The 57,671-nt window shown below is 38.9% G+C and carries 42 protein-coding genes, 1 tRNA gene and 3 rRNA genes (1 of these 46 cut by a window edge); 18 read left to right on the top strand and 28 right to left on the bottom strand.

Features of this window, described 5'->3' with window-relative positions; all coding sequences use genetic code 11:
* The first annotated feature begins 43 nt into the window (after positions 1-43).
* Positions 44-280 carry an RNA recognition motif domain-containing protein gene (locus CPS_RS17525; protein WP_011044664.1) on the top strand — a complete coding sequence of 79 codons (237 nt, stop codon included), beginning with the start codon at positions 44-46 and terminating at the stop codon, positions 278-280.
* Positions 281-443: 163 nt separating this feature from the next.
* Here CPS_RS17525 and CPS_RS17520 read toward each other — a convergent pair whose 3' ends face one another.
* Positions 444-1,070 carry a GspH/FimT family pseudopilin gene (locus CPS_RS17520; protein ID WP_011044663.1) on the bottom strand — a complete coding sequence of 209 codons (627 nt, stop codon included), beginning with the start codon at positions 1,068-1,070 and terminating at the stop codon, positions 444-446.
* A gap of 92 nt (positions 1,071-1,162) precedes the next feature.
* Positions 1,163-2,008 (bottom strand): ammonia-dependent NAD(+) synthetase, encoded by an 846-nt coding sequence (nadE, locus tag CPS_RS17515; protein WP_011044662.1) that lies wholly within the window; start codon positions 2,006-2,008, stop codon positions 1,163-1,165.
* Between the two features lie 150 nt (positions 2,009-2,158).
* On the opposite strand from nadE, the gene glnB reads away from it, so the two are divergent.
* A complete protein-coding gene (gene glnB, locus CPS_RS17510; RefSeq protein WP_011044661.1) occupies positions 2,159-2,497 on the top strand; it encodes a nitrogen regulatory protein P-II in 339 nt (112 codons plus the stop codon).
* A gap of 286 nt (positions 2,498-2,783) precedes the next feature.
* On the opposite strand, the gene CPS_RS17505 is transcribed toward glnB, so the two are convergent.
* Entirely contained in the window at positions 2,784-3,542 is a 759-nt protein-coding gene (locus tag CPS_RS17505) for an outer membrane protein assembly factor BamD (RefSeq protein WP_011044660.1), read from the bottom strand.
* Between the two features lie 174 nt (positions 3,543-3,716).
* Between CPS_RS17505 and rluD the strand changes: the two genes are divergently transcribed.
* The 3 genes from rluD (at position 3,717) to clpB (ending at position 8,277) form a co-directional block, all read left to right on the top strand.
* Positions 3,717-4,691, top strand: a complete 975-nt coding sequence (gene rluD, locus CPS_RS17500; RefSeq protein ID WP_011044659.1) for a 23S rRNA pseudouridine(1911/1915/1917) synthase RluD — start codon at positions 3,717-3,719, stop codon at positions 4,689-4,691.
* Positions 4,672-5,556, top strand: coding sequence for a peptidoglycan editing factor PgeF (gene pgeF / locus CPS_RS17495; RefSeq protein ID WP_011044658.1), 885 nt, complete (start codon positions 4,672-4,674; stop codon positions 5,554-5,556). The genes rluD and pgeF overlap by 20 nt, the downstream gene beginning before the upstream one ends.
* A gap of 135 nt (positions 5,557-5,691) precedes the next feature.
* On the top strand, positions 5,692-8,277 hold the full coding sequence (gene clpB, locus CPS_RS17490) for an ATP-dependent chaperone ClpB (protein WP_011044657.1): 2,586 nt from the start codon (positions 5,692-5,694) through the stop codon (positions 8,275-8,277).
* A 91-nt stretch (positions 8,278-8,368) separates the two neighbouring features.
* Here the strand turns inward: clpB and CPS_RS17485 are convergent, their stop codons facing one another.
* The gene (locus CPS_RS17485) at positions 8,369-8,854 is read right to left on the bottom strand and encodes a DUF4124 domain-containing protein (protein ID WP_011044656.1); all 486 of its coding nucleotides are present in this window, start codon (positions 8,852-8,854) and stop codon (positions 8,369-8,371) included.
* A 401-nt stretch (positions 8,855-9,255) separates the two neighbouring features.
* Here CPS_RS17485 and CPS_RS17480 point away from each other — a divergent pair, with 401 nt between their 5' ends.
* Entirely contained in the window at positions 9,256-9,774 is a 519-nt protein-coding gene (locus CPS_RS17480; protein ID WP_011044654.1) for a PEP-CTERM sorting domain-containing protein, read from the top strand.
* Between the two features lie 693 nt (positions 9,775-10,467).
* Here the strand turns inward: CPS_RS17480 and CPS_RS17475 are convergent.
* Positions 10,468-13,596, bottom strand: coding sequence for a S8 family serine peptidase (locus CPS_RS17475; protein WP_011044653.1), 3,129 nt, complete (start codon positions 13,594-13,596; stop codon positions 10,468-10,470).
* Between the two features lie 1,000 nt (positions 13,597-14,596).
* Between CPS_RS17475 and CPS_RS17470 the strand changes: the two genes are divergently transcribed.
* The 6 genes from CPS_RS17470 (at position 14,597) to adk (ending at position 23,785) form a co-directional block, all read left to right on the top strand.
* Positions 14,597-16,139, top strand: a 16S ribosomal RNA gene (locus tag CPS_RS17470).
* A gap of 97 nt (positions 16,140-16,236) precedes the next feature.
* Positions 16,237-16,312: transfer RNA gene (locus CPS_RS17465), tRNA-Ala, on the top strand.
* A gap of 453 nt (positions 16,313-16,765) precedes the next feature.
* Positions 16,766-19,659 (top strand): 23S ribosomal RNA (locus tag CPS_RS17460).
* Between the two features lie 167 nt (positions 19,660-19,826).
* Positions 19,827-19,941, top strand: a 5S ribosomal RNA gene (rrf, locus tag CPS_RS17455).
* The 16S, 23S and 5S rRNA genes sit together here with 1 tRNA gene alongside, the layout of an rRNA operon.
* Before the next feature lie 983 nt (positions 19,942-20,924).
* Entirely contained in the window at positions 20,925-22,886 is a 1,962-nt protein-coding gene (htpG, locus tag CPS_RS17450; RefSeq protein WP_011044649.1) for a molecular chaperone HtpG, read from the top strand.
* Positions 22,887-23,140: 254 nt separating this feature from the next.
* Positions 23,141-23,785 (top strand): adenylate kinase, encoded by a 645-nt coding sequence (adk, locus tag CPS_RS17445; RefSeq protein ID WP_011044648.1) that lies wholly within the window; start codon positions 23,141-23,143, stop codon positions 23,783-23,785.
* 67 nt (positions 23,786-23,852) lie between these two features.
* Here the strand turns inward: adk and CPS_RS17440 are convergent, their stop codons facing one another.
* The 11 genes from CPS_RS17440 to hisG all read right to left on the bottom strand — a co-directional run bounded on the left by CPS_RS17440 (position 23,853) and on the right by hisG (position 33,365).
* Positions 23,853-24,332: a GNAT family N-acetyltransferase gene (locus CPS_RS17440; RefSeq protein ID WP_011044647.1), complete on the bottom strand. Its 480-nt coding sequence runs from the start codon at positions 24,330-24,332 to the stop codon at positions 23,853-23,855.
* Between the two features lie 21 nt (positions 24,333-24,353).
* Positions 24,354-24,650, bottom strand: a complete 297-nt coding sequence (locus CPS_RS17435; RefSeq protein WP_011044646.1) for a DUF6559 family protein — start codon at positions 24,648-24,650, stop codon at positions 24,354-24,356.
* Between the two features lie 135 nt (positions 24,651-24,785).
* A complete protein-coding gene (locus CPS_RS17430; protein ID WP_011044645.1) occupies positions 24,786-25,676 on the bottom strand; it encodes a hypothetical protein in 891 nt (296 codons plus the stop codon).
* Between the two features lie 127 nt (positions 25,677-25,803).
* Positions 25,804-26,424 carry a bifunctional phosphoribosyl-AMP cyclohydrolase/phosphoribosyl-ATP diphosphatase HisIE gene (gene hisIE, locus CPS_RS17425; protein WP_011044644.1) on the bottom strand — a complete coding sequence of 207 codons (621 nt, stop codon included), beginning with the start codon at positions 26,422-26,424 and terminating at the stop codon, positions 25,804-25,806.
* Positions 26,418-27,194, bottom strand: a complete 777-nt coding sequence (hisF, locus tag CPS_RS17420; RefSeq protein WP_011044643.1) for an imidazole glycerol phosphate synthase subunit HisF — start codon at positions 27,192-27,194, stop codon at positions 26,418-26,420. The genes hisIE and hisF overlap by 7 nt, the downstream gene beginning before the upstream one ends.
* Entirely contained in the window at positions 27,194-27,979 is a 786-nt protein-coding gene (hisA, locus tag CPS_RS17415; protein WP_011044642.1) for a 1-(5-phosphoribosyl)-5-[(5-phosphoribosylamino)methylideneamino]imidazole-4-carboxamide isomerase, read from the bottom strand. Before hisA ends, hisF begins: the two co-directional genes overlap by 1 nt.
* A complete protein-coding gene (gene hisH / locus CPS_RS17410; RefSeq protein ID WP_011044641.1) occupies positions 27,976-28,653 on the bottom strand; it encodes an imidazole glycerol phosphate synthase subunit HisH in 678 nt (225 codons plus the stop codon). The genes hisA and hisH overlap by 4 nt, the downstream gene beginning before the upstream one ends.
* A gap of 11 nt (positions 28,654-28,664) precedes the next feature.
* Positions 28,665-29,750, bottom strand: coding sequence for a bifunctional histidinol-phosphatase/imidazoleglycerol-phosphate dehydratase HisB (hisB, locus tag CPS_RS17405; protein WP_011044640.1), 1,086 nt, complete (start codon positions 29,748-29,750; stop codon positions 28,665-28,667).
* 55 nt (positions 29,751-29,805) lie between these two features.
* Positions 29,806-30,966: a histidinol-phosphate transaminase gene (gene hisC / locus CPS_RS17400; protein WP_238383556.1), complete on the bottom strand. Its 1,161-nt coding sequence runs from the start codon at positions 30,964-30,966 to the stop codon at positions 29,806-29,808.
* A 2-nt stretch (positions 30,967-30,968) separates the two neighbouring features.
* A complete protein-coding gene (gene hisD, locus CPS_RS17395) occupies positions 30,969-32,273 on the bottom strand; it encodes a histidinol dehydrogenase (RefSeq protein WP_011044638.1) in 1,305 nt (434 codons plus the stop codon).
* Positions 32,274-32,462: 189 nt separating this feature from the next.
* The gene (gene hisG / locus CPS_RS17390) at positions 32,463-33,365 is read right to left on the bottom strand and encodes an ATP phosphoribosyltransferase (protein ID WP_011044637.1); all 903 of its coding nucleotides are present in this window, start codon (positions 33,363-33,365) and stop codon (positions 32,463-32,465) included.
* A gap of 613 nt (positions 33,366-33,978) precedes the next feature.
* Between hisG and CPS_RS17385 the strand changes: the two genes are divergently transcribed.
* Together CPS_RS17385 and CPS_RS17380 are read left to right on the top strand one after the other, a co-directional pair.
* The gene (locus CPS_RS17385; RefSeq protein ID WP_011044635.1) at positions 33,979-34,326 is read left to right on the top strand and encodes a hypothetical protein; all 348 of its coding nucleotides are present in this window, start codon (positions 33,979-33,981) and stop codon (positions 34,324-34,326) included.
* A 55-nt stretch (positions 34,327-34,381) separates the two neighbouring features.
* Complete coding sequence (locus CPS_RS17380) at positions 34,382-36,325, top strand: ATP-dependent DNA helicase (protein ID WP_011044634.1); 1,944 nt, start codon at positions 34,382-34,384, stop codon at positions 36,323-36,325.
* A gap of 170 nt (positions 36,326-36,495) precedes the next feature.
* Here CPS_RS17380 and CPS_RS17375 read toward each other — a convergent pair whose 3' ends face one another.
* The 4 genes from CPS_RS17375 to CPS_RS17360 form a co-directional block, all read right to left on the bottom strand.
* Positions 36,496-36,993 carry a glycine cleavage system protein R gene (locus CPS_RS17375; protein ID WP_011044633.1) on the bottom strand — a complete coding sequence of 166 codons (498 nt, stop codon included), beginning with the start codon at positions 36,991-36,993 and terminating at the stop codon, positions 36,496-36,498.
* A gap of 90 nt (positions 36,994-37,083) precedes the next feature.
* Entirely contained in the window at positions 37,084-37,446 is a 363-nt protein-coding gene (locus CPS_RS17370) for a PilZ domain-containing protein (protein WP_011044632.1), read from the bottom strand.
* Between the two features lie 196 nt (positions 37,447-37,642).
* On the bottom strand, positions 37,643-39,322 hold the full coding sequence (ettA, locus tag CPS_RS17365; protein ID WP_011044631.1) for an energy-dependent translational throttle protein EttA: 1,680 nt from the start codon (positions 39,320-39,322) through the stop codon (positions 37,643-37,645).
* Positions 39,323-39,497: 175 nt separating this feature from the next.
* A complete protein-coding gene (locus CPS_RS17360) occupies positions 39,498-41,948 on the bottom strand; it encodes a leucine-rich repeat domain-containing protein (protein ID WP_011044630.1) in 2,451 nt (816 codons plus the stop codon).
* Between the two features lie 537 nt (positions 41,949-42,485).
* Between CPS_RS17360 and CPS_RS17355 the strand changes: the two genes are divergently transcribed.
* Positions 42,486-43,193, top strand: coding sequence for a substrate-binding periplasmic protein (locus CPS_RS17355; RefSeq protein ID WP_011044627.1), 708 nt, complete (start codon positions 42,486-42,488; stop codon positions 43,191-43,193).
* Positions 43,194-43,376: 183 nt separating this feature from the next.
* Positions 43,377-43,955: a hypothetical protein gene (locus CPS_RS17350; RefSeq protein ID WP_011044626.1), complete on the top strand. Its 579-nt coding sequence runs from the start codon at positions 43,377-43,379 to the stop codon at positions 43,953-43,955.
* Positions 43,956-43,984: 29 nt separating this feature from the next.
* Here the strand turns inward: CPS_RS17350 and CPS_RS17345 are convergent, their stop codons facing one another.
* The 5 genes from CPS_RS17345 to tkt form a co-directional block, all read right to left on the bottom strand.
* The gene (locus tag CPS_RS17345; RefSeq protein WP_011044625.1) at positions 43,985-44,869 is read right to left on the bottom strand and encodes a DUF481 domain-containing protein; all 885 of its coding nucleotides are present in this window, start codon (positions 44,867-44,869) and stop codon (positions 43,985-43,987) included.
* Between the two features lie 139 nt (positions 44,870-45,008).
* The gene (fba, locus tag CPS_RS17340; protein WP_011044624.1) at positions 45,009-46,073 is read right to left on the bottom strand and encodes a class II fructose-bisphosphate aldolase; all 1,065 of its coding nucleotides are present in this window, start codon (positions 46,071-46,073) and stop codon (positions 45,009-45,011) included.
* A 439-nt stretch (positions 46,074-46,512) separates the two neighbouring features.
* Entirely contained in the window at positions 46,513-47,688 is a 1,176-nt protein-coding gene (locus CPS_RS17335; RefSeq protein WP_011044622.1) for a phosphoglycerate kinase, read from the bottom strand.
* A 68-nt stretch (positions 47,689-47,756) separates the two neighbouring features.
* A complete protein-coding gene (gene epd / locus CPS_RS17330; RefSeq protein WP_011044621.1) occupies positions 47,757-48,776 on the bottom strand; it encodes an erythrose-4-phosphate dehydrogenase in 1,020 nt (339 codons plus the stop codon).
* 111 nt (positions 48,777-48,887) lie between these two features.
* Positions 48,888-50,876: a transketolase gene (tkt, locus tag CPS_RS17325; protein WP_011044620.1), complete on the bottom strand. Its 1,989-nt coding sequence runs from the start codon at positions 50,874-50,876 to the stop codon at positions 48,888-48,890.
* A 201-nt stretch (positions 50,877-51,077) separates the two neighbouring features.
* Here tkt and CPS_RS17320 point away from each other — a divergent pair, with 201 nt between their 5' ends.
* Both CPS_RS17320 and CPS_RS23960 read left to right on the top strand, forming a co-directional pair.
* Positions 51,078-53,444 (top strand): CHASE domain-containing protein, encoded by a 2,367-nt coding sequence (locus CPS_RS17320; protein ID WP_011044619.1) that lies wholly within the window; start codon positions 51,078-51,080, stop codon positions 53,442-53,444.
* 150 nt (positions 53,445-53,594) lie between these two features.
* Positions 53,595-53,732, top strand: coding sequence for a hypothetical protein (locus CPS_RS23960; RefSeq protein WP_157825856.1), 138 nt, complete (start codon positions 53,595-53,597; stop codon positions 53,730-53,732).
* A 96-nt stretch (positions 53,733-53,828) separates the two neighbouring features.
* Here the strand turns inward: CPS_RS23960 and CPS_RS17315 are convergent, their stop codons facing one another.
* The 3 genes from CPS_RS17315 to CPS_RS17305 all read right to left on the bottom strand — a co-directional run.
* Entirely contained in the window at positions 53,829-56,138 is a 2,310-nt protein-coding gene (locus tag CPS_RS17315; protein WP_011044618.1) for an FdhF/YdeP family oxidoreductase, read from the bottom strand.
* Positions 56,139-56,151: 13 nt separating this feature from the next.
* Entirely contained in the window at positions 56,152-56,943 is a 792-nt protein-coding gene (gene fdhD, locus CPS_RS17310) for a formate dehydrogenase accessory sulfurtransferase FdhD (protein ID WP_011044617.1), read from the bottom strand.
* Positions 56,944-57,281: 338 nt separating this feature from the next.
* Positions 57,282-57,671 carry the 3' portion of a DUF3726 domain-containing protein gene (locus tag CPS_RS17305; protein ID WP_041737116.1) on the bottom strand. 348 nt of this gene lie beyond the right edge of the window, so 390 of the gene's 738 nt are visible here — the last part of the coding sequence; its start codon lies beyond the right edge, outside the window; its stop codon occupies positions 57,282-57,284.

Genomic DNA, 57,671 nt, shown 5'->3' with positions numbered 1-57,671 from the left:
ATATGAGACAATTTAGTTCGCAATAACAATCCAATGGTTCTTTATGAAACTTTTAGTTCGTAACCTTTCTCGCTCAACAACCGAGCAAGAACTTCGTATTTTATTTTCCGCCCATGGCACAGTCGCAGAATGTAGCTTAGTGTTAGACCAAGCAACAGCTAAATCGAAAGGTTTTGCCTTTGTAGAAATGCCTAATGAAGCTGAAGCAAAAGTAGCATTATCTAGTTTGCATGAAACAAGAGTTGCTAAGAATAAGATTCGAGTGAAAATAGCCCAGTAGGATTATTTTTAAAGTCAAAAACCAGCTTTTTCGCTGGTTTTTTTATGTGTAAAACCTTGTATTTATACTTTTTTACTAAGCTCTATACCCAAGTTACTTGTAGATGCAGGTTTCAGCTTTAATTAGAGACGATTTTAGGCAAAGCATTGATGACGATATGGAATTAATCACAGATGATTTTCTGATTGCTCCGCGTTTCATCTTGACCATCATTATTGTTATCTGTGGTCGCGTAAAATCGGCCTGATCGTGCTACCACTATAGCTCTTGATTTTTCCTCATAGTCTTTCGGGCAATACCTTAGCGTACCATTGCTTAACCCAAACAAATGCCCTGTTGCCTGATAAGTTATTCTGTTTCTATTTTTCGCATATATCAATATGTCACCTGATGTTATAGGGCTCTTTGTGGTAATTAAAAGTTCATTGTTGGCGATATCAAATTGCTGATTATTGTTAGTGTCGATAAATACACTGAGCTCTTCATGCCATTTCACTGAGCATGTGCCGTTGTCTTCTAAGGGGCAGAGAATAACGTTATCTCCGCTATTTATTGCATGATTTCGTGCCGTGAGTAATAAACGGCTAAGACGTGAGATTTCATTATCGACTCGCAGTTGTACAATAAAATCATTGAAACTAGGTAAAGCGATTGTGGTAAGTATGGAGGTAATTCCTATACCTACCATTAGTTCAATTAACGTCATTCCCAACGATAATTTTAATTGATGATAGGTATTAGAAGTTTTTTTCGGTGTGTTTTTTTCACAATTAGACTGAGTATAAAGCATAAAAATTCCATTTTTATTAACTGCCCTGTGTCATTCAGTTATAGATAATAAAAATGGATTATGCGAAGCATTGATAGCCTATCAAATTACATTTAACCGTAAATTGTTGGTATCGCTTGTCTTTTATGTTGAGTTTTTTTATAAATATTGATGATGTGTTCGCTAACGGCAGTAGTGACCTGTTTACCTTCTAAAAAGTTATCTAACTGCTCATAGCTAATGCCTAAGGCATCTTCATCTGTTTTACCTGGCTCGAGTTCTTCCAAATCAGCAGTAGGGGCTTTGTCTACTAAGATACTTGGCGCACCAAGCTCCTTAGCAATGGCTCTCACTTGTCTCTTTGATAAACCAAAAAGTGGTGCTAAGTCGCATGCGCCATCACCCCATTTAGTGAAAAAACCCGTGATATTTTCTGCGCTATGATCTGTACCTATAACCAAAGCACCAATGATACCTGCAATATGATATTGACTTACCATACGGGCTCTAGCTTTCACATTACCTTTAGAAAAGTCAATTTGGGCATCGCTGGACGTCAATATTTGCGCTTTGCTCATTGCTTGTAATACTTCATGGTGAATACCGTCAGCACCAGCAAGTACGTTAGTTGTTAAACAATGACTTGGTTGAATAAAGTCTACCGCTTGTTGAGCATCATCTTCATCTGCTTGAATGCCGTAAGGCAAACGTACTGCAATAAATTGATAGTGTGTTTTATCTTCACCCTCATCTAGTTGTCCATTGAGTTCATTAACCGCAAGTTGAGCTAAGCGACCACAGGTTGAAGAGTCAACACCACCGCTAATTCCTAACACTAAATTAGTTAGTCCAGATTGCACTAGTTGCTTTTTGATAAAAGCAACACGGCGGTTTATTTCAAATTGAACATCAATTTCAGGTAAAACTTTCATTTCGGCAATGATAATTTGCTGATTCATAGAGTTTCCTAGCAAGGCTTGAGGGTAAAGTATCTAATTTCACTAGTTTAACAAAATTAAAAGCCAATTGGATATTGCTAAATTGCAATAAACACGCTGTAATAACTTTATTATTCTAATCAATACAACTTTAACTGACGAGCAACGCAGATGAAAAAAATAGAAGCGATTATTAAGCCATTTAAGATGGATGATGTAAGAGAAGCCCTTGGCGAAATTGGTGTTACCGGTATGACTGTTTCTGAGGTTAAAGGTTTTGGCCGTCAAAAAGGTCATACTGAGTTGTATCGAGGTGCTGAGTATATGGTCGATTTTTTACCTAAAGTAAAATTAGAAATCGTCATTGCTAAAGAAGATGTAGAGCGCTGTGTTAATGCTATTTTAGAAACGGCTCAAACTGGAAAAATTGGCGATGGTAAAATTTTCATTACTGATGTTGAACGTGTTATTCGTATCAGAACAGGTGAAGAGAACCGAGAAGCTATCTAATTTTAGCTTAACTATGTATTGCGACTGTAATATCGTTATAGTCGCACATCTCTTTGTTGTCTCAACTTTACTCGCCAAACAGATACTCCCATCCTATCAGTGAAAGCTGTATCTAAGTAAAACAATAACAATTCAGTTTATCCATTATATCAACTGAGCGATAATACTCAGGTGCTTTAAGTGTACTGAAGCATAAAGTTTTTTATGACCATAAAAAAAGCTAAATCACCTAAGTAATTTAGCTTTTTATTTTACACTAACCTAAAGTTAGTTTCGGTTGCTCTAACTAGTTCATTAGTTTGTTATTTGGGTAGTTAGCGGCAAGTACTTGCAGCGCATTTTTCTTCAAATCTGCTAGACCCAACTTATCGTAACAATTAATCATAATCTCTAATGCTTGCTCTATTTCCGGGCTTGGCGAAAAGTATTCAACTACGTAGCGAGCACGGTTAGCAGCGGAAGCATAAGCTTCACGTTTCACATAATATTTAGCAACAGCAATTTCATATTGCGCAAGGCGAGATTTTATTGAAATCATGCGTTTACGTGAATCTGCAGCATACTTACTGTCTGGGTAATCAGTGACTATGCTCTTAAAATCATTGAAAGCACTGCGTGAAGCCTCAGGATCACGATCGGAACGATCTATTCCCGCCAAATCTTGGAATAGGTTCTCTTCAGTAGATATATTGATAAGTGCACGCATGTAATAAACGTAATCAATATTGGAGTTATTGGGATTTAAACGTAAAAACCTATCGGCTAACGCAATGCCTTGTGCAGCATCACCGCTTTTATAATAAGCATAAATCAAATCAAGTTGTACTTGATGTGAAATAGGGCCAAAAGGAAAGCGAGAATCTATAGCGCCAAGTATTTGAATAGCTTTTTGGTATAACCCATTATCTAGGGCTGTCCGAGCATCAACAAATAGAGACTGTGCAGATTTATCTGGTACCTTGTCTATATCGTTTTCAGAAGAGGAACAACCAGTTAAGGCCAATGCTAGAACGGTCAAAATAATTTTTACTGTCAATTTATCCATGAAATTTATTATCGCTACTTTGTTTTAATTAAAATAAATATCAAACCATCGCGTAAACGGGTAAAATGCTTATATATTTAAGAATATGCATTCTACCCTAGCAATCTTACCTTGCACAGTGCAAATGGTAATTTGATTAATACGCTAGGTTTAATCGAGTTTAAAGAGAATTTAATGCCAGAAATCATCCAACATCAAGATATCGTACCTGAATCGTGTTTAGGTAAACGCTTTGACCAATCATTAGCGATAATGTTTCCTGATTATTCACGTTCGCGGATAAAAGATTGGATTTTAGCCGGACAAGTGAAAGTAAATGGAGACGTTCTCCTCATACCTCGTGAAAAAATGTATGGCGGCGAAGAGATTGATATCAATGCAAAAGTTGAAGCTGAGATACGTTTTGAAGCACAAAATATCCCGCTAAATATTGTTTATGAAGATGACTATATTTTAGTGATAAATAAACCAGCAGGTTTAGTTGTTCACCCTGGTGCAGGTAATCCGGATGGCACATTGCTTAATGCTTTGTTGCATCATTACCCGGCTCTTAATGTAGTTCCTAGAGCTGGTATTGTGCATCGTCTTGATAAAGATACTACTGGTTTAATGGTTGTAGCAAAGACTATTGCAGCACAAACCAACTTGGTTGATGCCTTACAATTACGTGAGATCACGCGCGAATATGAAGCGGTGGCAAACGGTGTGATGACAGCCGGCGGCTTAGTTGATGAGCCTATTGGACGCCATTCTACTAAGCGTACCCAAATGGCAGTCTCTTATATTGGTCGACCTTCGGTAACACATTACCGAGTTATGGAGAAATATCGTTTACATACACGTTTACGTTTACGTTTAGAAACAGGTAGAACACACCAAATTCGTGTTCATATGTCTCATATTACGCATCCGTTAGTCGGTGACCCTGTTTATGGCGGTCGTCCTCGTCCACCAAAGAATTCAACAGAAGCGTTATTAATGAAGTTACGTAGCTTCAAGCGTCAAGCATTACACGCGGCTATGTTATCTTTATTCCATCCTATAACAGGAGAGGAAATGACTTGGCATGCAGAACTACCTGAAGACTTTGTTGAGCTAATTGAGCTTCTTCAAGAAGATAACAAGCTTAATGCTCAAGACGAATACTAGTCATAGTAAACGGGCTCATTTTACCAACGCTACTGTTGAGTTGGTAAAATGGCCTTTTAATTCATCATATTCTCTCGATGATAAAGTCCTCGCGTTACAAACAACACGTCTTTCCCCTCAGTTATCGCTAAATTCATCATTAACCCCATCGTTAAACGAACAAGTTTCATCAGCTTTTGGTGACTTTAATTTAGGTATGCATGTTGGTGATAACGCAGAGCGAGTTACCTACAATCGCAATGTGTTAAACCGTTTTATTAGCCAGCAGCTCTTCAATAAGACGGTAAAGTCAAATACACAACTAATTGATGAAGTAAAAATTCAGTGGCTAGAGCAAGTTCATGGTAATGAGGTAGTGACAATCACTAGCGTAGATGAACAAGCTAGGGTTGCTGATGCCAGCATTACTAGCCAAAAAAATATAGTTTTGGCTATAATGACAGCAGACTGCTTACCAATACTTTTAAGTCATAAAACGGGCAGTGAAGTTGCCGCAATCCATGGCGGTTGGCGTCCGCTAGTTGCAAATATTATTGCTAAAACAATAGCAAAGATGAATAGTCAGCCCTCTGATATTGTTGCTTGGCTTGGTCCATGTATTGGTAAGAATGCTTTTGAAGTAGGTAGCGAAGTAAAACTAGCATTTACTCAACTAGACGTTGCTTTTGCTAATGCTTTTGTAAAGCAAGCCAATGGAAAATACCTAGCCGATTTACATCAAATTGCCCGACTACAGTTGGTCTCTTTAGGAGTCACTGTAATTAATAGTCTTGCAGAGTGTACCTACCAAGAAACAGAAAAATATTATTCATATAGAAGAAAGAAAATAACGGGTCGTATGGCGAGTCTTATTTGTAGACGTTAATGCTTGTGTGCATGAACTAAAGTAATAACGAACACCTTATTGACTTATATCAATCATATATCTGAAATTTCATTGAAAAATAATCTTTTAGCCTTATAACTTAACTATGTAATAGGGAAAGTTAGGAGAGTTAACATGCGATTAGATCGTTTTACCCAATCATTTCAAGAATCCATTGCCGATGCGCAATCACTTGCCCTTGGCAAAGACCATCAGTTCATTGAACCCGTTCATTTAATGATGGCGTTATTGAATCAAAACGGCAATTCTATCATTGCGTTATTGAAGAGTGCAGGTATTGATGTGCGCTCTTTACGTCAGAAACTAGATGAAGCGTTAAGCTCATTAGCACAAGTGCAAGACAGCGCTGGCGATGTACAACTATCAGCAGCTTCAGGGCGAATTTTAAATCTTTGCGATAAGCATGCGCAAAAAATGTCAGATAAATTCATTTCCTCAGAGATGTTTTTACTCGCGGTTATCGATGATAAAGGTCCTTTAGGTCAAATCCTGGCCGAATTAGGCGCAAACCAGCAACGGATAAAGTCGGCAATCGATCATGTACGAGGTGGTGAAAATGTTGACGATCAAAATGCAGAAGATGTTCGCCAGGCCCTAAATAAATATACGGTTGATTTAACAGAACTTGCTGAGCATGGAAAACTTGATCCTGTTATCGGTCGAGATGATGAGATCCGCCGCACTTTGCAAGTATTACAACGACGTACTAAAAACAATCCAGTACTCATAGGGCAACCCGGTGTTGGTAAAACTGCCATTGTTGAAGGTTTAGCTCAGCGCATTGTGAATAATGAAGTGCCTGAAGGCTTGAAAAATAAGCGAGTTTTGTCACTAGATATGGGATCTCTTGTTGCAGGAGCAAAATATCGAGGTGAATTTGAAGAGCGTTTAAAAGCTGTTTTAAATGAATTGTCAAAAGAAGAAGGGCAAGTCATTCTCTTTATTGATGAATTGCACACTATGGTCGGTGCTGGAAAGTCAGATGGTGCTATGGATGCCGGTAATATGTTAAAACCAGCATTAGCACGTGGTGATTTACATTGTGTGGGGGCCACTACGCTTGATGAATATCGAAAGTATATTGAAAAAGATGCTGCACTTGAACGACGTTTTCAAAAAGTACTGGTAGAAGAGCCAAGTGTGGAAGATACCATTGCAATTTTACGTGGTTTAAAAGAACGTTATGAACTGCATCATTCGGTAAATATTACCGATCCAGCTATTGTCGCTGCCGCAACATTATCCCATCGCTATATCAGTGATCGACAATTACCGGATAAAGCGATTGATCTTATTGACGAGGCCGCCTCAAGTATTCGTTTACAGATGGACTCCAAACCAGAAGATTTAGATAGACTCGAACGACGGTTAATACAGTTAAAGCTTGAGCAAAGAGCATTAGAAAAGGATGAAGATGAGGCTACCATCAAGCGTTTGGCAATCATTTCTCAACAAATTTCTGAAAAGCAGAAAAAGTATGATGAGTTAGATGAAGTTTGGACCACTGAAAAAGCAGCGCTTTATGGCGCTCATACGATAAAAGAAGAACTTGAACAAGCACGAATAGAACTTGAAGCGGCAAGACGAACTGGCGATTTAAATCGCATGTCTGAGCTGCAGTATGGAAAATTACCAGAGCTAGAAAAGCAATTAGATTTAGCAAGCCAAGCTGAAATGCAAGAAATGACTTTATTAGCCAATAAAGTTACTGAAGTTGAAATCGCCGATGTTCTTAGTCGCGCAACCGGTATTCCTGTTGCTAAAATGTTGGAGCAAGAGCGTGATAAATTATTACATATGGAAGATAACCTACACCAAAATGTAATTGGTCAACATGAAGCAGTAACCTCAGTGTCTAATGCGATTAGACGATCCCGTGCTGGTTTAAGCGATCCTAATCAGCCAATTGGTTCATTTTTATTCTTAGGCCCAACGGGTGTTGGTAAAACGGAGTTAACTAAAGCGCTTGCAGAGTTTTTATTTGACTCACAAGATGCTTTAATTCGTGTTGATATGTCAGAGTTTATGGAAAAACACTCGGTCGCACGTCTAGTGGGAGCTCCTCCTGGTTATGTTGGTTATGAAGAGGGTGGTTATCTAACCGAAGCAGTACGCAGAAAACCTTACTCAGTCATCTTACTTGATGAGATAGAAAAAGCTCACCCGGATGTCTTTAATATTTTATTACAAGTCTTAGATGATGGCAGATTAACTGATGGGCAAGGCAGAACAGTAGATTTTAAAAACACTGTTATCATCATGACCTCAAATATTGGCTCTGACATTATTCAAGAGTTAGCTGGTGAAAGTCAGTATCACCAGATGAAAGAAGAAGTAATGAATACATTAGGTCAGCATTTTAAACCTGAGTTTATTAATCGTGTCGATGAGTCAGTAGTATTCCATCCATTGGTTGCTGAACAAATCAAGAAAATTGCAAAAATACAAATTGAAGCGTTAGCAGACCGATTAATCGAGCAAGAGCTAAATTTAACTATAAATGAAGAAGCACTTTCACTCATTTCTGCGGCGGGATTCGACCCAATATTCGGTGCGAGACCACTGAAACGAGCAATACAGCAAGGTGTTGAAAACCCATTAGCCCAAAAAATACTCGGTAATGAATTTACTAAAGGCTGTATTATTGAAGTGAGTGTTGTAGAAGGACAATTAGCTTTTTCTGCTAAATCACCTCATTGATAACTTGAATAACAAGATTATTAGAACTATTACTTAGCGTTATTACTTAGTCCTACTGTGTTGTCAGTAGGACTAAGTTAATTTAGTTTTTCTACTTATTACAGTAAAGATTTTCGTGGTTTTTACTTAATGCCATCTTTTCTGATTTTTCGGGAGCGGTTAACGGACGACTACCTATAGTGCCATCACTCTTCTCTTCATTAATATGTATCTCATTCAACGAATTCAACATTTTGATATTAAGCCGAGCAGCTTTACAGTTTTTCTGATACGTAGCTTTATTTTGAGCTATAACATCATCTTGTTTTTGTTCTTGATCCATAACTTTCTGTTCTGCTGAATCTTCTTCAGCAATTAATTTTCTTTCTGCTTTCGATAATGCCTTATAAGATGAAATAGTACTAAATTCTCTATATTCATCACCTTTTGGGAGGTTTTGGCTAAAGTGCACTATGTTGTTTTCATCAACCCAGCGATAAATGGCTATTTCTTTTGCATTGACAAAGTTAACAACTGATGAGGTAAGTAGTACACCAGCTAAGCATACTGCAGTGAAAGATAATGCTTTTATTTTCATAGAAAAACCTTATTGATAACTTCTAAGTAATAGTAAAACGAATACTTAGCTCAAATACTGAGCCGATTTGGCTGTAAATTTGGCTGTAATAAGTATAGCCCTATTTTTATGATCATAAGCTAGCAAATTATTAATATAATAACAAATACTTAATATCACTGGCTTATTTATCAAAGTGTCAGCTTTTTTTACACTATCACTTTGTTGTGTTAAATAAATGTAATTTTATTGTTTACTTTGTGGTAACATGTTGTTATGTAATGTTATTTTTATTTGGGCGTGATTATTGCTTTGTATAATGCAATGTCGGCAAAGACTTATAAAGTCGTTGATTACTTTTTAAGTGATGCCGCTATTATTACAATAAAAATAAAACAGCCATATTATAAATAGGAAGTAACATGTTAAATAAATTAATTTTACGCGCTTTTTTGTCAATATCTTTAGCGTTAAGTTTTGCTGGTGCAGCTAATGCAACATTAATCAGCCAAGATATTCTTTCTGGTACTGATGTAATTGGTCATATATCTATAAATTTAGATACTGCTGAGGATGCTGGAAATGGTTTCAGCAGCGTGTTTGTTTGGGAAGATTTTTCATTGCTCGGTATTGATATGTCAGCACCTTTAATCGCGGATGGCTTTCAATTTCTTGCTGAATACAATACAGCTAATTTATTTGATGGTATTCAAAATCTTACCACAGATGTTGATGATGTCTTAGGTGCTTTTGCATGGCAGTTCAATGTTTTTGATGGTTTAGGTACCCTTGATGTGTTTAATAATAATACAGGGAATATAGCTCTTTTTGATGAGAATATCTCATTCGGTTCAGCTTCTGTAGTACCTGAACCTAGTGCTTTAATCTTATTATTTACTGGTTTAGTTGCTTTCGCTACTCGTCGTAAAGTTAGTAAATAATTTATTGATTTTCATTATAAAGGCCTTACTTCGGTAAGGCCTTTTTTATATCTGTCATTTACTTAATTGCCTCTCCAATAAGTTTAAAGCTTCTTACCTGATTGACTTTTTTATCATTTACTCATTAAATCTCCATCCCTATCCTATTTTATTGCTCATCAACTTAGCGCAAAATTATCAAAGTAATGTAGTGCGTTCATTGTTAGTTCTCTTAGCTTAATTCGAAGTATTACCTTTATGTTTGTTTAGCCTCTAAAAATTTATATGATTGCTGTTATTAAGCCTTTTATTAGCTAAAGCTGATATGAGTTAACTTATTCAACGACAAGACCGTTAGGCATTAATTAACTTCATCGAACTCTAGTTTCAATTTGGCTAATAGTTATGTGGTTTTACTTAGTAGATAGATAAGGGAAGGCGGGGAATTGTAGCGTTATGCTATTGTTTATTTCTATCAAAGCGATAGAAAGAGAACCATTCCCAAAGGTTTGACTAAAGTCATTTACAATGTTGTGTGAGATATAAGAAGTAAATAATACCTATGCAACAAGTTTAATAGCAGTTAAAAGACTAGGGGGATGTGATTAGAGAGAGTATTAAAAAGCCCCCTTAAATTATCTTTAAGAGGGCTTTGTTATTATTTAGTTAATTGACTCAATCAATGAGTTAACTAGCCATTTAATAAAGTGTTAACTAGTTTTTTAACTCAAGTACAGTAGTACCTTCAGCTTCACCTTCAGCATTGAAGTACGTAACAGCACCCATATAGGTAGTACCTGTTGGTAGACCTCGAGTTAATATACTGGTGTAGTTAAAGCGACCGTTAATTGCTCTTCGGCTTGAGATTACACGAGTAGTTCTTTCAGCCTGATCTGCAATCCAACCTACCATAGTATAATCTGTTTCTGTTGCTGCACCCGTTGAATAACCGTGGATCATAGTTACATAAACATCACCAACATCTACATCTGCACGCGGTTCAGGGTTTGTTAGTACAACATCTTCGTTTGAACCACCGTTTAATGAGTTAGCTACCTGTGCACAACTCCATTTATCACAACGGTAAACGTATAAATCAAGATCGCTACCTTCTTCTGTGACTAGAGCATCAGATAAGCTAAAGCGTGCTACTTGTGTTCCTTCTGGAATATGGAATAAGTGGTAATTAGTACCAGCCCCTAAGAATTCAAATTCTTGTGCAGGATCAGCTTCAACAGTACCCGCTGTTCCAAATGGAGCAACTAAACCAGCATGTTTAATGCTTGTTCTACCAGAATAAAGCATTTTAACAGGGAAGCGGAAACGTCCACGGTTAAGGTCACCTGAGATTAGTTCAGGTACTTCAATTTGAACGCTTGGTATCGCTTTAATTGCTAATGGTAAACGTACTGAATGACCAGCACCGTCTGTCCAAGTGATTGCACCAAACTTCCAAGCTTCAATTTCAGTAGTCTCAGTTTGACTAACTGTAATTGCAAAACTAGCTTTCCCGCCTTCAGCAGCAACATCTAATGTTGAAGCTTCAGTTTCTTCACCAGCAGCATCAAAGGTTTGAACACTAATGTCAAAACCAGCAGGGGCTTCAACTGTTGCAGTGTAAGATGAAGCGATTGGTGTTGCATTAGAAACAGTTCTGAAAATTGTTTCAGGTTCTAGTAACTCTGCAATAGCAATTGAAGCTAGGTTTAATTGACTAGCATCAGTACTAAAGCCTGCAGTTGCTAAGTCAGCACAACTTGTGTCGTAACCAGAAACAAAAGCTTCTTTGTCTTGACCACAAAGAAATGCTAAATAATCAGCAAGATTAGTATCAAACAATAAACCTGGGTCTAAAGCAGAAACTGGAGCTACATGACCAGAACCAAAATCATATGGGTCTGCCTGGGTAGTACCATCTTCTTTAGTTAAGTTTTGACGAGCTGTTGTCATCATCGCTGATTTAATTTGTGCTGGAGACCATGAACTGTTTGATTCTTTAAACAGTGCAGCTAAACCGGCAATATGTGGGCTAGACATTGAAGTACCTTGCAGGTACTTAAATGTTTCACCTTGAGTACCGAACATTGGTGCAGAAGTTGTTGCCGCCAATATTTTTACACCAGGAGCGGTAATATCAGGTTTGATAATATCGTATGTATTTAAGTTTGGACCACGTGAAGAGAAATCAGCCATAGTATTGCCAACTTCTACTGCTTCACCCGCGGCTGTATTATCAGTAAATGCAACCGATGTACTTCCATCTTCAATACTTGCCGTTAACGATTGACCATCAGCAAAAGAAATCATTGAACCTGTAATGGTTACTGCAGGATCAGTTCCGCCCATAGAAAATGGCGATGTACCTTCTGTAGTATAAATAATAGCACCTACCGCACCTGCATTTTGTGCATTGAGAAACTTCTCAGTAAAAGCACAAGAGCCACGAGCAATAAGAGCAATTTTTCCGGCTAAATCTTCGCCGTTAGTCAATGGAGCATCATTACATGCTTGTACTGGTTCTGCTAACGCAAGTTCACCTGAAAGGCCTACAGTTGCTGGAGAAAATCCAGAAGGTACTGATAAGATTGAAGAGCCAGCTAAAGTGCCAGAAGTAATATCAAGCGCTTTACCAACAATAGCTGAAGTACCATTATAAGTAGATGCTGCTACACTTGTCACCCAAGGAGCTGGAGTACCGACAGTTTCTTTATCAGGACCATCATTACCAGCAGAAACAGCAACGAATACACCAGCAGCCGTTGCATTTAACATTGCTGCAGTAGCAGGTACTGTTAAATCTGTTCTGCTACCACCAATAGAATAGTTGATTACATCAACACCATCAGTAACTGCAGCGTCGATTGCCGCCATAGTATCGCCACCGAAACAACCCGCTTCATCACCGCCTTCAGGGTTTTTATAATCGCTGTTCCAACAAACTTTATAAGCAGCAATTCGTGCACGTGGCGCCATGCCTGAAACTGTACCTACCGGTGTACCAGAAAGCATAGCAGCTACACTTTCATTACCACCTGCTGTACTTGCAGTATGACTACCGTGACCATCAGCATCGCGAGGAGAATCAAATTCACCTAGGTCATATTGAATATCATATTGGCTACTAAAGCTTGAATCAAAATATTTTGCGCCAATTAATTTGTTATTACAGGCAAACTCTTCATCAGTCCCTGTATCACATGAACCCAACCAACCTAAGTCTGCAGGGTCTGAATAAGAACCATCGTCAGCAAAACTAGGGTTTTCAGGCCAAACACCTGTATCGATAACACCGATAATGACGCCTTCACCTTTAATATTCATGGCGTGTTGACCGCCAGCACCAGTTAAACCAAGAAATTCAGGAGTATTTGCAGTGTTAACTGTTTCTAATTTATCTTCATATACACCGATAACATCAGGGTGAGATTCTAACTGCGCTTTTTGCTTTGCATTTAACTTGGCAGTGAAACCATTATAAGTATGCTTGAAAGAATGCAAAATATTAATTGAATCAATACTGCTGGCAACTTGCTTTTGCTTATTCTCAAGCGCTTTAGTATACGCTTCCATTGCAGGAGTATGAGCGTTATAACGGTTTCCGGTATTAGCAACTAATTGGTTGGTAGGTAAAAGCTCACCTATTTCTTGAGCTTGAGCAATTGCTGTCTTGCCTTTAAGTTGAACAATATAGCCAGTTGCTTTTTGTTTGGTATTAACTTCATTTCCCACAGATTTGAATTTACTGATATCACCTGAAACTTCATTGGCAAGAACAGTCGTGCTAGCAGTAGCTGTGATTGCTAAAGTAATCAGGCTCCGTACTAAGGATTTCTTAAAATGCATGTTTATCTCCGTTTTATTATTATGCCGTCGCTGTGTATATTTATTACACTTTCTTTATTTTCATTGATAAAGCGTCAATGAAAAATAGCGAGTCATTATTACAAGCAATAATAATGCCTTTGTTACAAAATTGTTAACATTAAAGCTGTGCGGCGATATTTGTGGGGTAATAGAGACGTTTTTACAAATAAAAAAGTTAATTTTGTAAAATTTATTTACATAAATAGTTTAGATATCCTTATATATAACCATAATTCAAGTGATTTTTGGATGTATGAAACATGATTTTATTGCTATCTAATTGTATTTTAGTGTTTTTTTGTTAGGGTTGAATGTGTTTATGCTTTGTTAATACTATGTAAAGAAATCTGACACATCGATAATGTGCGAGGATAATAACAGAGTTGCTGCTTTATTATGCAAACGAACCAATAAGTGAAATTAGTGCTTGTGCTACCCCAAGAACTCTTTACAATGCGCTCCAGTTCCAAGGGGTTCACGCAAAATGAATCATCAACGAACTGTTTTGATACGTTATCTACTCGCTTTAACGATAACTAACGTAAGTTAACATGATGTTTTAAATCTTTTCTAAATTATTTAAAATAAACGTTGACATCAAAACTTGGAAGCGTATTATACGCATCCAGTTCGGGGCAACAGCAACGAACAGCGCTACTTAACGTAGCTAAGGTGAAGAGCGAATGCGACTCTCATCTACTTCTTGATTTATCTTGAGAAGTTCTTCTTTAACAATTAGTTATCATGCAATTTGTGTGAGCACTCACATTATGTTGTTTTACATAGTTCTCTATCTTTTAGTAGGTAGGAACAAAAAAACGCTTAATGAATGATGTTCATGCAAATAAATATAGTTATTTATCTTTAGTTAGATAGGTAGCGACTATGTAATGCGATATCAGTTTCCTTTAGAGGGAGTTGGTATCACGACAGAATTCATTGAGCAGATGTTATCTTCGGATACATCACAAACGATTTTTAATTGAAGAGTTTGATCATGGCTCAGATTGAACGCTGGCGGCAGGCTTAACACATGCAAGTCGAGCGGTAACAGAGATAGCTTGCTATCTGCTGACGAGCGGCGGACGGGTGAGTAATGCTTGGGAATATGCCTTATGGTGGGGGACAACAGTTGGAAACGACTGCTAATACCGCATAACGTCTACGGACCAAAGGGGGGGATCTTCGGACCTCTCGCCATTTGATTAGCCCAAGTGAGATTAGCTAGTTGGTGAGGTAATGGCTCACCAAGGCGACGATCTCTAGCTGGTTTGAGAGGATGATCAGCCACACTGGGACTGAGACACGGCCCAGACTCCTACGGGAGGCAGCAGTGGGGAATATTGCACAATGGGCGAAAGCCTGATGCAGCCATGCCGCGTGTGTGAAGAAGGCCTTCGGGTTGTAAAGCACTTTCAGTTGTGAGGAAAGGAGTGTAGTTAATAGCTGCATTCTGTGACGTTAACAACAGAAGAAGCACCGGCTAACTTCGTGCCAGCAGCCGCGGTAATACGAGGGGTGCAAGCGTTAATCGGAATTACTGGGCGTAAAGCGTTCGTAGGCGGTCTATTAAGCAAGATGTGAAAGCCCAGGGCTCAACCTTGGAACTGCATTTTGAACTGGTAGACTAGAGTACTGTAGAGGGTGGTGGAATTTCCAGTGTAGCGGTGAAATGCGTAGAGATTGGAAGGAACATCAGTGGCGAAGGCGGCCACCTGGACAGATACTGACGCTGAGGAACGAAAGCGTGGGGAGCGAACAGGATTAGATACCCTGGTAGTCCACGCCGTAAACGATGTCAACTAGCCGTTTGTGGACTTGATCCGTGAGTGGCGCAGCTAACGCACTAAGTTGACCGCCTGGGGAGTACGGCCGCAAGGTTAAAACTCAAATGAATTGACGGGGGCCCGCACAAGCGGTGGAGCATGTGGTTTAATTCGATGCAACGCGAAGAACCTTACCATCCCTTGACATCCAGAGAAGAGACTAGAGATAGACTTGTGCCTTCGGGAACTCTGTGACAGGTGCTGCATGGCTGTCGTCAGCTCGTGTTGTGAAATGTTGGGTTAAGTCCCGCAACGAGCGCAACCCCTATCCTTATTTGCCAGCGCGTTATGGCGGGAACTCTAAGGAGACTGCCGGTGATAAACCGGAGGAAGGTGGGGACGACGTCAAGTCATCATGGCCCTTACGGGATGGGCTACACACGTGCTACAATGGCAGGTACAGAGGGCAGCAATACCGCGAGGTGGAGCGAATCCCACAAAGCTTGTCGTAGTCCGGATTGGAGTCTGCAACTCGACTCCATGAAGTCGGAATCGCTAGTAATCGTAGATCAGAATGCTACGGTGAATACGTTCCCGGGCCTTGTACACACCGCCCGTCACACCATGGGAGTGGGATGCAAAAGAAGTGGCTAGTTTAACCCCTCGGGGAGGACGGTCACCACTTTGTGTTTCATGACTGGGGTGAAGTCGTAACAAGGTAACCCTAGGGGAACCTGGGGTTGGATCACCTCCTTATCTTGAAGTAAAATTGCTTAATGGAAATCAGTTTTCGGATTGTATTTCACGAGTGTTCACACAAATTACATGATAACAAATTGAAAGATACCCTGATGGGGCTATAGCTCAGCTGGGAGAGCGCCTGCCTTGCACGCAGGAGGTCAGCAGTTCGATCCTGCTTAGCTCCACCAACTCATCACGTATCTTTTACTAAAGAAAGAGACCAAATTTAAATACACTTTTGTAGTGATTTTAAATTTGGTTTTTACTCTCATTAGAGAGATTAATCACGAATTATGCCGAATGCGTGCTAATTTGAATTCTTTAACAATCTGGAAAGCTGATATAAATATCGGTATTTATAAGGTAAACACGGTGTCGCGCTGTTGTTTACATGATTATAAGTACCAAGCTGTTATCTCATTCTCTTATCGTGAATGTGGTAATGGTGATAGTGCATCCCCCCAAGGATGTATTATCGAATTCATACTGTTCGAAAGAACATGATGTCTTATCAAGTAACTCATCGTATATCTTCGGATATACTGAGTACGTGAAAATGTCAGACTTTACAATTACCTTGGATTAGTCTCCGAGGTGTACTTCGTTTTCAAATCTTCGGATGAGACTACTTAGGGTTGTATGGTTAAGTGACTAAGCGTATGTGGTGGATGCCTTGGCAGTTAGAGGCGATGAAGGACGTGTTAATCTGCGAAAAGCTTTGGTGAGGTGATAAAAACCGTTATAGCCAAAGATGTCCGAATGGGGAAACCCACTTACCATAAGGTAGGTATCGTTACGTGAATACATAGCGTAACGAAGCGAACCGGGAGAACTGAAACATCTAAGTACCCCGAGGAAAAGAAATCAACCGAGATTTCGTTAGTAGCGGCGAGCGAACGCGAATCAGCCCTTAAGCTTATAGGGTGCTAGTAGAATGTTCTGGAAAGGACAACGATACAGGGTGATAGTCCCGTATACAAAAGCAACCTTTAAGTGAAATCGAGTAGGACGGAGCACGTGAAACTTTGTCTGAATATGGGGGGACCATCCTCCAAGGCTAAATACTACTAACTGACCGATAGTGAACCAGTACCGTGAGGGAAAGGCGAAAAGAACCCCTGTGAGGGGAGTGAAATAGAACCTGAAACCGCATACGTACAAGCAGTGGGAGCCCGATTTAGTCGGGTGACTGCGTACCTTTTGTATAATGGGTCAGCGACTTATATTCTGTAGCAAGGTTAACCGATTAGGGGAGCCGTAGCGAAAGCGAGTGTTAACTGCGCGTTTAGTTGCAGGGTATAGACCCGAAACCCGGCGATCTACCCATGGGCAGGTTGAAGGTTGAGTAACATCAACTGGAGGACCGAACACACGTATGTTGAAAAATGCGGTGATGACTTGTGGGTCGGAGTGAAAGGCTAATCAAGCCGGGAGATAGCTGGTTCTCCCCGAAATCTATTTAGGTAGAGCCTCGCACGAACACCATTGGGGGTAGAGCACTGTTAAGGCTAGGGGGTCATCCCGACTTACCAACCCTTTGCAAACTCCGAATACCAATGAGTGATATGCGGGAGACACACTGCGGGTGCTAACGTCCGTTGTGAAGAGGGAAACAACCCAGACCGCCAGCTAAGGTCCCAAAGTACTAGTTAAGTGGGAAACGATGTGGAAAGGCATAGACAGCTAGGAGGTTGGCTTAGAAGCAGCCATCCTTTAAAGAAAGCGTAATAGCTCACTAGTCGAGTCGGTCTGCGCGGAAGATGTAACGGGGCTAAACTAGTCACCGAAGCTGCGGATTTGAACTTAGGTTCAAGTGGTAGGGGAGCGTTCTGTAAGCCGTTGAAGGTGAATTGAGAAGTTTGCTGGAGGTATCAGAAGTGCGAATGCTGACATGAGTAACGATAAGGGGAGTGAAAAACTCCCCCGCCGAAAGACCAAGGTTTCCTGTCCCATGTTAATCAGGGCAGGGTAAGTCGGCCCCTAAGGCGAGGCGGAAACGCGTAGTCGATGGGAAACAGATTAATATTTCTGTACTTCTATATATTGCGAAGGAGGGACGGAGTAGGCTAAACAAGCACGGCGTTGGTAGTCCGTGTGAAAGTATGTAGGTGGTTGACTTAGGTAAATCCGGGTCTTCATTAACACTGAGATACGAGACGAGACTCTACGGAGTTGAAGTTGTTGATGCCATGCTTCCAGGAAAAGCTTCTAAGCTTCAGATATATAGGAACCGTACCCCAAACCGACACAGGTGGTTAGGTAGAGAATACTAAGGCGCTTGAGAGAACTCGGGTGAAGGAACTAGGCAAAATAGTACCGTAACTTCGGGAGAAGGTACGCTGCTCAACGTTAAACCCTTGCGGTGTAAGCGAAGAGTAGTCGAAGTAACCAGGTGGCTGGAACTGTTTATTAAAAACACAGCACTGTGCAAAATCGAAAGATGACGTATACGGTGTGACGCCTGCCCGGTGCCGGAAGGTTAATTGATTCGGTTAGTCCTCGGACGAAGCTGATGATCGAAGCCCCGGTAAACGGCGGCCGTAACTATAACGGTCCTAAGGTAGCGAAATTCCTTGTCGGGTAAGTTCCGACCTGCACGAATGGCGTAATCATGGCCACACTGTCTCCACCCGAGACTCAGTGAAATTGAATTTGCGGTTAAGATGCCGTATACCCGCGGCTAGACGGAAAGACCCCGTGAACCTTTACTATAGCTTGACAGTGAACATTGCTCCTACATGTGTAGGATAGGTGGGAGGCTTTGAAACCATGTCGCTAGATGTGGTGGAGCCAATCTTGAAATACCACCCTTGTATGCGTGATGTTCTAACCTAGGGCCCTTATCGGGCTTGGGGACACTGTCTGGTGGGTAGTTTGACTGGGGCGGTCTCCTCCCAAAGAGTAACGGAGGAGCACGAAGGTTGGCTAAGTACGGTCGGACATCGTACGGTTAGTGCAATGGCATAAGCCAGCTTAACTGCGAGACAGACACGTCGAGCAGGTACGAAAGTAGGTCATAGTGATCCGGTGGTTCTGTATGGAAGGGCCATCGCTCAACGGATAAAAGGTACTCCGGGGATAACAGGCTGATACCGCCCAAGAGTTCATATCGACGGCGGTGTTTGGCACCTCGATGTCGGCTCATCACATCCTGGGGCTGAAGTCGGTCCCAAGGGTATGGCTGTTCGCCATTTAAAGTGGTACGCGAGCTGGGTTTAGAACGTCGTGAGACAGTTCGGTCCCTATCTGCCGTGGGCGTTTGAGAATTGAAGAGGGCTGCTCCTAGTACGAGAGGACCGGAGTGGACGAACCACTGGTGTTCGGGTTGTCATGCCAATGGCATTGCCCGGTAGCTACGTTCGGAACTGATAACCGCTGAAAGCATCTAAGCGGGAAGCAGGCTTTGAGATGAGTTCTCACTGGAGCTTTAAGCTCCCTAAAGGGTCGTTGGAGACTACAACGTTGATAGGTCAGGTGTGTAAGTGCTGCGAGGCATTGAGCTAACTGATACTAATTACCCGTGAGGCTTAACCATACAACACCCAAGTAGTTTTGCTGAAAAGTGATACTGAAGTGATTTGTATAAAGACTGACATAGACCGAAAGGTAAGAAAAACATCACGTACTTACGTGTTACTTGAAAATAAAAAAACGATATTTATAGCTCATTGAGCAAAGCTTTCTAAGATTGTCCCCTTTTTGTTTAGCGACAATAGCGCTGTGGTCCCACCTGATCCCTTTCCGAACTCAGAAGTGAAACGCAGTTGCGCCGATGGTAGTGTGGGAGTTCCCATGTGAGAGTAGGACATTGCTAAACTTCTATTTAAAGAAGCCCGCTACGAAAGTAACGGGCTTTTTGCTGTCTGGGATTTAAAAAACGAAGTCCATATGAGCGTAGTACATTGCTAAGCTTCTCTTTAAAGAAACTTGTAGCTTACGCTACGGATTTTTTGCTTTCTGGCATTTGAACAATCCCACAGATAGTGAAGTGAAACGTAGTTACGCCGAGGGTAGCGTGACTTAGGTTAGTTAAGCCCATGTGAGAGTAGGACATTGTTACATTCTATTTAGAGAAGCCCGATTCGAAAGCGTCGGGCTTTTAGCTGTCTGGGATTTAAAAATGTGGCAATGCGTAGTTTGATTCATACTAAAGAAGACCATGTGAGAGTAGGACATTGCTAAAGATCTATTTAAAGAAGTAGAAAATAATTAAGCTGTTTACTTATTACTACTTAAATAAATATATAATTCATAAAGTTGTTTGTAAATAGTTTTAAGCTTTAAAAGGCTATGTTTTATAATGGGTTAGTGTACGGCTTGATTTTTATTTTAGGAATATATATTCATTTTACTTGCTTAGTTATGCTAAATAGTAATAGTATATGAAAAATAAGCTGTTTGTATTACAGACACTATAAGTTAATGTGAGTCGGTTAATAAATTGTGGTTTACTCCCTAAGCAACAAATTAATAACTGCATACTTATTGGTAAACCTGATCTGTCAATCATTTATCGCGAGTATACATTTCCGGAGTAGGACAACCTACTCCGGTATTTTCTTTCTATCTTGCGTTTCCCTTCCTATCCCAGATGAATACGATTTTTTACTGCTTAGTGAAATAGAAGAATCAATTAATTAATTTTAGCCATGAAGTTGAATTGTCGTTAGTTTATTGCTTTTCTTATTGTCAATTGATGAGCATTTATAGTTATCCCTTGAATTTTCTTTCCTCAGCCCCACATAGTTTCTAACAACTTTTTAAAAGTACATTAATAATTTTTCACCGGAGATATTTTAGATGTCAGAAACTAATCAAGTACAAAATCATGCGTTTGCATCGGACAATGCCAAAATACTACAATTAATGATCCACTCACTATATTCAAATAAAGAAATATTTTTGCGTGAGTTAGTATCTAATGCCGCTGATGCTGCAGACAAGCTGCGCTTTAAAGCATTATCAGATAATACATTGTACGAAAACGATGGTGACCTTCGTGTTCGTGTTAGCTGTGATAAAGAAAATAATACATTAACAATTTCTGACAATGGCATCGGCATGAACGTTGACGAAGTTATCGAGCATTTAGGTACTATCGCAAAATCGGGTACTGCTGAGTTCTTCTCGCAATTGTCAGGTGATCAAGCGTCAGACTCACAACTTATCGGTCAATTTGGTGTTGGTTTTTACTCTGCATTTATTGTTGCTGATAAAGTAACTGTTCGTACCCGCAAAGCTGGTGATAGCGCAACGGATGGTGTCGAGTGGATTAGTGCTGGTGAAGGTGAATTCACTACGGCTAAGATAGAGAAGACTAATCGCGGTACTGATATCATTCTTCATTTAAAAGAAGATGAATCAGAATACGCAGATGACTGGCGTTTAAAGTCTATTGTTACTAAGTACTCAGATCATATTTCTGTGTCAGTTGAAATGTTAACTGCAGAAGTTCCTGCTGTTGAAGCTGTAGCTGAAGTGACAGATGAAAAAGATAATGTAACAAGACCAGCTGCTGATGCAGTTGATGCTATTCCTGCACTTTGGGAACCTGTTAATAAGGCTACTGCTTTATGGACACGTGAAAAAGCTGATATTACAGATGAAGAGTATAAAGAATTCTACAAGCACGTTTCTCATGACTTTGGTGATCCTTTATTGTGGGAACATAATCGTGTAGAAGGTAAAACAGAATATACTTCTCTTTTATATGTACCGACTAAAGCACCATTTGATATGTACAACCGCGAAAAACAACATGGCTTGAAGTTGTTTGTACAGCGTGTATTTATTATGGATGATGCTGAACAATTCATGCCGACTTACTTACGCTTTGTAAAAGGTCTTTTGGATTCTAACGATTTACCTTTGAACGTTTCTCGTGAGATTTTGCAAGATAACAAGGTTACCCAAGCTATTCGTAAAGGCTGTACCAAACGTGTACTGAAAATGTTAGAAAAACTTGGTAATAAAGATGCTGATAAGTACCAAGGATTTTGGGATGAATTTGGTCAAGTATTAAAAGAAGGTCCTGCTGAAGATCATGCAAATAAAGAACAAGTTGCTGGGTTATTACGTTTTGCCTCTACTCATGAAGATTCTACGACACAAAATGTATCGTTAGCTTCATATATAGAACGTATGAAAGAAGGTCAGGACAAAATTTATTTTGTTGTTGCTGATAGCTTTGAAGCGGCAAAAAATAGTCCTCATTTAGAAGTTTTCCGTAAGAAGGGCATTGAAGTATTATTAATGTCAGATCGAATTGATGAGTGGTTAGTAAGCCATTTAACAGAGTTTGATGGTAAACAACTGCAATCGGTTACTCGCGGTGGACTTGATCTTGGCGATATGGATGATGCAGAAACAAAAGAAGCTCAAGAAAAACTTGAGAAAGAGTATGATTCTGTTGTTAAACGCATTAAAGCGAGTTTAGACGGCAAAGTTAAAGAAGTTAAACTTTCTCAACGCTTAACAGATTCTCCTGCATGTATAGTAGCTGATGATGATGATATGAGTAGCCAAATGGCTAAGCTAATGGCATCGGTTGGTCAAGAGGTACCTGATACCTTACCTATCTTTGAGATCAATGGTGAGCATGCACTGGTTAAGCATGTAGCTGATGAGCAAGATGATGATATGTTCAACCAATGGGTTGAAGTATTGTTTGAACAAGCGATGTTGGCTGAACGTGGTAGCTTAAAAGATCCAGCAAGCTTTGTTTCACGCTTGAATAAGTTAATGTTAAGTCTTACTAAGTAAAATATGCAATCTAAACGTAATATTTAGCTAGTACTTTAGTCTTAAAAAGGAGGGTTTCATGCATGAAACACCTCCTTTTTTGATCAATCGACCCTTTCACCACTTGTTTGCACATAGCCTAACTTGTATAGTGTCAGCGACTTTATTGTAAAGACAAGAAATATTACCTTTGTTCGATCAAATGAATATTTATGCTATTTAGCAAAGGTAATATTTACTTCCACACTTCAACCATCAATTTAAGGTTACATAATATGCGCATTGTTTTATTGGGTGCTCCAGGCGCTGGTAAAGGCACACAAGCACAGTTCTTAATGGCTAAATTTGGTATTCCACAGATCTCAACAGGCGATATGCTACGTGCTGCTATTAAAGCAGGATCGGAGCTAGGTAACAAAGCCAAAGCCGTAATGGATGCTGGTCAATTAGTTTCTGACGATTTAATCATCGGATTAGTTAAAGAGCGAGTAGCTCAAGAAGATTGTAAAGCTGGTTTTTTACTTGATGGCTTTCCTCGCACAATACCACAAGCAGATGCAATGAAAGAAAGTGGTATTGTTGTTGACCATGTTCTTGAATTTGATGTACCAGATGAAGTCATTGTTGAACGTATGGCTGGCCGTCGTGTACATTCTGGCTCAGGTCGTGTTTATCACCTTGTTTATAACCCACCAAAGGTTGAAGGCAAAGATGATGTAAGTGGTGACGATTTATCCATTCGTCCAGATGATGAAGAAGCGACAGTGCGTAAGCGTTTAGCTATTTACCACGAGCAAACTAAGCCATTGGTAGATTTCTATCAAGCAGAAGCTAAATCAGGTAGCTGTAGTTATTTAACTATTGATGGCACACAAGCCGTTGAAAAAGTTAACCAATTATTATCAGCTCAACTGGCTTAAGTTATAGTCATTTAGTTAATAAAAAACTCGCGTAAGCGAGTTTTTTTGTTTCTATGATCGCTAGTTATTAGCTAGACAGTCGAATCATAGCAATATGCGGTATGTCGTCTTCTAGGTACATTTCTGATACCTGAGTGAATCCGTGTTGCTGGTAATAGGCTTTTAAATGTTGTTGTGCTGAAATCTTAATATTTTCATTGGGAAAATGTTGCTGACACCGCGTTATAGCTTCTGTCATCAACTGATGACCTAAACCACCCCCCCTTGCTTGAGTTGCCGTTACGACTCGGCCAATACTGACATGATCAGGGTAACTTTGTCCTCTTGGTAAAATACGTAGATATGCCACAAGCTGATCTTCTTGATAACCCAATAGATGTAGTGTTTGAGAATGTCTATCTAGTAAGTCTTTATCACTATCTAAGTCGGGATAAAAACAGGTTTGCTCAACAACAAAAATATCAATACGTAGTTTTAGCACATCATATAATTGGTCAAGAGAGAGCTCTGTGAATTTTTTAGTTTGCCAAGTAGTTTTTATTGTCATAATTATTAAAAGTTTAAATGTTTAAATGTTTAGAAGTTTCAGGTAACCATAATACCTACGGTCACTAAGGTAGTCCTTGATTTCTTGTTTGTACTTTCTCATACATAACTCAGGAAATTCAGTAGCAGTAACTTTATTTAATGCACACGAATCAAGAAAGAGTAGATAACCAAGCGGCAAGTAGTTTGGATTGAAGTTACATTGATAAATAGTCGATCTGACTTGACTGGCATTATAAAAAGTTTGTTCGCCATAACGTTTTTGCAGCTTAGGTAATAGTTGATTGCCATACTTTTTTATTGCCATCCGCTTTAACATCGCTAGTCCTTAGCTGTTACTTATTATGCTGTAATATGAATACCACTCATTATTCTTGTAAACAATGCTTAGGTTCATTAAATAACTTTATTTGCCAGCATGGTACTACATGTCGAGAATGAATTCGATAAATACTCAGGGGTTAATAATGATGACTTTCTTGGTATCAACAAAAAAGCCTGCTTGTTGATACGCTTTAACAATAGCACCACGTGAGCGGAGTATTTTAAGGCCTTTATTTATAGCAATAAAAGCTTCCTGCCCTTTAGGGTGTATTTTACTAATAACAAAATGACGAGAATCTTTAAGTACAACACCAATATTTTTAACTGGCACTAAATGTACTTTATCCATAATAAAGCTTTGGTCTGGGGTCGAGTTAAATGGCATTAGTATGAAATCGATCCATTCTATATTCACCATACGTACCATAGATAACCAGGAATCATCCCTGGTGAGTTTTTTAAGGGGCAACTGCTCAAGAGTATGCCAGTCAGTGCTCCATTTAGGCGTTGACACAGCGGTAAGATCGTTAAGATCAGTCAGTTTTTTTACCGAGAGTGTTTTTTTATTATGAGGGCTAGTGTATATGCCAGCAACGTACTCACCATTTCTGATAACTTCGTCAGAAATATAAAGCTTGTCGGAGAGAGGGAGTGCATCTTGTTGCCAGTAGGAATCAAAACTAATCAGTAATTGGCCATTTTGTAACATCTTAGTGTTACGAAAGTTAACCTTACCAGGTGCATAAGTGAAACTATGCTTAAAGCCACCAAGCTTGAGTGCTCGCTGAGCAATAATCATGTCGACGACATCACGACGGATGTTTTTGCCGGAGAAGTTATCTATTAAGCTAATATCTCTATCATCTACAAACTTTAGATAGTCAATGTAGACATCGTCTCGAATATAGACAAGAACACTATCTGTTTTAGCATGCACAAATTGTGTGATGAAAAATAGTGCAAAGAGGAGTAGTGCTTTAAGGGGGAACGCTGGATATGAGCGATAAAATGAGTTTTCCATAAGCGAACGCCATCTAATTAAAACCTACTTCACTGGTGTTAGAATAAAAGCATCCCTGTTTTATAAAGATAACAAGGATGCTAGTAATTAGCAAAGTAGCTTAAACGTTCATTAACAGAGTTGGGGACTACTTGTTATGACGTGTTTGCAACACTTCCATAACCTCACTGAGTTCTATTTTTTGATCAGCGAGTAATACCAGGGTGTGATAGAACAAATCTGCACATTCCCCCAGTAAGTCTTCTTTGGTTTCAGCGACAGCAGCAAGTGCTACTTCAACACCTTCTTCACCTACTTTTTGAGCCATTTTAGTAGTACCGCGAGAGAATAAATGAGCAGTGTAACTCTCTTTAGGATCATCATCTTTGCGTTGTTGAATGACTTGCTCAAGTTGGCTAAGAAAGTTTTGTTGAGTAAGCTTTTGCTCAGGGAAACAAGATTCGGTTCCTAGGTGACAACTTGGACCAATGGGTTCACAAGCAATAAGTAAACTATCGTTGTCGCAATCAGTTAACACTTGTTTCACTTCTAGGAAGTTGCCAGAAGTTTCACCTTTAACCCATAGTGCTTGTTTTGAGCGGCTAAAGAACGTTGCCTTTCCCGTTGTTAGGGTTGCTTGTAAAGAGGCTTGGTTCATATAACCTTGCATTAAAATTGCACCTGTAGCGGCATGCTGAATAATTGCAGGAATAAGATTATCCATTTTCTGCCATGCCAAATCATTTATATTATCGTTAGTTACTAACATGGTCTTACCTCAATATTTTGTTCTTTTAAGTAGATTTTTAAATCTTTAATCGGAATGATACCTTTATGGAAAACAGATGCAGCGAGTGCACCATCAACATCGGCTTGTTGATAAACATCACTAAAATGTTCAATAGTTCCAGCACCACCAGAAGCGATTAAAGGCACACTACATTTTGCTCTTGCTTGTTTTAACTGCTCAATATCGTAACCTTGACGAACACCATCTTGGTTCATGCAATTTAGTACAATTTCGCCAGCACCTAAGCTAACCACTTTTTCAATCCAGTCGAATGTGTTCCAACCTGTTTGTTGAGTGCGTTTTTCATCACCAGTAAATTGATAGACCTGATATTCATCAGTCTCTTTGTTATAAAAGCTATCAACGCCGACGACAATGCATTGCTGACCAAACACATCCGCTAAACGTGTGATTAAGTCAGGATCTCGCAGTGCAGGGGAGTTGATACTGATTTTATCAGCACCCATCATTAATATTTCTTTGGCGTCGTTTTCGCTTTTTATACCACCAGCAACACAGAAAGGAATATCAATTACTTCTGCGATACGGCTTACCCAGCTTTTATCAACTACACGGCCGTCGCTACTTGCGGTAATATCATAAAAAACTAATTCGTCAGCACCCGCTTCAGCATATTGTTTTGCTAAAGGCACGATATCGCCAATGATTTCATGATTACGAAATTGTACACCTTTAACTACCTTGCCATCACGAACATCAAGACAAGGAATTATTCTTCTGGCTAACATTATTTATCACCTGTATTACTTGAGGTATTACTTTCAGCGTTGTTTGCTGAGGTCTTTGGCCAACAAGCAATTGCTTCTTCAAGCGTGAATTTTCCTTCTAACAATGAACGACCTAAAATAACGCCACTTACGCCAGTTGGTATCAAAGCCTTAATATCAGCTAAGCTACCAATACCGCCTGAAGCTTGCCAATCAATATCAGGATATTTAGCACAAACCTCAGAGTATAAATCAACATTGGTGCCTGTTAACGTGCCGTCTTTACTAATGTCAGTACATAGTACGTGTTTGATACCAGCATCTTGGTATTGCGCAAGTAAATCTTCTAGGTTCACACCGCTATCTTCAATCCAGCCATGTGTCGGTAATGTTTTATTGCCCTGTGCGTCAATTTTAATGTCTAGCGCTAATACAATTTTTTCACAGCCGTAGGTTTTTACCCATTGTGTTACGAGTTCAGGTTGCTTGATAGCTAAACTGCCAATAACAACGCGATCTGCACCAAGCGCTAATAATTGTTTTACGTCATCTTCACAACGTACACCACCACCTACTTGAATAATCATAGATGGGTGGTTAACGACTGTTTTTAAGGTTTTTAGTTGACGTTTAGTGCTGTCTTTAGCACCATCTAAATCAACAAAATGCATAACAGTAGCACCTGATTCAGCATAGGCTTGTTGACGGTCTTGTACCGTATATTGGTAATTCGTTTTTTGAGCGTAATCGCCTTGGTATAAACGAACAACTTCACCACCGATAAGGTCAATTGCTGGGATCATCATAAGTTTACAAGCTCCTGATTAAGTTCTGTAGAGTCTAACTCGAGAAAGTTTTGAATTATTTTACTGCCTAATGCACTAGAGCGTTCAGGGTGAAATTGACAACCGATAAAGTTATCTTTCGCAATAGCAGCAGAAAAAGTACTGCCGTACTCACAACTGGCAATGGTGTATTCACTGATTGGCGCTGCGAAGCTATGCACAAAATAAAAGTAATCGCCTTCAGATATTCCCTTAAAAATAGGATGATTGCTTACTTGAGTGAGCGTATTCCAGCCCATATGTGGCAATCTATTTCCTTGTGCTTTTAATGGTTCAACGTTTGTTGGGATCAAATTTAAGCAAGGGACTATGTGACTAGTATTGTCATCATTATTACCTTCAGTTGAGGATTTTTTACCTTCGGTTGAAGACTCAGTCATTAACTGCATGCCTAAACAAAAGCCAAGTACAGGCTGAGTTAACCCTTGCAAAGCAGCCTCTAAATTTTTAGCTTTAATGTTTTTCATGGCATGCTTAGCGCTACCAACACCTGGGAATATAACTTTTTCAGCTTGTTGGATTATCGTTATATCATCAGTGATAGTAACCTCAAAGCCAAGTCTCTCAACGGCAAACTTAACAGATGATAAATTAGCACAGCCGGTATCTACAATGACATTTTTTGCTGAAGTCATTACCTTTGTCATTATAAGGTACCCTTTGAACTTGGCATTGCATCCCCATCAACCTTGATTGCTTGACCTAATGCGCGACCAAAAACTTTAAATAAGCTCTCAACTTGGTGATGACAATTACCTTTACTCGTTGATAAGTGTAATGTTATTAACATTGAATCAGCAAGGGAGCGGAAAAAATGAGGTACCATTTGTGTAGACATGGTACCGACATTGGCACTGGTGAAATCAGCATCAAATTCTAACCATGGACGACCAGAAAGGTCGATAGCACATTCAGCACGACATTCATCCATAGGTATTGTAAAACCAAAACGATTAATACCGCGTTTATTGCCTAATGCTTGTTTAAGAGCTTGCCCTAAAGCTAGTGCAGTATCTTCAACACTGTGGTGTTCATCAATATGATAATCCCCACTAACGTGACACTGTAAGCTAAAGCCGCCGTGAGTAGATATTTGATCTAACATGTGGTCAAAAAAACCTAAACCAGTATCTATACTGCTTTCACCGGCTTTATCTAAGTTAACGGTAACCGTAATATCTGTTTCTTTGGTTGTACGCGTAACAGTAGCTATCCTTGGTTGCTCTAACTGAGTAATTATTTGCTCACTCACTTGCGCCCAATTTAATGTCTCGGGGTCATATTTGATGCCAACGATGCCCATGTTAGCGGCAAGTCCCATATCTGTTTCTCTATCGCCAATAACAAAAGAGTTAGCGAAATCTACACGACCTTGTTGCAGGTACTCACTCACTAAACCAAGTTTAGGTTTACGGCAATTACAATTGTCTTCATCAAAATGAGGGCAAAGTAATACATCTTGAAAATGTACACCTTGAGAGCTAAATAAGTCCATCATCTTGTTGTGAGGTAAATCAAAGTCTGCTTGTGGAAAGCTGTTTGTTCCTAGCCCATCTTGATTTGAAACCATCACTAGTTTGAAACCTTTCGCTTGCAACTTTAATAACTCTGCAATGACATTAGGTTCGAATACAAGTTTTTCCAAAGTATCAAGCTGCTTATCGATAGCTGGCTCTTCCACTAAAGTACCGTCACGGTCGATAAATAATATTTTCTCTTGTGTATTACTCATAAAATGCTCTTCATTATGTTTGTTACGCCACACCTATAATGTAGCATTACGTTACTTATAGTGTTTCTAATAGCTGTTTTAGCTGCGCGATTTCGTCTTCACTGCCAATACTTATTCGTAGGCAATTTTCAAGCTGTTGTTGCTTAGACTGATCACGAATTAAGATGTTATGTTCTACTAAGAGGTTAAATACTTTGTTTTTTTCATCGATATTATTACAACGAAACAGTACAAAGTTAGCATTGCTATCAAAAACATCGCTACACCACTTTTGTTGCTTCAGCCATTCACTCAACTGTTCACGTAAACTATTGGCAGAAATTACTCTGGCTTGCATAACGTCTAAATCATTCGTTAATACTTTGCTGGCAATTTCAGCAACAGGTGCTGCGATAGGGTAAGGCGCAATAACCTTACTGAGTAGTGTGATGACTGCTTTATTCGATAAGGTAAAACCACAGCGTAATCCTGCTAAGGCAAAAGCTTTTGATAAGGTTCTTAGTATAATCACGTTATCATATTGGCTAATTAATTTAATATTTACTTGCTCAGCACCCAATTCTTTATTGGTATATTCATAATAGGCTTCATCTACAACAACCATAGCGCTGTCTTTAAAGATCTCAATAGCGGCTTTAATTTGTGCTGATGATAAGGTGTTACCTGTAGGGTTTCCTGGCGAGCATAAAAAGACAACTTTTGCTTTTCCTACTTGTTGCTTCAATCCTTCAAGGTCTAGCTGGCATTGTGCTTCTGGCGTATTCACTAATGGTACGCTAATAATACCAGCACCGTGATTTTCTGCGCTGATAGCATACATACCATAAGTTGGTGGGCAGATCAGGACGCTATCTTGATAAGCACGGCAAAAACTACGAATAATTAATTCAATACCTTCATCTGCGCCGCGAGTTGCCAGTATATTATCAACAGGCAAGTTACAATAATTACTATAAGCTTTTAATAGTGCTTGCGGTTGAAAATCAGGGTAACGATTAATATTCTCGCTGCTTAATTGATACTGACCTTGACCGGGCGCTTCATTAGCATTCAACCAAGTTCTGCTATTGGCTTGCTCATTATCACCGCTGGCAAAAAGACGTCTAGCAGATTGATAAGGAACCATATCGACTAACTCTTCTCTTGCTAACTTATCTATCAAGCTGTCAGTTGTTAAGGTAATACTTTCTGATGCGTCATTTACTGGCGAGGTCATAACTAACTACCTTCTTCTAGACGAATTGTTACCGCGCGCTGGTGTGCATCTAACCCTTCAGCATCCGTTAACTCAATAATGCATTCAGCTAAACTTTGTAAACCCGCTTTTGTTATTTCTTGTACAGTAAAGCGACGAGAGAAGTCCGCTAACGATAAGCTTGAAATAACTTTTGAGTAACCATAGGTTGGTAAAACATGGTTAGTACCACTGGCGTAATCACCCGCAGATTCTGGCGTATAAGCACCGACGAATATCGAACCTGCATTTCGTAATTTACTGAGTAATGTTGGAGCATCTTCTGTTTGAATTATTAAGTGTTCAGGTCCGTATTCATTTGATACTTCAACAGCCTGCGCTAAATCTTTAGTCAGAATTAAGCGAGATTGCTTTAACGCTTGTTCTGCAATTTTACAGCGAGATAATAAGGTAAGTTGCTGCGCTATTTCAGTTGATACTTTTGAGATTAAAGACTCACTATCACTGAGTAGTATTACTTGGCTATCTACACCGTGCTCTGCTTGGGATAATAAGTCAGCCGCGATAAAGGCTGGATTTGCTTGCCCATCAGCGATAACTAATACTTCAGAAGGGCCTGCTGGCATATCAATGGCGAAACCTGCGACTTGCTGTGATAACTGAGTTTTAGCTTCAGTAACATAACGATTTCCAGGTCCAAATACTTTATTTACCGCTGGAATTGTTTCTGTGCCGTAAGCGAGTGCCGCAATGGCTTGTGCACCACCAACGGTATATATTTCTGTAATACCACAAAGATCGGCAGCCACTAATATTTCATCAGCTAATTGGCCATTTTTATCCGGAGGACAAACAAGCACGGTACGTTGACAGCCAGTAAGTTGTGCAGGTACGCCTAACATTAAAACCGTAGAAGGCAATGGAGCAGAGCCAGCAGGAATGTATAAACCAACACTTTCAATAGCTTCCGTTTTTAACGTGCATTTAACGCCAGGCGTTGTTTCAACGGTAATGTCAGAAGCTGTTTGCGCGCTATGAAATGACTTTATCTGCTTGTAAGCGGTGTGAATAGCTTTTAAGCGTTTATCTGTTAATGCTAATTTGGCTTGGGCAACTTGCGCTGAGCTTACGGATAATGTGCTAAGTGCGATACCGTCAAACTGCTCAGTTAACGCAAGAATAGCTTTATCACCTTGATTTTTAACTTGCGATAAGATGTTAGCAACTTGCGTTGATAATAAAGCGCTGTCGGCAATAGCCGGTCGAGCAAGGGCACTATTTTTTTGTTGCGGTGAAAGCTCTTGCCAATTGATAAGTTGATTTATCATAATTATATCTCGGTATTAATATTTTCAATATTCAATGTTATTGTCTGAGAAACTAAGCTAAATAATTGTGACTTCAGCAAAGCTGTCAAGTTGTGAGTTGCCTGAGCTTAGCTTCTTTACTCGGTATTGCTAAGTGATTGCAACGAACAACGCAGACAATGCCGCTGAAGTTTCAAGTATACTGCTTATTTAGCCCATCATCTTCTCAATTGGCATCACTAGGATAGAGTGACAACCTAAAGCTTTTAATTGTTCCATGGTTTCCCAAAAGAATGTCTCTGTTGCGACTACGTGTACAGCGACCATATTGTCACGCTCAGCAAGTGGTAAAATAGTTGGTGTTTCTGTGCCAGGCATTAATTTGCTGACTTCAGCTATCTTATCTTTTGGCGCGTGTAGCATAATGTATTTGCTTTCTTTCGCTTTCATTACGCCATGAACACGTGGCAATAATGTATCTAAAATGGCTTGTTTTTCTTCACACAATGGGTCAGCTCGTTGAATCAGTGATGCTTTTGAACGGAAAACTTCAGCCACCTCTTTTAAGCCATTAGCTTCAAGTGTTGCGCCAGTAGAAACTAAATCACAAATACCGTCAGCTAAGCCAACGCGAGGAGCTACTTCAACTGAGCCTTTTAACAAACAAAACTCTACATTAATGCCGTTAGCTTTAGCAAAACGATTTAATAATTGTGGGTAAGTTGTGGCAAAACGTAGGCCGTCTAAACACGCTAAACCTGTGTATTCAAATTCTTCAGGCATTGCAATTGAAAAGCGACAGCCGCCAAAATCTAAAGAGGTAGTGCGAATGTACTCAGACTTATTACCTTTCAATTGACGATCTAATTCTTCTTCTTCGAGTGTGTTATCACCAACGATGCCTAAATCACAAACTCCGTCCATAACTAAACCTGGAATATCGCTACTGCGGACACGCATAATATCAATAGGCATATTGCTTACATGAGCTAATAATCTTCTATCACTCAAATTTAGCTTTAATCCACAAAGCTTAAGTAGTTTTTGGGTGTCTTCACTTAGGCGTCCTGATTTTTGCATGGCAATGCGTAAACGTGGCTCTGATGTGCTCATAATGTTAATTCCTATCGTTTTTAATCTTAAAATTCGTCATGTATATACAATTTATTATTCGCCAAAATGCGAAAACCCCCGAGAGAGTCGTGACTCTTTCGGGGGTTTAGCAATTACAATTACTTCTATTAAGAGGATGTATTATGCTTTTTTAAACCACTGAAAGGCCAGTTGCCCTTCAGTAATTTACTTATTAAGTAAACCTGAATGGGCTAGTTGTAGTGATGGTGATGATGTCGGCGATTCAGGTTAATAATCATGGTTAAAAAGTCTCTAATAGTAGGTCATTTGCTGTTAACTTGATGGTAATCTAAAATTAAGTTAACAGGTAGAAAAATAATTTGTTTTGATGCTGTTTACACTACTGTGTAATTAAGATGCCTGCAAGTAATAAATAAGGGTTTTTTATTATGATTTGTTATATGAATCATACTTAAAGTTATTACTCTAAATTGATTGTGTAGGCCAGTTAAAATATATAGCCTAAAGATTTTAAGCGAATAGTCGATAACATGGTATTGCAATATATACCCAAGCTACCTGAAACACGCATCTTCAAGTAGTTTGGATATAATGATTTATGTGCAACTTTTAAATTGCGGAGGAACTAAGAATGGATATTTTTACTACTCAATTAACGCGTGTAGTCCCTGTACCGATTAAGCCAGCAAACTTGAAGGTTAAGGCATTACTCAAAGAGGCAGCTAACAGTAAGCTTAGCCAAGACCCTGATCATATTGAAAACCATGAGTGTTATTTTACCACGGAAGAAGATCAATACCACTCCAGCCGACAAGGGGGTGAGCAAGAGCAGCATGCTAAGCAAAAGGAAGAACATAAAAATCAAACTGATAGCATCAAGAATGATGTTGCTTCAGAGCAAGACGAAAAAGAGATTAACGTTGAAAAATCTGACAATGGTAATAACGACGATACTAAGCACTTAGATCTTTATGCTTAAGCTGTAGTTAAGTATACTCTCTGCATAAATACTCATTTGTGTCCTCACATTTTACATGACCGAAAACAACGTTAGCCAAGTTAGCCAAGCATTTTCTCCAGAAGGCGCTTTGGCTAAAGCCATCAAAGGCTTCTCGCCACGTCAAGCGCAAACCGATATGGCACTTGATGTTGCCCATGCAATAGACAAACAATCATCGCTTATTGTTGAAGCAGGAACCGGTACCGGAAAAACCTTTGCTTATTTGATCCCTGCCTTTTTATCGTTAAACCCGAAAAATCCTAAAAAAATAGTAGTCTCTACGGGTACTAAGAACTTGCAAGAGCAACTCTTTCATAAAGATATTCCCCTAATTAAAAAGGCGCTAGCGAGTAATGCGCAAGTCGCTTTATTAAAAGGTCGCGCAAACTATTTATGTAACTATCGGTTAGCGCAGTATCAAGATAGTAGAGGTCAACTTGATGCTCAAATGTTGCAAGATCTAGTTAAAGTGAAAACCTGGGCAAATGGCACGCAAAGTGGCGATATTGGCGAATTAGTGAATGTCAGTGAAGACTCCAGTATTTTTCCTTTTGTAACGAGTACCTTGGATAATTGTTTGGCAAGAGATTGCCCAGACTATGAAGCATGCCACTTAGTTCGAGCCCGTCAAAAAGCAAGTGATGCTGATATTATTGTGGTGAATCATCATTTGTTTTTTGCTGATATGGCCTTAAAAGATACTGGTTTTGGTGAGCTTATACCTAAGGCTCAAGTGATGATTTTTGATGAAGCGCATCAAATTGGGGATATCGCGAGTGAATATTTTGGCGAGGCATTTTCTAGCAAGCAACTCGTTGATTTATGTACCGACGTATTACAAGTACACCGTAGTAGTTTAACTGATGTTAAACAGTTAGGTTTAGCAGCCGAAAAACTACAAAAGACTTGCCAAGAGTTTCGCCTGTTATTTAATTATGATCCGGAACGTGGCAATTGGCGGGAAAAGTATAAACAAGTTCAATTTCAGCAAAAATTCGCTAACCTAAAAATTGATTTAGATTTTCTATATCAAGTGATAAAACTGTGTGTTTCAAGAAATGAAGCGATAGATAATTGCTTTGACCGTGCTGTTAATTTACTTGCTCAATACGACGTGATGGCAAATGTTGAAGCATACGGCATGAGCTTTTGGTATGAAACCACTCCGCGGAGCGTGGTATTGCATCAAACCCCTTTAAACGTTAGTGAAAAGTTTAATACCTTTGTGAAAGAGTCGGGTGCCGGTTGGATTTTTACCTCAGCAACATTAGCTGTAGATAATAGCTTTAATCATTTTGCTAAACACTTAGGTTTACAAGATGCTAAACAGTTATTACTTGATAGCCCGTTTGATTACCAAGCGCAATCGCAGCTTGTTGTACCGCGTTATTTACCGCAGGCCAATGATAAAAATCGCGCCTTAAAGTTAGCTGAGTTGGCAGAGCCGTTGATTAAAGCCAGTAAAGGTGCCTGCTTTATGCTTTTTACTAGTTATCGTGTAATGCACCAGGTTGCTGAAGTTCTAGCTGAGAGTATTGATAACCCCTTATTAGTGCAAGGTAAAATGGCTAAGCGAAAACTGCTTGAGCAGTTCGTCGAACAAGATGATGCGGTACTGCTAGCTACGGCAAGTTTTTGGGAAGGTATTGATGTTCGTGGTGATAAGCTCACTTGCGTGATTATTGATAAGTTACCTTTTGCTTCACCGGACGACCCTCTGTTGCAAGCTCGGTGTGAAGATGTAAGACGTCAAGGCGGAGAGCCCTTTAGTCAAATTCAATTACCTCAAGCGGTTATCGCGTTAAAGCAAGGGGTAGGGCGACTTATTCGTGATGTTAGTGATCGTGGTGTGCTAGTGATTTGTGATGATAGGTTAGTGAATAAACCTTATGGTGAAACTTTTTTGAAAAGTTTGCCTGATATGAAACGTAGCCGAGATATTAATAAAGCTGCAAAGTTTTTGGAAACCTTATCCTAGGATAGCGTCTTCAAGGGTGATAATCATAACCCCGTATTTATTAACTATTGGTGAGTGAAATTGATATAAAAAACGAGTGCTCATGGCACTCGTTTTTGATTAGCATACAGTTAAATTAACGTGTTGCTTAATAGTAAAGCAGTCTTACTAAGCACTATTAACTAGATAGACTAGCGGGAAATATCTACCATTAAGTCATCTGCGATTTGCTCTAATGCACTGATAAGGTGATCAACCGATTTATCATCAATAGCAATTTGTACTTTCGCTTTAAAAATATCTTGGCCACTATGGGCCGCGCTATCGTGTGAGCTTACTAGCTTGATTAAGTTACCATTTTGATGATGAATAACAGAGGATACTTCTTGTACAATTCCCGCTCTATCATTAGCAGTAATTTCCAGTACTAAATTACTAATAACGTCGGGCATGTTAGGCTCTGCCACTTCAATTTGGCAACTTAATCCTTTAATAGCTTTTAATGCACTGATTAAGCTTTCACTTTTTTCACTTGCTACGGCAACTTCAATCACGCCGGCGAAAAAGCCTGATAAATGATGCAAACTACTAACTTGCCAGTTGCCTTGATGCTTGGAAATAACTTTAGATAAAGTGTCTACTAGGCCTGTTTGATCTGGGCCAATACAAGAGATGATTAGATGATTCATTAAGACTCCTTAAAGGTTTGGATAGAGATGTTGTAAATTTTTACTAATTTCAACTTAAACTAAAAAACAGGTATAATCAATAGCTTAACCTTACTTTGTACGTGATAACTGACCCAGTTCTTTATTAAGTTGTTCGTTATTACCTAGATTGAGTTCAACCAAACGACGTAAATGAGTAACACTGTCAATATCAATAGCATTACATTGCAAACCTGTTTCGTTTTTTTCTTCGTGAACAATGGCAATGCTCATGTTCACTTCTGATTCTTTATCTGATAATAAAAAGTGTAAGGTACCGACTTTACCTTTTAACGGTTGTTCACTCTCAATAGCGGTAACTAAAGCACCATTAAGTGATATATCATGAATAGACACATGGTATATATTTTTTTCAATTTTTAGCTCTGCTTTTATTGAAAATAAAATACGAGTAAATTGTCGTCTATCATCCATGTCTATTGTCCAACCTGACTAATGACTTTTGTCATCGATTGGCTTCAGCATAGTCTCATTTTATTGAAAAGTAAAAAATTATTGGGCACAAAAAAGCCAGCTAAAATCAAGTTTTAACTGGCTTTTATCGGTAAACTCATTAACAAATCACAGCAAAGTTACTAACGTACTAACAACGGCTGTTTTTATTTAGTGTTTACCCTATTTTTTTGTATTTAATTCTGTGTGGTTCTGTTGCTGCAGGGCCTAAAGTTTTCTTCAACCATGCCTCATAATCAGTAAAATTACCTTCAAAGAAGTTGATTTGACCTTCATCACGGTAATCTAAGATGTGAGTAGCAATGCGATCAAGGAACCAACGGTCATGTGAAATAACCATGGCACAACCAGGGAACTCTAATAATGCTTCTTCAAGCGCACGTAGAGTTTCAACATCTAAATCGTTGGTTGGCTCATCGAGCAGTAATACGTTACCACCCGTTTGTACAAGCTTGGCTAAATGAACTCGGTTACGTTCACCACCGGATAGCTCACCAATGATTTTTTGTTGATCGTTACCTTTAAAGTTAAAGCGACTAACATAGGCACGACTCGGAATTTCAAAATTACCAATTTGTAAAATGTCATGACCTTGAGAGATTTCTTGATAAACGGTTTTGCTGTTATCCATGTCATCACGGAACTGATCAACACTAGCAAGCTTAACCGTATCACCCAGCACTACATTTCCAGAGTCAGGTTTTTCAGCACCAGACATCATTTTAAAGAGTGTAGATTTACCTGCACCGTTTGGACCAATAATACCGACAATAGCACCTTTAGGAACACTAAAGCTTAAGTCATCAATAAGTACTCTATCGCCAAATGATTTGGTTAAGTTATTAACATCAAGTACCTTATCGCCTAAACGAGGTCCAGGTGGAATGTAAAGCTCGTTAGTCTCGTTACGTTTTTGATGATCTTGGCTATTAAGCTCTTCAAAACGTGCCAAACGGGCTTTGCTTTTTGATTGACGCGCTTTTGGATTTGAACGAACCCATTCAAGTTCTTGCTTAATGGTTTTTTGTAATGCACTTTCGGTTTTACCTTCTCGTTCAAGACGTGCATCTTTTTGCTCTAACCACGATGAGTAATTGCCTTCATAAGGAATACCATGGCCTCTATCAAGCTCTAATATCCAACCAGCAACGTTATCTAAGAAATATCTATCATGGGTGATAGCTACTACAGTCCCAGGGTAGTCATGCAGGAAGCGCTCTAACCATGCAACAGATTCAGCATCCAAATGGTTGGTTGGCTCATCGAGTAATAACATGTCTGGTTTTTCAAGTAATAAGCGGCAAAGTGCAACACGACGTCGTTCACCACCACTTAGTACGGCAATTTTTTGATCCCATTCTGGTAAACGTAATGCATCAGCAGCACGTTCTAAAACGTTATCAATATTATGACCATCTTGTGCATTAATGATATCTTCGAGATCGCCTTGTTCTTTTGCTAGGGCGTCAAAGTCAGCGTTTTCTTCAGCATATTCGTTATAGACTTGGTCTAAACGGGCCATAGCGTTTTTAACTTCAGAAACAGCTTCTTCAACGGCTTCACGTACTGTTTGATTTTCATCAAGTTGAGGTTCTTGTGGTAAATAACCAATTTTAGTTCCCGCTAAAGCAACCGCATCACCTTCAAATTCAGTATCAACACCCGCCATAATACGAAGCAAGGTAGATTTACCCGAGCCATTTAAACCTAATACACCGATTTTAGCGCCAGGGAAAAATGAAAGTGATATATCTTTTAAAATAGTGCGCTTGGGTGGGACTACTTTAGAAACGCGATTCATCGACATGATGAACTTATCTGGTAGTGGCTGAGCCATGTAGATACCTTTTTATTTGGAGGAAATTATAATTACGGTTATTTTAGGGCAATCATGAGGGGATAAGCAAAATAAACTTGTATTTTACTGAAATGAATTAAATAAACTTTAGAGGGCAAAAGGAGCCTGTGGGTGGTTAGGCTCCTTTAAAGTGTAAACTTTGCTTGTGGTAGCGTTAATAATAAATTTTTAGACCATTAATTCCATTTAAACTATCTAAATAATCCTTGGTGACATTCGTTAATGGATTATCAGTCAGGCGAAGGTACTCTAGTGCATCTAGCCCCGTTAAGTCTATTTGGCTTATTTTATTACTTGTAAGCTGTATTGACCTTAGGTACTTTTTATTACTTAGGTTTATTTCTTTTATTTGGCTACCTCCCAAAGTTAAAGATTTTAATAGATTTTGTGAGTCTAAGTTGATTAGTGTTAATGGATTAGCGGTTAGCTGTAAATTTTCGATCTTTTCATGGGCACTTAAATCAATGTCAGTTATCCCCCCTTCATTAATTACTAACGTCGTTAGCTCAGTATGTGCGGTTAAATTAATGTATTTTGCTTGGAAGTAATTAAAAGCTAAATAATCTAATTTTAAGTCAGGAAAAAGTTGTATGGTTTCAGGTTCAATATTATAAGAAGCGAAGGAAGTTAACTTGGTAAGATTTGTTAAGTTAAAGTTTTCTAAGTTACCCTTACTTATTGATAAAGTATGTAATTTTTTTTGCGCACTTAAATCAAGGGTTGTTAGTGGATTGCCATCTATGTGTAAAGAAAGCAAGTTGCTTTGTTGACTAAGGTCGATAGTTGATAGATTTAGATTACTCAATCTTAAATTAGACAAACCTGTTAACCCGGCTAAGTTAACTTCAGATAGATTATCATTCGAGCCTAAATTTAAGCTTTCTAGTTGTACTAGGTTACTTAAATCTATACTTGTCAGTTCATTATTCCATAAGATTAAATTTTTTAATTGTGGTTGGGCAGTTAAATCGATAGTTGTGAGCTTAGACTCTGTAAGGTCTAAATCTGTTATTTTTAATGGGGTGCTAAGGTTAATGGCTGTGAGATAATTATTCCAAATAGAAATACGGCTGAGTTCAGGCTGTGAAGATAAATCAAGCTCAGTAATTTGGTTATTGTCTATTGAAAAAGATTGTAGTTTTGTTTGATTCTTTAAATCTATCTTAGTTAGTTGGTTATCATCCAAATTGAGCCCTGTTAAAAATGTTTGAGTACTCAAGTCGACTTCTGTTAATCGATTATTGGATAAATCTAAACCAATTAAAAGTTCTTGGACACGTAAATCGACTCCTGTGAGTAGGTTATTGGATAAATCTAAATCAATTAAAAGTTCTTGGACACGTAAATTGACTTCTGTGAGTAGGTTATTGGATAAATCTAAATCAATTAAAAGTTCTTGGACACGTAAATCGACTTCTGTGAGTAGGTTATTGGATAAACCTAAAAGAATTAGCAATCTTTGGGCACGTAAATCTATGTCTGTTATCGGGTTATCATTCAAACGTAAGTGAGTTAACAATGGTTTAGTACTTAAATCGACTTCTGTTAGTTGATTGTTGGATAAAGCTAAATTAGTTAACAATTTTTGTTCACTTAAGTCGACTTTTGTCAGTTGATTGTCGGATAAAGCTAAATCAGTTAACAATTTTTGTTTACTTAAGTCGACTTTTGTCAGTTGGTTATTGGATAAATATAAATGAGTTAATAGTTTTTGTGCACTTAAATTAACTTCTGGTAGTTGGTTACCATCTAAAGCAAGATTAGTTAGTTGTGTTTGAGCTGCTAAATCTATTGAAATTATTTGGTTATTTGTTATAGACAAATAAGTTAATAAGACTTGATTCACTAAGTTTATGCTGGCTAAATTATTATCATGGAGCTCTAGATCTGTTAATAAAGTTTGCTTGCTCAAGTCTATTTCAGACAATTGATTACGGCTAAGCCAAATAGTTTCCAACCGTATTAAAGCACTCAAATCTATAGTTTTTATCTGAGTATTGATAAGTGTTAATGTCTTTAGTTCAGTAAAGTTTTCCAAACCTTGTGTTGACGAGATATTTTGATCACGACAGTCAATTTGTCTAAAATTTACCGATTTATGCAAATTTGCTTCCTTAGCTATATTAAAAATACAGCTTTTGAAGTTCTCATTTGCAAAAACTATGTCTTCAATATCACTTTCTAGGGCATGCAAGCGAATGATTATATTTTTAGTAGTAAGTGCGTTGTCGTCATCAGTAACTGTCAGCTCAAAAGTGAGTTGCTGGTCTTCACTCACATTAGGGGCGGTGAAGGTTAATGTACTTGAATCTGTTTCGCTTAAGTCAACGATAAGCCCTGATTTCTGTTGCCATAGATAACTGATAATTTCACCATCACTGTCCTCAGCTAAAGCACTAACAGTAATGTCACTATATTCGATGACTGAGTACTCGTCATTTAAGGTAATAACGGGCACTTCGTTAACTGATGGTAGCGTTACTGGAGGAATGACTTCTACCTGGTTAGCTTCGGGGCTTTCTTCACCACTTCCACCACAAGCAGTAAGAGTGATGACTAAAAATGAGAATAGTAATGTTTTGAAAATGGAGAAATGAATTGACAATGACTTATCCTTCCTTGAATAATATTTATTAGATTTTAGAGAGTAAAATACCTGAGGAATATATCAGAATACCTGATGGTTGTAACTTGATTTAATTGGACTATTTATCAGTTTCTGTGTAGGGAATTAATGTGGTATGCAAGAGGTGATAATAAGGTGTATTCTCAGTCTAAACGCGTGCGCTTGGGTGGAACTACTTTAGAAACGCGATTCATCGACATGATGAACTTATCTGGTAGTGGCTGAGCCATGTAGATACCTTTTTATTTGGAGGAAAATATAATTGCGGTTATTTTAGGGCAAAGCTGGATTGATTAGCAAAGTAAACTTTGTTTTATTGTCCTAAACACTGAAAAAGGAACTCATTAAGTAATAGTTCTTTTAAATAGAGAGATTGAGGTAGTTCTCGTTAGTTCTCTAAAATGAAAAAATTAGTTTTTTGTGAACGAAAGTTTAATACTTTTAATGTGGATGACAATTTAAATGATACAATTTATTATATTGATTTAACACATTAAACCTAGATGTAGAGTTGCAATGAAAAATTCTCTGTTAATTATATTTTTACTTCTTTCTTTTACTGCACGGTCCAACGAAGAAGAGCTAAAAGTGGTAACAGAAGATTGGCCGCCTTTTATTTTAAAGGGCCAGGAAGTCTCAGGAATAGTTACCAGTAATATAAGGGAAATACTGGCATACACCGATATTAAATATTCGATAGATGTCTATCCATGGGCAAGAAGTTTTCATTTAGCAACAACCAATCCTAATATACTTATTTATTCCATTTATAGAACAAAGCAGCGAGAGTCAAAATTTCATTGGTTTTGTCCCCTCTATAAATCCACCCCAATTCATGTGTATAAACTTGCGTCGAATGAGATCAATATAGATTCTCTAGAGGCATTAAAAACAAGTGTGGTAGGTATCATGCGTGGAGATAATAGCCACAGTTACTTTCTACAACAAGGATTTCAAGAGGGAGTGAATCTAGATATATCTTCTAATGAAGAAACAAACCTGAAAAAATTAATTAAAGGGAGGATAGATGTTGTTATTCAGTCTAAAGAATCACTAAACTATCGCTTAGGTTTACTTGGAGCAGCAGATTTGAATCTTATGTCAGGCTTAGAAATATCAAAAGGTGAAAGTGCTGAGCATTGCATGGCACTGAGCCTTGGAACTAAACCTGAAACAATTAATAAAATAAAAAAAGGATTCGAGCAGTGGCAAAAAACTCAATAATAATGTTTTGATTATTCCACTTTTTTTATTTACTACAGTTCTTTACGCCAAAGTTACGATTTTCAACAGTTACACTATTCTGTGACGCTAAAATGGTAGTCAAAATCAGTACCTAGTTAATGTGAAAAAAAAGTTGTTACATTAACAGTGCTTCAAGACCCAATATCATTTTAAGAAACGACAATGAATTCGTATATTACTATAACTATTACCACTTTATCACTATCGGGTTGCGGCTCTATAGGGGCATACACAGAAAGTCATACGGAAACAAAGGTGAGTTTTTCTGAGTACAGCGCTCACACGAATAATTATCTTAAAAAGCAAACCCGCTTAAAAGTGGCCCAAACTGGTTTGGTTTCTGGCAGTACTTTATTATATTCCGCTCAGGGCAGTAACTCACCAATTAGTACTGATAAAAATAGTTTCAATGTAACTTATCCTCTGTGGATAAATGAGTCAGAAGTTGATGATGTTGAGTATGCTATAGATAAGTACCGCCAATGGCAAAAACAGGAAACTCCTGATAAATACCTATTAACTTTACCAATCAATGAATACGTCTCCCAATGGATGAATGGTGTTACTTTCAAGTTTGGTTTGTATAGCACCAAGCAAGGAAGAGACTTTCTTAGTGTTTGTTATGAATTTAGTGAGTCAGGAACTTGCACTTTTACTTATATGATTGACGAGCAAAGTGTTGAGCTATTATCTAACGATTTACAGAAATTTAAGTTGCATTCATTTGAGTTAGGCAGCTAATAATATTAGCTGCACAACTCGTTAGGTCATTAAAAACTATAAATAAGTACCGCAGAAGTTTCTGTGTTTAAATTCTCTTTATCATCATCTACTTTGGAGTTGTAATCGATAATAAAACTAAGCTTAAGCTGCAGTGAATCAATTAATTTACTAGTAATTGATGTTTCAGCTTTATAAATACTGTTTTGCCCCTGTTCAATAGCGTGTTTGACCACGAAAAGTTGCTTAAACTCTATATGCTCATTTATTTTTCTTATATACAGGGCTTGTGCTTGTAAAATAAGGGTATCTTGGGTTTTACTCTTCATGCCCGTTTCTATTTCTTCAGGGGTAACTTGGGTAATATCCCTCTTAAAGCCGGGACCTATATCGGCATCAAAACTAGCTTCTTTATTTTCAAACCAACGGCGACCCCAACCGGTTGAGATTGATGCTTGTGAATCAAAACCAGAAAATCTATTTTCTTCATAAAAGACACTGCCATAGATATAGTTTTGTTTTATAGCATCAAGGGTGTAGTTAGTTTGCGAAGTAATACTCCACTTTTGATCGGTCGTTTCAAGGTTTTTTTGAATGACATCGCTACTCACTTCACTCTCAGTTTCAGTTTTTTTCACTAACAAATCAAAAACAAAGAAACTTCGCCAAAGGCCTCTTTCAAAACGTAAGTCTAAGCCTGTTTTAATATCGGCACTGCGGGTATTACCTGTCAAATAAAGTAAACCTAGCTCTGCTGAGGCGGTAAATAAAGTGCCAGATGCAGGTTGTTGGGACTCATCAGCTTTTTCAAGACTAAATAATATGTCTGAAGCATTAGCCGAATTTGTCCCTGCTTTTTGCTCTTGAGCATAAGACAGCGTAGGAAACGCACAATAGATTGAAAAAATGGGTACTAGAATAAAACGAGAAAACATCTTGAAAAAATTACTTAATAGAAATGAAACGTGATTATATTAAGCGATTATACCTAACTACCTTATTTTTTTCGAGCATAAAAAAAGGGCCTAAGCCCTTTTAATTAATAGTTTTTGTAACTACTTTGTATCGATGATGTTACTTGATGAGTGCTTTAAGCTCACCACTTTGGTAACGATCAAACATGTTATCAAGGCTTATCGGCTTGATTTTGCTGGCATTACCTACAGTATTAAATGCTTCATAACGCGCTTTACAAATGTCGTACATAGCATTAGTCGATACTTGTAAAAATTTACGTGGATCAAATTCACTTGGATTTTCTGCCAAGAAACGACGAATAGAACCCGTAGCCGCAAGACGTAAATCAGTGTCTATATTGATTTTACGTACGCCATTTTTAATGCCGTGTTGAATTTGCTCAACAGGTACACCGTAAGTTTCAGGGATCTTTCCACCAAACTCATTAATAACAGCCAACCAATCTTGTGGTACAGATGAAGAGCCATGCATTACTAAGTGAGTATGTGGAATACGTTGATGAATTGCTTTAATACGATCAATCGCTAAAATATCGCCTGTAGGTGGACGTGTAAACTTGTAAGCACCATGAGAAGTACCACAAGCAATAGCCAATGCATCTACTTGGGTTTTATTTACAAAGTCAGCAGCTTCTTCAGGGTCTGTTAACATTTGTTCTTTAGTTAATACACCTTCAGCGCCAACGCCGTCTTCTTCACCAGCCATGCCTGTTTCAAGTGAGCCTAAACAACCTAACTCGCCTTCAACAGAAACACCACAAGCGTGTGCCATTTCAACAGTGCGACGTGTTACGTCAACATTGTATTCATAACTACTTGGAGTTTTACCGTCATCCATTAATGAGCCATCCATCATTACTGATGAAAAACCTAATTGGATTGAACGTTGACAAATCGTAGGAGAAGTCCCGTGGTCTTGATGCATAACTACTGGAATATGTGGAAACTCTTCAATAGCAGCTAAAATTAAATGGCGTAAAAAAGGCGCGCCGGCGTATTTTCTGGCACCTGCAGATGCTTGCATGATGACAGGGCTATCAGTATCACTAGCGGCAAGCATGATTGCACGTACTTGCTCTAAGTTATTTACATTAAATGCTGGAATACCGTATTCAAATTCTGCCGCATGATCGAGCATTTGGCGCATTGAAATTAAAGCCATTTACTTACTCCTAGATAAGTTTTTGTTGCTAAGGTTGAAAGTTTTTATTCAGATAACAAAATTATAGCAAATAGCACCTTTATCTGACAGGATAATTTACTTAAAGTTGATTTTAAAACACTAATAGATGGAAAAGCTGAATTTTGTGCGAATATTACAAGATACACTTGTTTTACAATCTATATTAGTGGTTTTTCCGAGATTGTGATTGTAAGTTTACTACAATTGCATTGCAAGATGTTTCGATTGTATTTCGATTTTATTTCGTTCTTGTTTCGTTTTGGTCTTACTTGTCAGGTTTGTATTTCGTTTTGCTTTCTTTTTCTTTTAATATAAATATTTTAGCTATTAAAAAACGAGTGCCTTGAAAAGAGACTCGTTTTTTATTTAGTTCCAATAGTCGCTAATTGTTAGCGACCATTAGTCATTAGCAATGTTATTATTTAGCGCGTTGCTCTAATATTTCTACTGCTGGTAATTTCTTGCCTTCTAAGAATTCTAAGAACGCTCCACCACCTGTTGAGATGTAAGAAATTTTATCGGCAATTTCATATTTATCAACAGCGGCTAAAGTATCACCACCACCAGCAATTGAGAAGGCTGAACTATCAGCAATAGCTTGTGCAATCACCTTAGTACCTTCACCGAACTGATCAAATTCAAATACGCCAACAGGGCCATTCCAAACTATGGTACCAGCGTTAGCGATAATTTCAGTTAACGCTTTTGCTGTCTCAGGACCAATGTCAAAAATCATTTCATCAGCAGTGACTTCATTGACCGGTTTTAAGGTTGCAGTTGCAGAAGCTGAAAACTCAGTGGCAACAACAACATCACTAGGTACTGGGATATCACCGTTGTTTGCTTTCGCTTGTTTAGTTAAACGAGTTGCCTCTTCAACTAAATCAGCTTCATATAATGATTTTCCGACGTTATGACCATCTGCTGCAATAAAGGTGTTAGCAATACCACCGCCAACAACAAGTTGATCAACAATGCCTGCTAAAGAATCAAGCACAGTTAATTTAGTTGATACTTTAGAGCCACCAACAATTGCCACAAGTGGTCTTGCAGGATTATCTAAAGCCTTACCTAATGCTTCTAATTCACCAGAAAGCAATGGACCAGCACAAGCAGTCGCGGCAAATTTGGCTACGCCATGAGTACTGGCTTGGGCACGATGAGCAGTACCAAAAGCATCCATAACGAAAACATCACATAATGCAGCTAACTTTTTAGCTAGCGTGTCATCATTTTTCTTTTCACCCAGGTTAAAGCGAATGTTTTCAAATACGACTAATTCACCAGCAGCAACATCTACACCGTCTAGGTAATCAGTGACTAAGCGAACAGGGTAGTTTAATGCTGCACTTAAATAATCAGTTACAGGTTTAAGTGAAAATTTCTCTTCAGGTTGTCCTTCAGTTGGACGACCTAAATGAGACATAACCATAACTTTTGCGCCAGCTTCTAGTGCAAGTTTAAGTGTAGGTAATGCAGCGCGTAAACGAGCATCTGAAGTGATTTTACCATCGGTTACAGGTACATTTAAATCTTCACGAATTAATACGCGTTGGTTGGCTAATGTTAGATCAGCCATTTTGATAATCGACATTGTTGTCTCCTGTTTTCACTGTCGGTGAATTATGTGAAATATTGTCTATAAAATTTAGTAACTTGTTCTTAGTTTTCTGCTTGATGCATTGCCATAGCAGTATCTAACATGCGATTGGCAAAGCCCCATTCATTGTCACACCAAACCAGCATTTTAATTAAACGCTTATGGCTGACTCGTGTTTGATTACCATCGACGATACAAGAATGAGGGTCATGATTAAAATCGACCGAAACCAGTGGCTCTTCGGTATACGATAATACGCCATACAAATCATGGTTACTGGTCGCGGCTTGTATCGCTTGATTGATGTCACAAATGCAAACATCATTATTAACGGTAAGGCTTAAATCCATTGCGGTAACATTGATTGTAGGTACGCGAACGGCAATCGCTTCAAAGCGGCCTTTAAATTTTGGTAATATTCGTTCAATACCCGCAGCTAGTTTAGTATCGACTGGAATGATTGATTGGCTTGCTGCACGAGAGAGGCGTAGATCTTTATGATAAGCATCAATGACTTGTTGATCATGCATTGATGAATGTATGGTGGTGATGCTACCACTCTCAACGCCGAATGCTTCATCGATGACTTTAATCACGGGCACTATACAATTTGTTGTACAGGAGCCATTTGATACTACCCTATCACTTGACGTTAATGTTTGATGATTTATGCCGTAAATGATGGTTGCATCAATATCTTGGCTGCCCGGGTGAGAGAATAAAACTTTCTTAGCGCCTCGATTAATATGGCTTAAACCATCAGCTTTATTGCCGTACTTACCGGTACAATCAAGGACAATATCAATATTTTGTTGCTGCCAAGGTAGGCTATTTAAGTTACCAATATGCGTTAATGCTATTTCATCACCATTGATAATTAATTGGTTTTCTTTCTCACTAACACTGAAAGGAAATCGACCATGCGTACTATCATACTTTAATAGATGTGCTATGCCTGAAGCAGGTGCTAGTTCATTGATTGAAACTAAGGTGAATAAATCTGTCTTGCCACTTTCATATAGCGCTCTAACTACGCTGCGACCGATACGGCCAAAGCCATTAATGGCAATTCTAATTGTCATGATTTTACTGCATTTATGGATGGTGTTAATCGATAAGCTAGTAATAACTTATGGGATAATGCGAACTAACACTGCTATTTTCAACAGTGGTAGTTCGCTTAACTCATTTGCTTATAGCTTGTTTACAGTATTTACAACATTGTCTACAGTGAAACCAAAGTGCTCAAGTAATACATTACCTGGAGCTGATTCACCAAATGTTGTCATACCAACAACTGCGCCACTAAGACCAACATATTTAGCCCAGAAGTCAACATGTGCTGCTTCAATAGCGACACGTTTAGTTACGCTAAACGGTAATATAGCTTCTTTGTAGTCGCTGCTTTGCTTATCAAAAACATTCGTTGAAGGCATAGAAACCACACGCACTAGTTTACCTTGTTCAGTTAATGCTGTTGCTGCATTAACTGCCAAAGCAACTTCAGAGCCTGTAGCCATTAAGATAACATCAGGTGTGCCAGCACAATCAACTAAAATATAAGCGCCTTTTTCAATATCGCTTACTTGCGTTTGAGTACGACTCATTGCAGGTAAACCTTGACGTGAAAATATTAACGCTGTTGGCGCTTTTTGGCTTTGAACAGCAGCTTTCCATGCAACAGCAGACTCTGTTGCATCACATGGACGCCAAGTCGTTAAGTTTGGTGTAGTTCTTAAGTTAGTTAACTGCTCAATAGGCTGATGCGTTGGACCATCTTCACCTTGACCAATAGAGTCATGGGTATAAACAAAGATATTTTGAATGCCCATTAATGCCGACATACGAACCGCATTACGTGCATATTCCATAAACATCATGAAAGTCGCACCGTAGTTAACAAAACCACCGTGCAATGAAATACCATTCATTATGCTACTCATACCAAATTCACGTACGCCGTAAAAGATATAGTTACCAGCAGCATCTTCTTGAATACCTTTAGAGCCAGACCATAACGTTAGGTTTGAGCCAGCTAAATCGGCAGAGCCACCTAACATTTCAGGTAAAACGCTACCAAAAGCTTCAATCGCATTTTGTGATGCTTTACGTGAAGCAATGTTTTCACTGCTTTCGTGACACTGTTGAATGAAAGCATTTGCTTTTTCTTCAAATTCAGCAGGTAATTCACCTTTAATCACACGACGTTCATATTCGCTTGCAAGACCAGGGTGTGCTGCTTTATAAGCGGCAAATTTGTCATTCCAGCTCACTTGGCTCGCTTGACCTTTTTCTTTTCTATCCCATTGCTCATATATGTCACTTGGAATATCAAATGGAGCATGTGACCAGTTTAAAAATTCACGTGTTGCGGCAATTTCGTCATCACCTAATGGTGCGCCGTGACAGTCATGAGTACCTGACTTATTTGGTGAGCCAAAACCAATGATAGTTTTACAACAAATCATACTTGGCTTATCAATGACTGATTTAGCTTCTTCGATAGCGTGAGTAATTGCTTGAGGGTCATGACCATCAACACAAATAACATGCCAGCCGTAAGATTCAAAACGAGCAGGGGTATTGTCAGTAAACCAACCTTCAACTTTACCATCGATTGAAATGCCATTGTCATCCCAAAAAGCGATAAGTTTACCTAGACCTAAAGTTCCGGCTAGTGAACAAGACTCATGAGAGATACCTTCCATTAAACAACCATCGCCTAAGAAGCAATAAGTGAAATGGTCAACAATCGCATGATCTTCACGGTTAAACTGTGCTGCTAACGTTTTTTCAGCAATAGCCATACCCACGGCATTGGCAATACCAGCACCTAATGGACCCGTCGTTGTTTCAACACCTGGTGTGTAACCGTATTCAGGATGACCTGGGGTTTTTGAATGCAATTGACGGAATTCTTTCAAATCTTCAATAGATAAATCATAACCCGATAAATGCAATAGTGAATAGATAAGCATTGAGCCATGGCCGTTTGATAAAATAAAGCGATCACGGTCGGCCCAGTTTGGGTCAGTTGGATTATGCTTTAAAAAATCACGCCATAATACCTCTGCGATATCGGCCATACCCATAGGTGCACCAGGGTGCCCTGATTTTGCTTTTTGTACGGCATCCATACTTAATACACGGATAGCATTTGCTAACTCTTGACGCGATGACATAGTAGCTCCAGATCTTATAGTCTTGAAAGAATAAAAATTGCGCGTATTTTCGCTTACCAGAGCACGTAGCGCAAATTATATTATGGAATTCTTTATATTATTTTGTATAGAGGTTAATTATTCAGATACTATAGTTGAAAGCTAAGATGAATATTTACAATTGATTAACGGACTGACCATGCCGATCTTAAATAATTACTTATGATGCAACTCCACTTACCGCGTATTATTATTTCTGCCATTTTATATCTTGCCGTTTGTTTTGGCGCGATATGGCTAATCAATCCACAATCTCTAGTAAACTTTGTCGGTCCTTCTGCGGCGCTTATTAGTGGTCTACTGCTTATTTGGGGGATCACACCACTTATCGCTGTATTACTGGTGAGCCCTCTATTGGCAGTTGGTCTGGGCTATTACTTTCATCTAGATGCCAATTTATCGGTGATGACTATTGCCGTACTAGCCATCATTTTACAAGGGTGTTGGACTAAACAGCTTGTTTATCGTTTTATTCATTATAAAGAATGGCTAACATCAAGAAAGCAGCTGTTTTTCTTTATATTACGTATAGGCCCAATTGCAAGCTTAGTGTCTGCCAGCTCAGTATTAGTGATTGCTATGCTTGATAATCAAGTAATGACAGGCACTTTCTTCTATACCTTTGTTAATACTTGGTCGACGAGTATGTTAGCTGCGGTATTTTTTATTCCATTATTGTTACTCATTAAAAATGCGGAACGGTTTAAATTGACTAAACGACTCTTTGTCAGTTTTACTTCTATTTTAGGTGGTTTAGCTATTTTATTACTGCTTAAAACCTCCCAGCATGAACAGCAAGACTATAGACAAGCACTTTTTAACCAATCTAAAACAGAGGTAGAACGTTTAGTACTCGCTGAAGTTGATGACGTTGTGAACAACATTAATAGTCTTGCCGCATTATTTAAAGCCAGAGAGAAGGTTTCATTAACAGAATTTAACTTATTTAGTGAAGGTATTCTTGAGCAGGGCTCAAGCGTAAGAGCGTTAGAGTGGGCTCCAATTGTTCCCTTTGCCGATAGAGCCGGCTTTGAACAAGAAAGCAGAAAAGCACTGAAAAAGGACTTTGCTATTATAGAGCTGTTAGCAAATGGCAATACCATACCAGCTCAGTCCCGTACTCAATATGCTCCTTTGTATTACATTTACCCTCAATACAACAACCAGGAAGCTTTAGGTTTAGATGTTTATAGTAATCCTACGCATATTTTGTCTATGCAAGTTGTTGTTAATAGCAAAGCAGTGATTGCTAGTGCACCAATCACTTTAGTACAAGACGAATTAGCTAAGCCCGGTATGTTATTTAGTAAGGCCGTTTTTTTACCGCCTGAGGTTAACGAACTTGCTAGTAACGAAGCTCAGCAGAAGTTATCAATAATTAAGGAAGGTAAATTATTAGGTTTTGTGGTCGCTGTCGCTCAGTTTGATAGTTTTTTTGAGCAACTCGCTCAGCAAAAAGAGCAAGAGGTCAGTTTTTTTATTCAAGATGTTTCAGGTAGCCAACCTCTTTCTCTCTTTGGCCAGGCTTTTCCTACGGTAAATCGCCATGTTGATACGATTACGATTGAGGTGTTTTCTCGACTTTGGCAAATTGACATTGCGGAAAAACAACCTTGGTTTAGTCAGGCAAAAAGTTGGCAAGCGTGGGCGGTTCTCATTGGAGGAACATTTGGCGCCGTATTATTTCAAATGCTGGTATTAATGATGGCCGCCTATTCGAGTGAGCTAGGGCAGCAAGTTGATATTAAGACCAGAGCACTTATTTTAGCTAAAGAGAGCTCAGAACAAAAAAGTTTAGCTAAAAGTAATTTCTTACAGAGCCTAAACAAAGAGTTGCGGGTGCCACTATTAGCAGTGAAAGCATTTGTGGAGCAGCTAAAGAAAAAAGGCATCAATAATAAGCAGGTCACAGGAATAAGCCATGCGGGCAGTAATGTTGCACTGTTACTCGATACTATGATGGACTTATCTAATATAGAGTCAGGAAAAATAACAGCTAAAGAAGACTGTTTTGATTTTTATGGTTTTCTACAGCGCACCGAGTCGTTATTAAAAGCAAGCAATGCGTATGAAGGGAAATCCATTTTTTTCTTGATTGATGAGAGTGTGCCTCACTACCTCAATAGTGATGAGTTATATATACAAAAACTGCTCAATGCTCTGATTGAAAGTGCACATCATTTATTGAAAGTCGATTCGCTGCGATTATCGGTTAAGCTTCACAAACATAAATTAGCAGATACTAGCCTGTTTTTTACTTTATCACCGTTAAACCCTGCTTCAACTAATTCAACTAATTTAACTAATTCAAATGAGCAAACGTTCCATGCTCAAAGTCATGATGATTTGACTGCAGATAGCACCGCATTGGCTATGGCTATTAAATACAGTCAATTACTAGGTGGTGATACCAGTTTAGGCGCTTTAAGTTCTGGCGCAGGAGTTTTAAATGCTTCTATTCGAGTCACCATATCATCAAGTGAACAGCAAGAAATTCAGCAAGGATTAATATTTGATTTAATGAGTTAATTTTATTCTAAAAAATGAGTGAAAAACCTTGTTAACAAAACTTCATGAAAAAACTTGTAAAAAAAAAGTTAATAGTTTAGTGTCATCGTGCCTGTTCATAAATAGTACAACTTAATAATAAATCAAACAGGCAGCGACAAAGGTAAAACAATGAATAATTCGTCTTCGCGAGGTTTCAAATTAACAACCGTGATATTTGCAGTAATTATCATGGCTGTGACCGCAATACTGAGTGGAAACTCAGTCGCTGATGACATGGATGTAGAAATAACACAATCAGAAGAATAGTAATTAAATCGATATTGATTTCACTACTATAGAAAATTTAAGCCTCACTACTGACTCAGTTGTGAGGCTTTTTCTTTGAAAATCCTTTGTAAGTTTCTATATTTTCTCGATTGATACCGCAATAGATTTGTACGTTGGTGTTCCACAATTATCAGCGATACTTTCTAATGGTACTAAAGGATTGGTTTCAGGATAATAAGCGGCTACACATCCTGAAGTTATTGGGTATTCAATAATTTTGAAATTAGATAGAGAACGTTCGATACCATCGTTTGAGATGGTTGTTATTTTTACATAATCACCATTATTTAATGCCTGCTTATTAATATCTTCACTGCTCATAAAGATAATGTTTCGCTCACCATAAACGCCACGGTAACGATCATCCATGCCATAAATGGTGGTGTTGTATTGATCGTGAGAACGCAATGTTTGCAGCGTTAATACTGGTTTATCGGTCAGTGATTGTGCACGTTCATGGGCGAGTTGTTCTGGTAGATTCGCATCAAAAAATGTCGCCTTCTTCGTCGGTGTGCACCATTGACGTTGTGCAGCAGGGTTTTTCAGGTGGAAACCTCTTCCTTCTTTTATGCGGGCGTTATAATCTTCAAAGTCAGGAATAACGACACTGATTTCTTGCCGAATGAGTGCATAATCACTCGCTAGTTTATGCCAGTCGACTATTTTATCGCCTACCGATGCCATTGCCATACCAGCTACAATAGCGGTCTCTGAACGAAGCGTCTCAGAGGCTGGTTCATTTTGCCCCGTTGAGCTATGCACCATACTCATAGAATCTTCTACCGTGATGCATTGCTCACCGCTGACTTGACGATCGACTTCTGTACGGCCAATACACGGAAGGATTAGCGCACGCTTTCCTGTTACCACATGGCTTCTATTTAGCTTAGTACTGATTTGAACGGTTAAATCACATTGCTGTAAGGCTTGATAACTACGTGCTGTATCGGGTGTCGCCGCTGCAAAATTACCACCTAGGGCAATAAATACTTTAGCCTTACCCGCAAGCATTGCATGAATGGAGTCAACGGTATTAAAGCCATGATCACGTGGAACATTAAAAGAGTAGCGTTTTTCTAACGCATCAAGAAAGGGCATAGGCGGTTTTTCATCAATGCCAACGGTACGATTTCCTTGTACATTTGAGTGACCACGAACAGGGCATGCGCCAGCACCAGCCTTACCTATATTGCCTCGTAGCATTAGCACATTAAGCAGTTCTTGTACTGTATCGACAGAATGACGGTGTTGCGTGATCCCCATCGCCCAAGTGAAAATGACTTTATCACTGCTGGCGTATATCGTCGTTATTTGTTCAATTTCTTCTCTACTTAGATTACATTGACCAAGGATTTTATCCCAAGCACTTGATGCTACGCTACGTTGATACGCTTCAAAACCATGGCAATGTTCTTGGATAAAATCAGTATCAAGTACCGATTTGTCCTGCTCAAACCGTTCGAATAAACATTTAGCCACCCCGCGTAATAATGCCATATCGCCGCCTAATCTTGGCGTGAAATAATGTTGACTAATATTTGTACCTGTTAAAAATATCATTTCTTTTGGGCTTTGTGGGTCTGAAAATTTTTGTAATCCACGTTCTTTTAAATTGTTTATTGAAACAATTTTAGCGCCTCTTTTACTTGCTTCTCGCAACGTTCCCAGCATGCGGGGGTGGTTGGTACCAGGGTTTTGGCCAAAGACAAAAATGGCGTCAGCTTTAGAAAAATCATCTATGGTTACAGTACCTTTGCCTGTACCTATACTATTTGTCATACCAATACCTGAGGCTTCATGGCACATATTCGAGCAATCAGGGAAGTTGTTAGTTCCCAGCACTCGGCCAAATAACTGATATAAATAAGCGACTTCATTACTTGCTCTACCTGAGGTATATAATAATACCTCATTGGGCGAAGAGAGTTGTTGCAGGCTATTACCAATCACCTTAAAAGCGTCTTCCCAGCTAATGGGTTGGTAGTGATCACTTATCCCGTCGTAAAACATTGGTTCGGTTAAACGACCACTTTTTTCAAGTGAATGACCATCCCATTGTTGCAGTTGAGTTATAGAATATTGTTTAAAAAAATTACTGTCGACTCGCTTACTGGTCGCTTCCCATGCAATAGCTTTAACACCATTCTCACAGAAATCTACTTTGCCGGCGCTTCCTGAATCTCCCCATGCACAGCCAGGGCAGTCAAAACCACCAGGCTGATTTGCTCTAAGTAATGCTTTAACGCTTTTGGCTGCATTTTCACTTTGGATCAAATGTTTAGCTGAGCTTCTTAGTGCGCCCCAACCACCAGCGGGTGAAGAGTAGGCAGGTTTTCTTTTTGAGGAGCAGGCTTTTGATGACTTTTTTTTTGCTGACGTAGACATGTAAGTTCTCTTGTTAAGCGTAGCGTTTTAGTTGCCCGTGTTGGAAGCAAAATAAGGCTAATTGTGTTTTACGGGCCGAACTAACTGCTAAGTCAGTTGGTTGCGCTAGTGTGACTAAGGTTGTTAAAGATAAACGGGCAGCCTTGGCGATTAAATCGTGGCTACAACGACTTGTTATTAAGACAAAGCCCTCATTAGTCGCTTGCTTTTTATTGGATAAACAACCAAGTAATTTATCCAATGCTGAATGTCGACCAACATCTTCTCGAAACGCGACTATATGTGCAGATAAATCAAAAAAGGCTGCGCAGTGATTTCCTCTTGTACCCCCTGAACTTTTCAATAGTCTTGGCAAGGCATCTTTCGCTTGAATGATCACCTGCTCGGACGGTAACTTGAGCGTTTTAGTCGTTTGGTCTTGGGGGACATTTAATGACATTGCCGCTTCAATGGAGTCAAGTCCACAAAGACCGCAACCACTTGGCCCCGCCATAGTGCGACGTCGCTGTTTAAGTTGGTGCTGAACTCTTGCTAAAACCTGTAGATCAACTTGCCAGCCACATTGATGAGAGTGAACAATGATATCCAACACGTCGTTGCATGAGTTAATCAAGCCTTCACTTAAGCTAAAACCAAGGGCAAAGTCTTTTAAATGCTCTGGAGATGCCATCATTACCGCTTGGCTAATGCCATTGATACTAATCGAAACCGCCACTTCAAACAGTTGTGTTTGGTGTAACTTTTGCTTAGGAGGTTCAGTAATAGGTAAGATACCGCTGAGGGGGGCTATTGCTAGATTATGCAAAATATTGGCACCTTAAAAGGAGGTTTTTATGTCGACAAATACCTTGTATCTGTCGACAGTAGTTAAAGGCCTTTTATACCAAACGATTAATTTATTGGTCACCTTAGAGCTACATTAGCGAGCTTAAAACAAGCAAAATGAGTTAAACATAGTTAGTCTATATTTCATTCATTTTGTGATGTTATCAGTTTGCTAATGAGCTCCCGAAGGGCGAGTTTGAAAGGCTTATAAGTGGCGTTATTGATTTTGACAATAGAATAACTATTCTCTTCAATCAATGCCTTGCCTCTAAGCCTTTTAATTCTCGCTAAGTGATCAATAAATTAGTCCGATTGGTATTAATTACCACCGGCATCTTTTCGTGAACGCTCGGTATTTTCAACTAATACGCCCAAGCCTATTTTATTAATTTCTTCCCAAACACCAGCATCAATTTCAATACCATGTTCAACAGTATGCTCTTTATTACTTTCAACTTGTTTAGGGCTAATAAAATGACTTTTACTATTTTGCAAAGAAGACGTTAAGTCTACTCGTGAGCTACAAATAATAGTAAGCGCTTGTTTGTCATTTTCACTGCTTGTTAGATTGGTAACCCCCTCACTGTAACTTGGGTAGCGTTGACCTGAGCGGATGGCAGCAGTATGTTCGGTCACGGTATCACTACCGTTTTGCCAATAAGCTGCGGCACTAATACCGCTACGACCACGATCTGTCAGTGCTTTTAG

This window comes from Colwellia psychrerythraea 34H (assembly GCF_000012325.1).
Taxonomy (GTDB): domain Bacteria; phylum Pseudomonadota; class Gammaproteobacteria; order Enterobacterales; family Alteromonadaceae; genus Colwellia; species Colwellia psychrerythraea_A.
This window is presented reverse-complemented; position numbering and strand designations above follow the sequence as displayed.

What these genes read in the sequence shown, in the direction of transcription:
- CPS_RS17525 (WP_011044664.1), top strand. Translation starts at nt 44, where the DNA reads ATGAAACTTTTAGTTCGTAACCTTTCTCGCTCAACAACCGAGCAAGAA.
- CPS_RS17520 (WP_011044663.1), bottom strand. Translation starts at nt 1,070, where the DNA reads ATGCTTTATACTCAGTCTAATTGTGAAAAAAACACACCGAAAAAAACT.
- nadE (WP_011044662.1), bottom strand. Translation starts at nt 2,008, where the DNA reads ATGAATCAGCAAATTATCATTGCCGAAATGAAAGTTTTACCTGAAATT.
- glnB (WP_011044661.1), top strand. Translation starts at nt 2,159, where the DNA reads ATGAAAAAAATAGAAGCGATTATTAAGCCATTTAAGATGGATGATGTA.
- CPS_RS17505 (WP_011044660.1), bottom strand. Translation starts at nt 3,542, where the DNA reads ATGGATAAATTGACAGTAAAAATTATTTTGACCGTTCTAGCATTGGCC.
- rluD (WP_011044659.1), top strand. Translation starts at nt 3,717, where the DNA reads ATGCCAGAAATCATCCAACATCAAGATATCGTACCTGAATCGTGTTTA.
- pgeF (WP_011044658.1), top strand. Translation starts at nt 4,672, where the DNA reads ATGCTCAAGACGAATACTAGTCATAGTAAACGGGCTCATTTTACCAAC.
- clpB (WP_011044657.1), top strand. Translation starts at nt 5,692, where the DNA reads ATGCGATTAGATCGTTTTACCCAATCATTTCAAGAATCCATTGCCGAT.
- CPS_RS17485 (WP_011044656.1), bottom strand. Translation starts at nt 8,854, where the DNA reads ATGAAAATAAAAGCATTATCTTTCACTGCAGTATGCTTAGCTGGTGTA.
- CPS_RS17480 (WP_011044654.1), top strand. Translation starts at nt 9,256, where the DNA reads ATGTTAAATAAATTAATTTTACGCGCTTTTTTGTCAATATCTTTAGCG.
- CPS_RS17475 (WP_011044653.1), bottom strand. Translation starts at nt 13,596, where the DNA reads ATGCATTTTAAGAAATCCTTAGTACGGAGCCTGATTACTTTAGCAATC.
- htpG (WP_011044649.1), top strand. Translation starts at nt 20,925, where the DNA reads ATGTCAGAAACTAATCAAGTACAAAATCATGCGTTTGCATCGGACAAT.
- adk (WP_011044648.1), top strand. Translation starts at nt 23,141, where the DNA reads ATGCGCATTGTTTTATTGGGTGCTCCAGGCGCTGGTAAAGGCACACAA.
- CPS_RS17440 (WP_011044647.1), bottom strand. Translation starts at nt 24,332, where the DNA reads ATGACAATAAAAACTACTTGGCAAACTAAAAAATTCACAGAGCTCTCT.
- CPS_RS17435 (WP_011044646.1), bottom strand. Translation starts at nt 24,650, where the DNA reads ATGTTAAAGCGGATGGCAATAAAAAAGTATGGCAATCAACTATTACCT.
- CPS_RS17430 (WP_011044645.1), bottom strand. Translation starts at nt 25,676, where the DNA reads ATGGAAAACTCATTTTATCGCTCATATCCAGCGTTCCCCCTTAAAGCA.
- hisIE (WP_011044644.1), bottom strand. Translation starts at nt 26,424, where the DNA reads ATGTTAGTAACTAACGATAATATAAATGATTTGGCATGGCAGAAAATG.
- hisF (WP_011044643.1), bottom strand. Translation starts at nt 27,194, where the DNA reads ATGTTAGCCAGAAGAATAATTCCTTGTCTTGATGTTCGTGATGGCAAG.
- hisA (WP_011044642.1), bottom strand. Translation starts at nt 27,979, where the DNA reads ATGATGATCCCAGCAATTGACCTTATCGGTGGTGAAGTTGTTCGTTTA.
- hisH (WP_011044641.1), bottom strand. Translation starts at nt 28,653, where the DNA reads ATGACTTCAGCAAAAAATGTCATTGTAGATACCGGCTGTGCTAATTTA.
- hisB (WP_011044640.1), bottom strand. Translation starts at nt 29,750, where the DNA reads ATGAGTAATACACAAGAGAAAATATTATTTATCGACCGTGACGGTACT.
- hisC (WP_238383556.1), bottom strand. Translation starts at nt 30,966, where the DNA reads ATGACCTCGCCAGTAAATGACGCATCAGAAAGTATTACCTTAACAACT.
- hisD (WP_011044638.1), bottom strand. Translation starts at nt 32,273, where the DNA reads ATGATAAATCAACTTATCAATTGGCAAGAGCTTTCACCGCAACAAAAA.
- hisG (WP_011044637.1), bottom strand. Translation starts at nt 33,365, where the DNA reads ATGAGCACATCAGAGCCACGTTTACGCATTGCCATGCAAAAATCAGGA.
- CPS_RS17385 (WP_011044635.1), top strand. Translation starts at nt 33,979, where the DNA reads ATGGATATTTTTACTACTCAATTAACGCGTGTAGTCCCTGTACCGATT.
- CPS_RS17380 (WP_011044634.1), top strand. Translation starts at nt 34,382, where the DNA reads ATGACCGAAAACAACGTTAGCCAAGTTAGCCAAGCATTTTCTCCAGAA.
- CPS_RS17375 (WP_011044633.1), bottom strand. Translation starts at nt 36,993, where the DNA reads ATGAATCATCTAATCATCTCTTGTATTGGCCCAGATCAAACAGGCCTA.
- CPS_RS17370 (WP_011044632.1), bottom strand. Translation starts at nt 37,446, where the DNA reads ATGGATGATAGACGACAATTTACTCGTATTTTATTTTCAATAAAAGCA.
- ettA (WP_011044631.1), bottom strand. Translation starts at nt 39,322, where the DNA reads ATGGCTCAGCCACTACCAGATAAGTTCATCATGTCGATGAATCGCGTT.
- CPS_RS17355 (WP_011044627.1), top strand. Translation starts at nt 42,486, where the DNA reads ATGAAAAATTCTCTGTTAATTATATTTTTACTTCTTTCTTTTACTGCA.
- CPS_RS17350 (WP_011044626.1), top strand. Translation starts at nt 43,377, where the DNA reads ATGAATTCGTATATTACTATAACTATTACCACTTTATCACTATCGGGT.
- CPS_RS17345 (WP_011044625.1), bottom strand. Translation starts at nt 44,869, where the DNA reads ATGTTTTCTCGTTTTATTCTAGTACCCATTTTTTCAATCTATTGTGCG.
- fba (WP_011044624.1), bottom strand. Translation starts at nt 46,073, where the DNA reads ATGGCTTTAATTTCAATGCGCCAAATGCTCGATCATGCGGCAGAATTT.
- CPS_RS17335 (WP_011044622.1), bottom strand. Translation starts at nt 47,688, where the DNA reads ATGTCGATTATCAAAATGGCTGATCTAACATTAGCCAACCAACGCGTA.
- epd (WP_011044621.1), bottom strand. Translation starts at nt 48,776, where the DNA reads ATGACAATTAGAATTGCCATTAATGGCTTTGGCCGTATCGGTCGCAGC.
- tkt (WP_011044620.1), bottom strand. Translation starts at nt 50,876, where the DNA reads ATGTCATCGCGTCAAGAGTTAGCAAATGCTATCCGTGTATTAAGTATG.
- CPS_RS17320 (WP_011044619.1), top strand. Translation starts at nt 51,078, where the DNA reads ATGATGCAACTCCACTTACCGCGTATTATTATTTCTGCCATTTTATAT.
- CPS_RS23960 (WP_157825856.1), top strand. Translation starts at nt 53,595, where the DNA reads ATGAATAATTCGTCTTCGCGAGGTTTCAAATTAACAACCGTGATATTT.
- CPS_RS17315 (WP_011044618.1), bottom strand. Translation starts at nt 56,138, where the DNA reads ATGTCTACGTCAGCAAAAAAAAAGTCATCAAAAGCCTGCTCCTCAAAA.